This window comes from Roseateles agri, from assembly GCF_034043675.1.
Lineage (GTDB): Bacteria > Pseudomonadota > Gammaproteobacteria > Burkholderiales > Burkholderiaceae_C > KK5.
Window position 1 is genome coordinate 457,735 of record NZ_JAXCLA010000007.1, and the last position, 55,108, is coordinate 512,842.

The following is a 55,108-nucleotide window of genomic DNA, read 5'->3' on the forward strand; positions in this document are numbered from 1 at the left end:
CAATGGCAGGTGAAGCACCCGGAGCTGGTGCAGCCCTTCGTCACCGACAACCGCCGCTACCGCGTGGACATCGATACGCCGGAAGACCTCGAACGCTTCGAGCGTGAGACGGGCCACGCACTGCGCTGGCCCGCCGGCGTGGCCGCCTGATCCGCGATGCACCCGGCGGCTCTGCGAACCTGCGGCGCGGCCCTGCTGATCGGCTGCTGGTTCTCGCTGGGCGAACTGGGGCAAGTCTTGACCCCCACGCTGGCCGGCGGCCTGATGCCGATCGCGGCCTGGCTGGCTTGCATCGGCTTGCTGCTGCACTTCGGGCACCAGGCGCGCTGGTTCCGCGTCGGGAGCTGCATGCCGGTCGTGAGCCGCATTCCCTGGAGGCAGCCGAGGGCCTGGCCGGCGTTCTGCGCCCGGTGCGCGATGCTGCCGATGATGGCGACCCTGCCGCTGATGGCGCTGTGGTGCGGGGGTTATGGCCTACAGCCCTGGCAGTCGCTGGCGCTGCACCTATCGGCGATGGTGTTGCCGCCGCTGGCGATCCGCCGGTTGAGCCGATGGGTGGACGAGCCCGCCTGCATCGCTGCGGCGATGGCGCTGGGCGTCGTGTTGCTGCTGGCATTGCCGGGCCTGCGCGGGCTGATGGCGCTGTCGCTATGCCAGTCGGTGGCCTGGGGCCTGGCCAGCTTCGACCGTGGCGGGCCCACGGCGGAGCGGGGCGCTGCACGGCGACTGCCTTGGGTCTTCGCGCTGGGTCCGGCGCTTGCGGCCCTGGCGCTCGGCCTTGCGATCGACATCGCCGGCCCGCAGGCGCTGGTCGTTGTCCAGGCCTCGCTGAGTCTCGTGGCCTGCTCCGGATTTCTGCTGGGGCGATCTTGTTGACATCAATCTACCAACTAGTAGAATGCATGCATGTCAGCAGAACTCTCACCCAAGGCCGCGGAGATCGTCGCGCACACGCGATCGCTGCTGGTCCGTGGCGGATACAACAGCTTCAGCTATGCGGACCTCGCCGAGCGGGTCAGCATCTCCAAGGCCAGCATCCATCATCACTTCCCGAGCAAGGCGGTGCTGGTCCAGACCGTGATTGCGCTGTATCGCCAGGAGGCGAAGACGGCGCTCGGATCGCTGCAAGGCCACTTCGACGATCCGCTGTCCGAACTCAATGCCTACGCGGACTACTGGGCCGGCTGCATCCGCAGCGGCGAGTCGCCGTTCTGCATCTGCGCCGTGCTGGCGACGGAACTGCCCAGCGTGCCCGATGAAGTCGCGGTGGAGGTGAGGGCGCATTTCCGCGACCTGAACGAATGGCTGGCGGCGCTGCTGAAGCGCGGTGTCGAGCGTGGCCAGTTCCACCTGCTCAACAGCCCGGCCGTGTCGGCGCAGGCCTTCATGGCGGTCGTGCATGGGGCGATGCTGATGGCCCGCGCGCTGGACGATCCCAAGGTCTTCCCCGCGGTCGTGCAACCGGCGATCCTGAAGCTCACCCAGTCGACCTGAATTCACCCACCGGTGGCGGCTCTTTTGGCCGCCATTTTTTTCTCACGTTAACTACCTACTAGTAGGTTTAAATGGAGACTCATCATCATGGCTCATCCTCTGTCGCCGCTGGGCATTGCCCACACCCTGATCAGCCTGCTGCCGGTCGTCGCGGGCCTGTACGGCCTGACCCGTGACCGTCGCATCGATGCCGCCAGCGGCGCCGGCAAGCTCTACCTCGCCGGGCTGACGGTGTCGGTCCTCACCTCCTTCGGTCTGTCGAGCACCGGCGGCATCAACCCCGGCCATGTGCTGGGTGTGCTGGCCTTGCTGGCGGCTTTCGGCGGTGCGTGGCTGGTGCCGGCGTTCTCGTTCCTCGGGCGGCTGCGGCCCTATCTGCAGGCCTTCGGACTCTCGTTCAGCTTCTTCCTGCTGCTGGTGCCGGGCATCAACGAGACCTTGACGCGGCTGCCCGCCGCTGCGCCGCTGGCCACCGGTCCGGACGATCCGGTGGTGCGCACGGCGCTGCTGGGCTGGCTCGTCCTGTTCATCGTCGGCTTCGTGTTGCAGAGCCGCGGCATCCGCCGGGCTACCAGCGCTTCAGGCCCAGCAGCTTCTCGCCGAGCGGAGTGAGCTCGGCGACCCGGCCGTGCTTCTTCTCCCAGCCGCGCGGGTCGCCCGGGAAGCCGGCACGGATCGGCGGTTCCAGTTCGCGCCATGAGGTGATGCGGGCCTCGCGCTCGGCCGTGTTGGCTTCCTCGGCCGGGAACATCGAGATGTACTGGGCCATCCGCACCTTGTCCTCGGTCATGTTCGGCGCCACGCCATGCGCCAGCAGCGAGTTGAAGATCATCAGGTCGCCGGGGAACAGTTCGAGCTTCTCCAGCTTGTCCTCGATGCCTGTCATGTCGGGATGGTGCGGATCGCGGTCGGCCGGCTGGGTCTTGACCCACTCGTCGAAGTGCTCGAAGAGCCAGGGCACGCACTGGAAGCCGCCGATGTCGCCGCCGTCCTGGTGCACCAGCGACAGCACGCCCTGGACCGAGATCGGCTTGGGCTCGCGCGAGGTGTCGGCGTCCCAGTGGATGAAGCCGTTCGATTTGCGCTTGCCGCGGTTGGGCGTGTTGAGGTTGGCGCGATCGATCGCCACCCACAGGTCCTCGATGTCCCAGATGTCCACGAAGGCGTCGTAGACCCGCTGCTGCATGCGGTTGTCCCACAGCAGCTGATGGTTGTAGATCTCCACCATGCCGGCATAGTTGACGGCGGCCTCCGGGTGCTCGCGCCGCGTCGTGACGTCCCAGGTCGACGGATCCTTCGGGTCCTTCTCCTCGAACTCCCAGAGCAGCGACTTCAGCCGCTCGACGTTCTCCGCCGGCACGGCATTGCGCACGATGACGTAGCCCCGGCGCTGCCAGTGGGCGAAGTCCTCGGGCGAGAGAACGCGCAGCGGAAGCCGCTTCTTCAGTTGCGACAGCTGGGTGCTGCTGCGTGTCGATGTGGGGTGGTCGTCCTGGTCGTAGTCGGTCGCGTGTGCCATCCGTGTCTCCGTCGTCTTCTGTGTGAACTGACGGCCCGAAGGTTAGGCGGGCGGCAAAACGAGCTGTTGTAGGGGACTGGCGACTACTCATACTATTCTGGCGTTCCTGCTTAAGCGCAGGTCGTACAGAGCACATTGATGAAGCCCTACCTCGAGAGAGTCCCGGTCGCCGATGGCGTGTCCTGCTCAATGCTGCACGTGCTGCGCGAGCCGATCGCGTTCGAGTGGCACCACCACCCCGAGTACGAGCTGACCCTGACCACCAACTCCCAGGGCCACCGCTTCATCGGCGACCACGTGGGCACCTACGACGATGGCGACCTGGTGATGGTGGGGCCGAACCTGCCGCACACCTGGTTCTCGTCCAACAAGCTCGACGAGGGCCAGCCCCACCATGTGATGGTCATCAAGTTCCGGCCCGAATGGGCACGCGGGCTGATGGACCTGCTGACCGAGCTGCGCGCGATCGGCGCGATGCTGGAGCGCTCGTCGCGCGGCCTGAAGTTCTCGCCCGAGGCCGCCCGCCGGGCCCGCCCGGCCATCGAGGCCCTGTTCGACAAGCCACCGGCCGAGCGCCTGCTGGACCTGATCGCGATCCTGCTGGCGCTGTCGTCCGACGCCGCCGCTGAATCGCTCGCCGCGCCCAACCAGGCGTCTTCGGTCACCGATCCGGGCGGCTCGCGCATCGACCGGGTGCTGGAGCACGTCCACGAGAACTACCGCGACGAGGTCAAGGTGGACGACCTAGCCCGCATCGCCGCGCTCAGCGCCTCGGCCTTCCACCGCATGTTCCTGCGGCAGACGCGCACGACCTTGACCGAGTACGTAATGCGCCTGCGCATCGGCGAGGCCTGCGCGCAACTGGTGGCGGACGGCCGGCCGATCGCCGGCATCGCGGAAGCGGTGGGCTACCGCTCGCTCGCCAACTTCGGGCGCCAGTTCAAAGCGCTCAAGGGCCAGACGCCGCGCGAGTACCGCAGCCGCTTCAGCCTGAAGCGCTGAGGCTGTCCAGGGTTTTCCTGGGTGTTCGATTTTTCGTCGTTCGAATAAATTGGTTTTGCAAGCAAACAAATAGAGACCGAAACGAGAGTCGGTCGTTTGCTGCGATCAATTCCCAAATACAAACCAGGAGACAGTGATATGCGTTCGAACGTGTTGAGGGCCGTTGCCGCGGCGGCCTCACTGATGGTGTTCAGTGCAGCGCAGGCCCAGAACCAGAGCGTCGAGGTGATGCACTGGTGGACCTCCGGCGGCGAGGGTGCCGCGGTCGGTGTGCTGAAGCAGGATCTGGAGAAGCGCGGCGTCAAGTGGGTGGACATGGCCGTGGCCGGCGGTGGTGGCGAGGCCGCCTCGACCGCACTGCGCGCCCGCGTGGTCGCCGGCGACCCGCCGACCGCCGCGCAGCAGCTCGGCATGAACGTGCGCGACTGGGCCGTCGAAGGCTCGCTGGGCAATCTGGACGACGTGGCCGTCAAGGGCGGCTGGGACAAGGTCGTGCCGCCGGCGGTGCAGGCCTTCGGCAAGTACAAGGGCCACTGGGTGGCCGCACCGGTGAACATCCACCGCCCGAGCTGGCTGTGGATGAATGCCAAGATCTTCAAGGACAACGGCCTGACCCCGCCGAAGACCTGGGACGAGTTCAACGCCACGGCCGACAAGCTCAAGGCCAAGGGCATCACGCCGCTGGCCTTCGGCGGCCAGGCCTGGCAGGAAACCACCGTGTGGGAAGACGTCGTGCTGGGCATCGGCGGCCCGGACTTCTACAAGAAGGCCATCATCGATGCCGATCCGGCCGCGCTGAAGTCGCCGACGATGATCAAGGTCTTCGACCAGATGCGCAAACTGCGCAGCTATGTGGACCGCAACTTCGCCGGCCGCGACTGGAACCTTGCCACCGCCATGGTGCTGAAGGGCGAGGCCGCCATGCAGCTGATGGGCGACTGGGCCAAGGGCGAGGTGATCGCCGCCAAGCAGGTGCCGGGCAAGGACATCCTGTGCAGCGTCGCGCCGGGCACGCAGGGCTCCTTCCTGTTCAACACCGACTTCTTCGCGATGTTCAACGTCTCGGCGGCCAAGCGTCCCGCGCAGCTGCTGATGGCCCAGGCCATCATGGACCCGAGCTTCCAGGTCACCTTCAACCTGGCCAAGGGCTCGATCCCGGCGCGTAACGACGTCAGCATGGACAAGTTCGACGACTGCGGCAAGCAGTCGATGGCCGACCTGAAAGCGGCCAGCGCGGCCAACCACGTCTACGGCTCGCTGGCCCACGGTCATGCGCAGCCCGCTGGCGTGCAGCGCGCCTACTTCGACGTCGTGACCAAGCACTTCAACTCCGACCAGTCCTCGCAGGCTGCCGTCGATGAGCTGGTGCGCTCGGTCGCCGCAGCCAAGTAACTCCTGAGGGTTTTGCTGGTGGTGGCCGGCGCTGCCACCAGCCTTTTTCTTCCCTTTCCTTCTCCTCTTCGGTTTCACTCGGGACGTCCATGTCACCCTTGTCGCGCTGGCTGGGCCGGCACATGGCGAAGCTGGCCCTAGCGCCCAGCCTGATCGTCATCTGCATCGCGGTCTACGGCTTCATCGCCTTCACCACCGTCCTCTCCTTCACCGGATCGAGGATGCTGCCGAACTTCAACTTCGTCGGGTGGCTCCAGTACGAGCGGCTCTGGAACTCGCCGCGCTGGATCGTGGCTGTGACGAACTTCGGCCTCTTCGCCGTGCTCTACATCGGCATCACCACGGCGCTGGGCCTGGGCCTGGCGATCCTGCTCGACCAGAAGGTGCGCGCCGAAGGCGTGCTGCGCTCCATCTACCTGTACCCGATGTCGATCAGCTTCATCGTCACCGGCGTCGCCTGGCAATGGCTGATGGCGCCGGACCTCGGCCTGGAGAAAGCCTTCCACGCCTGGGGCTGGACGAGCTTCCGCTTCGACTGGATCAAGGACGAGCAGATGGCCATCTACTGCATCGTCATCGCCGGCATCTGGCAGGCCACCGGCTTCGTGATGGCGCTGTTCCTGGCCGCGCTGCGCGGCATCAACGGCGAGATCATCCTGGCCGCCAAGATCGACGGCGCCGGCGGCCCGCAGATCTACCGGCACGTCGTCGTGCCCGCGCTGCGCCCGGCCTTCCTCACGGCCCTGGTCGTGCAGGGGCACCTCGCGATCAAGTCCTATGACCTGGTCGTGGCGCTCACCCGCGGCGGCCCCGGCTATGCGACCGAGCTGCCGTCCACCTTCATGTACGGCTACACCTTCACGCGCAACGAGATGGCCGTCGGCGCCGCCAGCGCGGTGACGATGCTGATCACGCTCGCCGCGGTGATCGTGCCCTACCTCTACAGCGAGCTGAAGAACCAAGATGCGCGCTAAGTCCTCCTTCAGACCCGGCCGGCTCTTCATCTACGCGATGCTGCTGGTCGCGGCGGTGTTCATGCTGGTGCCGCTGGTGGCGATGGTCTTCACCTCGCTGAAATCGATGCCGGAGATCACGGGCCTCGCGCCGTATTCGGGCGGCACGATCCTCAGCATCCCGGTCGATCCGAGCTTCGACGCGTGGAAGTCCGCCTGGTCCTCCGCCTGCATCGCGGTGGCCTGCGACGGCCTGCGGCCGTACTTCTGGAACACCATCGTGCTGTGCGTGTTCAGCGTCACGATCTCGGTGTCCATCGGCGCGGTGAACGGCTACGCGCTGACCAAGTGGCGCTTCAAGGGCGACAGCGTCATCTTCGCGCTGCTGCTGTTCGGCTGCTTCATCCCGTTCCAGATCGTGCTGATCCCGATCGCGCGACTGCTGGGCCTGATGGGCTTGTCGGGCTCGATGGCCGGCCTGATCGCCGTCCATGTCATCTACGGCATCTCGTTCACCACGCTGTTCTTCCGCAACTTCTACGTCACCGTGCCCGACGAGCTGATCAAGGCCGCGCGCATCGACGGCGCGGGCTTCTGGTCGATCTTCTTCCGCGTGCTGCTGCCGGTCTCGGCGCCGATCGCGGTCGTCGCGGTGATCTGGCAGTTCACCTCGATCTGGAACGACTTCCTGTTCGGCGCGTCCTTCTCCGGCCCCAACTCGCGGCCGCTGATGGTGGCGCTGAACAACCTGGTCAACACCTCCACCGGTATCAAGGCCTACAACATCGACATGGCCGCCGCCGTCATCGCCGCGCTGCCGACGATGGTGGTCTACGTGCTGGCGGGCAAGTTCTTCGTGCGCGGCCTGATGGCCGGCGCCGTCAAAGGGTAAAGAGACATGGCATCGCTGGAAATCCAACAAGTCACCAAGCGGTTCGGATCCTTGGGCATCCTGAAGGACATCAACCTCACGATCGACGACGGCGAGTTCCTCGTGCTGGTCGGCCCGTCCGGCTGCGGCAAGAGCACCTTGCTGAACATCATCGCCGGCCTGGAGCCGCTGACCAGCGGCGTGATCTCGATCGACGGCCGCTCGGTCGAGCAACTGGAGCCCAAGGAGCGGGACATCGCGATGGTGTTCCAGTCCTATGCGCTGTACCCGTCGATGACCGTGGCGCGCAACATGGCCTTCCCGCTGATGATGCGCGGCCTCTCGAAGAGCGAGCAGGCGGCCAAGGTCAGCGAGGTGGCCGACCTGCTGCAGATCAGCCACCTGCTGGAGCGCAAGCCGCAGCAGCTCTCCGGCGGCCAGCGCCAGCGGGTCGCGATGGGCCGCGCGCTGGTGCGCGATCCGAAGGTGTTCCTGTTCGACGAGCCGCTGTCCAACCTCGACGCCAAGCTGCGCGTGGACATGCGTACCGAGATCAAGCGCCTGCACCAGCGGGTGCGCAAGACCACCGTCTACGTGACCCACGACCAGGTCGAGGCGATGACCATGGCCACGCGGATCGCCGTGATGAAGGACGGCGTGGTCCAGCAGTTCGGCACGCCGGCGCAGATCTACGAGCGGCCCGCCAACACCTTCGTCGCGACCTTCATGGGCTCGCCGGCGATGAACCTGATCCCCGGCACCCTGCGTGGCGACAGCCTTTCCATCGAAGGCACCTCGCTGAGCTTCCCCGTCCCGGCGCGCTTCAGCTCGCTGCGCGTGCCGATGCAGGGCCTGCCGGTCTTCATCGGCCTGCGGCCCGAATGGATGGTGTGCGGCGACACGCCGCCCGCGGGCCACGCGGCGCTGCCGGTGACCGTCGAGGTACTGGAGCCGACCGGCCCGGACCTCTATGCCGCCGCCCGCCTTGGACCGCACGAAATCATGGCCCGCCTGGCCGCGGACGCGTCGGTCACCGTCGGCGTGCCAACGACCTTCGGTGTCGAACTCGCCAAGGTGTCGATCTTCGACCGCGAGTCCGGCATCGCACTCAACTGAAAGGAAATACAGACCATGCCGAAGAAGGAAGACCGCCGACTGCGAGTCGGCGTCCTGGGCTGCGGCCCGATCGCGCAGGCCGCTCATTTCGAGAGCTGCACCAAGGCGCGCAATGCAGACCTCTACGCCATCTGCGACGTGGCGGACGACCTGCGCGAGCGCATGGCCTGGACGCACAAGCCCGAGCGCAGCTATGCCGACTACGACGCGATGCTCGCCGATCCGCAGCTCGATGCCGTGATCATCGCCACCTCCGATGCCTTCCACGTTCCCGCGGCGATCCGTGCGCTGGAGGCGGGCAAGCATGTGCTGTGCGAGAAGCCGCTGGGCGTCACCGTCGAGGAGGTCGAATCGCTGCGCGAGGTGGCCGCGCGTAGCGGCAAGCTGCTGCAGGTCGGGCACATGAAGCGCTTCGACGCGGGCCTGCAGGCGGCCAAGGACTTCATCGACGATGGCATGGGGGAGATGCTGGCGCTGAAGGCCTGGTACTGCGACTCCACGCATCGCTATCCGATGACCGACGCGGTGCAGCCGCTGATGGTCACCAGCGCCGCGCGCAAGAAGCCCGCCGTCGACCCGAAGGCGGACATGCGCCAGTACCTGATGCTGGCCCACGGCTGTCACCTGGCCGATACGGCGCGCTACCTCGGCGGCGAGATCACGGCCGTGCGGGCGCGCCTGTCCGAGCGCTTCGGCGCGCGCTGCTGGTTTGTCGAGACCGAGTTCGCCAACGGCACCCTGGGCCACCTGGACCTGACCGTGGCCGTGCGCATGGACTGGCACGAAGGCTTCCAGATCTACGGCCAGAACGGCAGCATCCTCGCCAAGACCTACAACCCCTGGTACTACAAGAGCAGCGAGGTCGACATCTTCCACGAGAGCGACGGCACCAGCCGCCGCGTGCTCGGTGCCGACGGCCACTTCTATCGCCGCCAGCTGGAGGCCTTCGCCGACGTGCTGCTGCACGGCAAGCCGATGACCGGCGCCACGATCGAAGACGGCATCGCCTCGGTGCGGGCGATGGTGGCCATCGTGCGCAGCGTGGACAGCGGCGAGCGGGTGCGCCTGGCCGACGTCGAGGGGAGCGTCTGATGCAGCTGGGCATCTTCGCCAAGACCTTCGCCGGCACCGATCCGGCCACCGTGCTGGCCGCCGCGCGGCGCGCCGGCTACGCGACCGTGCAATACAACATGTCCTGCTCCGGCCTGCCGTCGATGCCCGATGCGATCGATCCCGCCGTGGCCACCGCCGTCGGCGCGCAGTCGAAGGCGCAGGGCGTGGCCATGGCCGCCGTCTCCGGCACCTACAACATGATCCATCCGGACCCCGCCGTTCGCACGGCGGGCCACGCGCGGCTGGAGGCGATCGCCGGTGCCTGCGCGGCCATGGGCACGCGGCTGATCACACTGTGCACCGGCACGCGCGATGCCAAGGACATGTGGCACGAGCATCCCGACAACCACACGGCTGCGGCCTGGAGCGACCTCGTCGAATCGATGCGCACGGCCATCGCCATCGCCGACCGACATGACCTGGAGCTGGGCATCGAGCCGGAGCTGGCCAACGTGATCGATTCGGCCGCGAAGGCGAAGGCGCTGATCGACGAGATCGGCAGCCCGCGCCTGCGCATCGTGCTGGACCCGGCCAACCTGTTCGAGGTGCAGCCGGTGGAGCAGCAGCGCCGCATCGTGGCGGACGCGATCGAGCTGCTGGCCGACCGCATCAGCCTGGCCCATGCCAAGGACCGCCATGCCGACGGCCGCTTCGCCACCGCCGGCACCGGCGTGCTCGACTACGCGCACTACCTCTGGTGCCTGCGCGGCGCCGGCTTCGACGGGCCGCTGATCACCCACGGCCTGGCTGAGAGCGAGGCGCCCGGTGTCGCGCAATTCCTGGAGCGCACCTGCGACGAGCTGGGCATCCTGCTGGCCACCGGGCGGGCGGCATGAGCGAGGCCTTGACCCGCTATCCGTTCGGGCCGGGGCTCCGCTATGTGGACACCGGCGGCCGCGGTGCGCCGGTCTTCCTGCAGCATGGGCTGTGCGGCAGCGCCGAGCAGACGAGCGAACTCTTCTCGACCGATACCCACGCGCGCTTCCTGACCTTGGAATGCCGCGGCCACGGTCAGTCCGCGGCGGGTGCGGTGGAAGCGCTGTCCATCGCCACCTTCACCGAGGACGTGCGCGCGCTGATCGAGGCCACGGGCCGGGAGCGCGCCGTCGTCGGCGGCGTGTCGATGGGCGCGGCGATCGCGACGCGGCTGGCGGTCAAGCACCCGGCACTTGTCCGCGGCCTGATCCTGATCCGGCCGGCCTGGATCTGCGAGCCGGCCCCGTCCAACACGGCGCCCAACGTCGAGGTCGGCCACCTGCTCGGACGCTTGCCCGCCGCGCAGGCCAAGGCCGAATTCCTCGCCGGCGAGACGGCACGGCGCCTGGCCCGCGAAGCGCCGGACAACCTGGCCTCGCTTACCGGCTTCTTCTCGCGCGAGCCGGCCGACATCACCGGCGAACTGCTGCGCCGGATCTCGCTGGACGGTCCCGGCGTCTCTGCAGATGACTTGCGCAAGCTGCAGGTGCCGGCCCTGGTGATCGGCCACATCGACGACGCCATCCATCCCATCGACATGGCGCGCGAGCTGGCAGACCTGCTGCCCGCTGCGCGCTTCGTCGAAGTCACGCCCAAGTCGGTCGATCGCAGCGCCTATGTGCGCGAGATCCGTGCCGCCATCGAACAATTCCTGCGGAGCTGCCCCCCATGAGTCGTCCCGAACCCGACTGGTTCGACCGCCTGCCCACCGACCGGCCCATCGCCGAGTTCTCCACCTGGTCCGCCGATGCGCTGCGTCTCGGCGAAGACCTGGAGCGCGTGAAGCCCTATGTCGATCTGCTGCACGTCGACGTGGCCGACGGGCATTTCGCGCCGTCCTTCCTGTTCTTCCCGGACCAAGTGGTGCGCGTGCGCAGCGTCAGCGCGGCGCCCATCCATGTGCACCTGATGGTCTCGCCCGAGATCCTGATGTCGCAGATCGATCAGTTCGCCGATGCCGGTGCCGACGTGATCACCGTCCATGCCGAATCGCACAACACGGCCGAGGCCATCGAGCGCATCCGCGCCCGCGGCCTGATGCCCGGACTGGTGCTGCAGGTCGAGACGCCGGTGGCGACGCTGGAACCCTTTCTGGACCGCGTCCAGTTCATCACGCTGCTGGGCACAGCGATCGGCGTCAAGGGCAAGGGCCTGCACGAAGAAGCGCTGAACCGCCTGCAGGAGGCCCGCGCGCTGATCGCGCGCCACGCAGCAGGCCGGCGCATGGTGCTGATCGCCGACGGCGGCATCCGCCACGAGACCGTGCCCAAGCTGCGCGAAGCCGGGGCCGATGGCGTGGTGCTGGGCTCGCTGGCCTTCGGCGATGCGGACCTGCCTGCGCGGATGAAGTGGCTGGCCGCCCTATGAATGTGCTGGCTGTTCCCGAGGCATCGTTCGCCGTCGGCATCGACCTGGGCGGCACGCAGGTGCGCGCGGCGCTGGTCGATGGCAAAGGCACCTTGCTGGCCCGTGCGGCGCTGCCGACCGACAAGGCCGGCGGCCCCAAGGCCGTGCTGGGCCAGATGCAGAGCCTGGTGCACGAGGTGAGCCGCAGCGTCGGCCTGGACAAGGTGCCCGCCGTCGGCGTCGCCTCGCCCGGCCCGCTGGACGCGCGGGCCGGCGTGATCCTGACGATCCCGACGCTGCCGGGCTGGGTCGACATCCCGCTGGTGGAGTGGCTCTCGGACTGGCTCGGCAAGCCGGTGACCCTGGGCAACGACGGCGTGGTCGCGGCGGTCGGCGAATGGCATTTCGGCGCCGGGCGCGGCCTGCAGGATTTCGTCTACGTGACGGTGAGCACCGGCATCGGCGGCGGCGTGATCGCGGACGGCCGCGTGCTGCAGGGCCGCCGCTCGCTGGCCTCGCATCTGGGCCACATGACCGTCGAGGCCAGCGGCCCGTTGTGCCAGTGTGGCAACCCCGGTTGCTGGGAGGCGCTGGCCTCGGGCACCGCGCTGGGCGCGAATGCGCGCGCGGCCGTTCTGCAGCATCCCGCCAGCCGGCTCGCCGCGCTGACGGAGCCGCTGACCGGCCAGCATGTCTTCGAGGCCGCAGCGCAGGGCGACGCGCTGGCGCAGGAGCTGGTCGCGAATGAAGGCCGCTGGCTCGGCGTCGGCATCGTCAACCTGCTGCACCTGTACAGCCCCGAGCTGGTCGTGATCGGCGGCGGCGTCTCCCACGGCTTCGAGCTGCTGCACCCGATCATCCGGCAGCACGTGGACAGCTATGCGATGCCGCCGTTCCGCTCGGTGCCGATCGTGCGCGCGGCGCTGGGCAGCGACTCGGGCCTGGTCGGTGCTGCCGCGCTGGCCTTCATGTCCCTGGCGGAGCAGCCATGAACCCGGACGCGCCCTTCGAGGCCCTGATCTTCGACTGCGACGGCACGCTCGCCGACACGATGCCGATCCACCACGAGTGCCTGGCCACCGCGCTGGCGCGGCACGGCACCACGCTGCCCTGGGACTGGTACATCGCGCGCAACGGCGTGGCCTTCACCGCGATGATCGACGAGGTCAAGCGCGAGTTGGGCCACAGCCCGGAGCCGGACGCACTGATGGCCGAGCTGCCGCAGCTCTACCGCGAGCGGGTCCACAAGGTCGAGGAGATCGCTCAGGTCGCCGCCATCGCGCGGCGGCACGCCGGCCAGGTGCCGATGGCGGTGGCTTCCAACGGCGAAGCGGAGCTGGTGCACGCGACGCTGGACGCGATCGGTCTGAAGGACCTGTTCCAGGCGATCGTCACCATCGAGGACGTGGCGCAAGGCAAGCCCGAGCCGGACGTCTATCTGGAAGCGGCGCGCCGCCTGGGCGTCGAGCCGGGGCTCTGCGTCGTGTACGAGGACAGCGACGTCGGACTCGAGGCGGCGCGGCGTGCCGGCATGCGCCGGATCGATGTGCGCCGCGGGTAGCATTGCGGCTTTTCAACCGGAGCTCCTGGGCCAACGAATATGTCGATGCCACGCGCCGTTCGGCACATCAACGAGGTCCGCGTGATCGATGCCCTGTACCGCCAGGGGACCTCGACGCGGGCCGACCTGGCGCGCGACCTGGGGCTGATGCGCTCGACCGTCGGCAACCTGATCGCCGGCCTGGTGGAGCAGGGCATCGTGCTGGAGCGCGAGGTCTCCGGCAGCACGCCCGGCGGACGCGCGGGCCGGCCCGGCCAGCATGTGCAGCTCAACCCCGGCCACTCGGCGATCTTCGGTGCCGACATCGGCATCGGCCATCTGTCCGTGGTGGCCGTCGACCTGGGCGGCCGGCTGATCGAGAGCAAAACGGTCGAGTTCGAAGGCCTGCAATCGGACGTGGAGCAGACGGTCCGCAAGCTCGCCGACATGGTGCGCCGCGCGGTCAAGCGCCTGCCGGCCGGGCAGACGCCGCGCGGCCTCTGCGTGGCCGCACCCGGCCTGATCGATCGCGATCGCCAGGTGCTGATGCGCGCGCCGATGCTGAACTGGCACGACCTTCCCGTCGGCCGCCTGCTGCGCGACGCGCTGAAGTGGGACGACGAGGTGACCCTGGAGAACGATGCGAACGCCTTCGCCGCGGCCGAGGTCTACGGACGGCGCTGGGGCAGCGTCGACGAGGCGCTGTTCGTCTACGTGGACGCCGGCGTGGGCGGCGGCCTGGTGTCGCAGGGCAAGCTGCAGCGGGGCCACAACGGCTATGCCGGCGAGATCGGCCACATCCACCTGGGCGAGCAGGGCTTCGATCCGAAGACGGCGCTCGAAGGATCGTTCGAAAGCTATGTCGGCCGCAGCGCCGTGCTGGCGCGCTACCGGCATCACGGCGGCAAGGCCTGGACCCTGGCCGAAGTCGTGACCGCGCTGGAAGCGGGGCAGGGCGCGGCGCGGAAGGTGGCCGAGGAATGGGCCTGGTGGTTCGGGCGCGGCATGGCCTCACTGATCTCGGTGCTCAATCCGGGGCGCGTAGTGCTGGGCGGGGCGGTGGCGCAGATCTACCGGCATGTCGAAGCCGAGGTGGTCGCCTCGATCCGCAAGCACTCGGTGACGCCGTATCCGCTGCCGCCGCTGGAGATGTCCACGCTGGGCGACGACGCCTGCGCGATCGGCGCGGCGATGACCCTGCACCGCAGCATGCTGGACTTCGACAAGCGCCTGGTTTTCGGCGGCGGCGCGGCACTGGCCGAAGGCACCGAGGCCTGATCTTTCCGATGGACACGGGCCTCGGCGCCCGTCCTCGGGAAAACCATTGTTCTTTTAGTTTGTTTTGCGAGCGAACATAAAGACAGAAAGAAAACATGACAGCGAGACAAGATGGGCCAGCCGCAGCGCACCACGAGCGACATGCTCCTGCCTGATCGCAGGCCTGGCGTGTCCGTGGCCTTTGCCGATGTGCGCAAGGCCTTCGGCGCGGTGCAGGTGCTGCACGGCGTCAGCTTCGACATCCAGCCCGGCACCGTCGTCGGCCTGCTCGGCGAGAACGGCGCCGGCAAGAGCACGCTGATGAAGATCCTGGCGGGCTACGAGTTGCCCAGCGGGGGCGAGGTCCGCATCGACGGGCATGCTGTGCGGCTCGACGGCCCGCGCGCCGCCGAGGCACTGGGCATCGCGATGATCCACCAGGAGTTCGCGCTGGCCGAAGACCTGACGATCGCGCAGAACGTCTTCCTCGGCCACGAGATACGGCGGGGTCTTGGCGGCATCTTCCTCGACAACGAGGCCATGCACGCCGAGACGGCGCGCGTGCTGGAGCAGGTCGGGCTGCGCGCCCGGCCGGACACGCCGGTCAAGCGCCTGATCGTGGCCGAGAAGCAGCTGGTGGAGATCGCCAAGGCGCTGCAGAAACGGGCGCGCCTCTTGATCATGGACGAGCCCACCGCCACGCTCACGCCCGGCGAGACGGAGCGCCTGTTCGCGCTGATCGCCCGGCTGAAGTCCGAGGGCGTGACGATGGTCTACATCTCCCACAAGCTCGACGAGGTGGAGCGCGTGACCGATGACATCGTCGTGATGCGCGATGGACGCTTCGTCGCCGGACGCAAGACGGCGGAGGTGACGCGCCGCGAGATGGCGAACCTGATGATCGGCCGCGAGCTGAGCGATCTCTATCCGCCCAAGAGCGCAGCCCCGGCCGGCGCGCCGCGGCTGAAGGTAACCGGCCTCACGGTGCCCGGCTGGGCCAAGGACGTGAGCTTCGAAGTCGCCGCCGGCGAGATCCTCGGTTTCGCGGGCCTGGTCGGTGCCGGCCGCACGGAACTCTTCGAGGGGCTCTTGGGCCTGCGCCAGGCCAGTGCCGGCCGGGTGGAGATCGACGGCACCGAGGTGCGCCTGCGCAGCCCGCGCGAGGCCGCCAAGCTGGGCCTCACCTATCTCAGCGAGGACCGCAAGGGCAAGGGCCTGCATGTGGACTTCGGCCTGCGGCAGAACCTCACCTTGATGGCGCTGCAGCGCTACACGAAGCCGCTGCTCGACGCGGCGGCCGAGACGGTGGCGCTGAAGACGTCGGTGGACGAATTCGGCATCCGTACCGGCAGCCTGGACATCAAGGCCTCGTCGCTGTCTGGCGGCAACCAGCAGAAGCTGGCGCTGGCCAAGGTGCTGCACCCGGATCCGCGGGTGATCGTGCTCGATGAACCGACGCGCGGCGTCGACGTCGGCGCCAAGCGCGACATCTATTTTCTGATCCAGCGCCTGGCCCGCGAGGGCAGGGCGGTCATCGTCATCTCCAGCGAGCTGATGGAGTTGATCGGCATCTGCCACCGCATCGTCGTGATGCGCGGCGGTGCCCAGCAGGCCACCTTGGCGGCCAACGAAGACATCTCCGAAGAGGTCCTGATCGCTCATGCTACGGGAACACATTGATGGAACGCACTGATCGCAGCAAGACCGCCGGCCACTGGTGGGCCCGGCTGCACGGCTTCGGGCCGGTGGCGGGGCTCGTGGCGCTGTGCATCGTCGGCACCTTGCTGAACGGCGACTTCGCCACCTTGGACAACGCGATGAACGTGCTCACCCGCACCGCCTTCATCGGCATCATCGCGGTGGGCATGTGCTTCGTGATCATCAGCGGGGGCATCGACCTGTCGGTCGGCTCGATGGCGGCGCTGATCGCCGGCGCGGTGATCATCCTGATGAATGCGCTGGGTGAAAGGTTTGGCGAGAAGGGCGGCCTCGCGCCGCTGGCCATCGTCGTGATCGGCGCGGGCTTCGCCGTGCTGCTCGGCGCGCTGTTCGGCCTGGCCCACGGCCTCCTGATCACGCGCGGGCGCATCGAGCCCTTCATCGTCACCCTGGGCACGCTGGGCATCTTCCGCGCCTACCTGACCTACTTCTCCAACGGTGGCGCGCTGACCCTGGACAACAAGCTGGCCGACACCTATGCGCCGGTCTACTACGGCGCGCTGCTGGGCGTGCCCATTCCGGTGTGGGTGTTCCTCGTCGTCGCCGTGCTCGGCGCCGCGCTGCTGAACCGCACCGCCTACGGCCGCTACGTGCAGGCGATCGGCTCGAACGAGCAGGTGGCGCGCTATGCCGCCGTCGACGTGGATCACATCAAGCTGCTCACCTACGTGCTGCTGGGCGCATGCGTCGGCATCGCGACCTTGCTCTACGTGCCGCGGCTCGGCTCCGCCTCACCCACCACCGGCCTGCTGTGGGAGCTGGAAGCGATTGCCTCGGTGATCGTCGGCGGCACCGCGCTGAAGGGCGGCGCGGGCTCCATCACCGGCACCGTGGTCGGAGCGATCCTGCTCTCGGTCATCAGCAACCTGCTGAACCTCACCAGCATCATCAGCGTGTACCTCAACGCAGCCGTCCAAGGCTTCGTGATCATCGCCGTCGCATTCATGCAAAGACGGCGCTAGCGCAGTAGTCCCACCCCAAAACCAACGGAGACAAGTCGATGAAGAAGATCACTCGCAGAATCGCTGTGGCCGCGCTCCTCGCTGCCAGCAGTGCCGGCGCCTTCGCGCAGAACAAGGTCAACCTCGGCGTGTCGATCCCGGCCGCCACGCACGGCTTCACCGGTGCCGTCGTCTACTGGGCCGGCGAGGCCAAGAGGGACCTGGAGAAGAAGTACCCGGACCTGAAGATCACCGTCCGCACCGCGGCCAACGCGGCCGAGCAGGCCAACCAGCTGCAGGATCTGCTGTCGGTGAACAAGATCAACAACCTGCTGGTCTTCCCCTTCGAGTCCGCCGCGCTGACCAAGCCGGTGGCGCAGATCCACGACAAGGGCATCTACACCGTCGTCGTCGACCGCGGCCTCTCGGACACCTCCGCGCAGGACGCCTACATCTCCAACGACAACGTTTCCTTCTCGCGCAACGCGGCCGAGTTCATGGCCAAGTCGCTGAACGGCAAGGGTGACATCGTCATCCTGCGCGGCATCGCCACCACGGTGGACACCGAGCGGGTCGACAACTTCAACGAGGTGATGAAGAACCACCCCGGCATCAAGATCATGGATGCCAAGTTCGGCAACTGGAATCGTGACGATGCGTTCAAGGTGATGCAGGACTACCTGACCCGCTTCAAGCACATCGACGCCGTCTGGGCCGCCGACGACGACATGGCCGTGGGCGTGCTGAAGGCGATCGACCAGGCCAAGCGCACCGACATCAAGCTGGTGTTCGGCGGCGCCAGCATGAAGGGCATGATCAAGACGCTGATCGACGGCACCGACCCGCGCATCCAGGGCAACATCTGGTTCAGCCCGCGCTTCATCTACGAAGCCATCCGCATCACCGCCGAGGCCCGCCTGAAGGGCGAGAAGCTGCCGGCCACGACGATCTTCCCGTCGCCGCTGGTGACCAAGGAGAACGCCAAGCAGTACTACTTCCCCGACTCGCCGTTCTGACCATGGCCCGCCCCATCACCCTCTTCACCGGCCAATGGGCCGACCTGCCGCTGGCCGAACTCGCGCCGCTGGCCAAGCGCATGGGCTACGACGGCCTGGAGCTGGCGTGCTGGGGCGACCATTTCAATGTGCGCGAGGCGCTGGACTCGCCGCGCTACGTGGCCGACAAGCGCGCGCTGCTGGCCGACCATGGCCTGCGGTGCCTGGCCATCGGCAACCACCTCGTCGGGCAGGCGGTGTGCGACCTGATCGACAGCCGGCACGAGGCCATCCTGCCCGACCACGTCTGGGGCGACGGCGACCCCGAGGGCGTGCGGCAGCGCGCCGCGCTGGAGATGCAGGCCACCGCACGCGCCGCGGCGGCCTTCGGCGTCAGGACGGTCACCGGCTTCACCGGCTCGTCGATCTGGCATTCGCTGTTCGCCTTCCCGCCGACCTCACAGGCCTACTGGGACGCGGGCTATGCGGACTTCGCGCGCCGCTACACGCCGATCCTCGATACCTTCGACGAGGTTGACGTGAACTTCGCGTTGGAGGTCCACCCGACCGAGATCGCCTTCGACATCGCCACCAGCGAGCGGGCGCTCGATGCGGTCAAGCACCACCGCCGCTTCGGCTTCAATTTCGACCCGAGCCACCTGGCCTACCAGGCGGTCGACTACATCCGCTTCATCCGCCAGTTCGGCCCACGCATCTTCAACGTCCACATGAAGGACGTGTGGTGGAACAAGGGCGACGGCACGGTGGGCACCTTCGGTGGCCATGCGAGCTTCGGCGATCCGCGGCGCAGCTGGGACTTCCGCAGCGTCGGCCGCGGCATGGTGGACTTCGAGTCGCTGATCGTGGCGCTCAACGACGTGGGCTATGCCGGGCCGCTGTCGGTGGAATGGGAAGACAGCCGCATGGATCGCGTCCGCGGCGCGACCGAGAGCGCCGCCTTCGTGCGCCGCCTCGACTTCGAGCCCGCGCACGGCGCCTTCGATGCGGTGTTTGACAAAAACAAGCAGCAAACCTCCAAGCGCGGAGGCATGGCCGGATGATGAACGCCCTGAATCGTTTCCCCCGCAAGCTGCGCTACGCGATGGTGGGCGGCGGCCTCGATGCCTTCATCGGCTCGGTGCACCGCCATGCGATGGCGCTGGATCATCACTACGAGCTGGTGGCCGGCGCGCTGTCCTCGACGCGCGAGAAGTCCATCGCCTCCGGCCGCGAGCTGGGTCTTGCCGACGATCGCAACCACGGCAGCTGGCAGGAACTGCTGGACGACGAGCTGAAGCGGCCGGCGCACGAGCGCATCGACCTCGTCGTGATCGTCACGCCCAACCACATCCACTTCGAGGTGGCGCAGGCCTTCGCCGATGCGGGCATCCACGTCGTCTGCGACAAGCCGCTGGTGCACACGTCGGAGCAGGCGCAGCAGCTGGTCGACACGGTGGCGCGCCGCGGCGTGGTCTTCGGCGTGACCTACAACTACACCGGCTATCCGATGGTGCGGCAGGCCCGCGAAATGGTGCGTGCCGGCGTCATCGGCCCGGTCCGCAAGGTGGTGATGGAGTACCACCAGGGCTGGCTGGCGACCCTGCTCGAAGCCGGCAAACACAAGCAGGCCGACTGGCGCACCGACCCGGCCCGCACCGGCATTGCCGGCGCGATCGGCGACATCGGCTCCCATGCGGAGAACCTGGTCGCCACTGTGACGGGCCTGGAGATCGAATCGCTGTGCGCGGACCTGACGACCTTCGTGCCCGGCCGCCGCGTGGACGACGACGGCAACCTGCTCCTGCGCTTCAAGGGCGGTGCGCGCGGCGTGATGGCCATCTCGCAGATCGAGGCCGGCAACGAGAACGACATCCGCCTGCGGGTGTTCGGCGAGCGCGGCATGCTCGACTGGCAGCAGGAGGATCCGAACCGCCTGATCCATGCGCCGCTCGACGGCCCGCGGATGACGCTGACGCGCGGCTCCACCTGGCTCAGCGAAGCGGCGCTGAAGGCCTGCCGCATGCCGACCGGTCATCCCGAGGCCTTCATCGAGGCCTTCGCGAACGTCTACATCGGCGTCGCGGCCGACATCCATGCGCGCGTGGCGACCGGAAAGCCGGCCACCTTGGAGGATGCAGAGTACCCGCGCGTGGAGGATGGCGCACGCGGCGTGCGCTTCATCGAGAAAACGGTGGCGTCCTCGAAGTCCGAACTGAAATGGACGCCGTTCTAGCGCCTATCAAGCGAGCCTATCAAGCCAGCTTGAAGGTCGACACCAGGCTCGTCAGGCGCAGCGCCTGCTGCTTCAGGCTGTCCGCCGCGGCGGCGGCTTCTTCCACCAGCGCGGCGTTCTGCTGGGTCACCTGGTCGAGCTGCATCACCGCGTTGCCGACCTGATCGATGCCTTCGCTCTGCTCCCGGCTGGCGGAGCTGATCTCGCCGATCATCACGCTGACCTGCTGCACCTGCTGGACGACCTTCTGCATCGTCTTGCCGGCATCGCCGACGAGACGGTTGCCGGCCTCGACGGTTTCGACGCTCTCGCCGATCAGCGTCTTGATCTCGCGCGCGGCGGTGGCCGAGCGTCCCGCCAGCGCGCGCACCTCGCCGGCCACGACGGCAAAGCCGCGGCCCTGCTCGCCGGCGCGTGCGGCCTCGACCGCAGCGTTCAGCGCCAGGATATTGGTCTGGAAGGCGATGCCGTCGATCACGCCGATGATCTCGGCGATGCGCTTGCTGGCGTTGCTGATGCGCTCCATCGTCTGCACGGCTTCGCCGACCACCTCGCCGCCCTGCACGGCCACCTGCATGGCGCTGGTGGCCATGTCGGTCGCGGCGCGCGCGGTCTCGGCGTTCTGCTTCACCGTGGCGGTGAGCTGCTCCATGGTCGCGGCCGTCTCCTCCAGGTTGCTGGCCTGCTGCTCGGTGCGCTGGCTCAGGTCGGCGTTGCCCGAGGCGAGCTGGCCCGTGCCCGTCGCGATGGATTCCGAGCTCTCGCGGACCTGCGCGACGATGTTGGAGAGCTGGCTCGTCATCTGATCCAGCGCGGACATCAGCTGCCCGGTCTCGTCCCGCGTCGTGACCGTCATGCGCGACTGGAGATCGCCGCTGGCGACGGACTTGGCCATCGCCACCGAGTCCGACAGCGGCGAGGTGATCGAGCGGGAGACCCACCACGCGAAGCCGACGGCTGCGAAGGTGGCGACGATCGTCAGGCCCACGACCATCCAGGTGCTGGAGGTGACGAGCGCGTCCGCTTCCACGGCCGCCGCCGCCATCAGCTTCTCCTGGTGATCGGACAGATCGTCGAGCGCCGCCATGTACTTGAGCTGCTGGGCGCGCATGACCTGCAGGACATGGGTGCGGGCCTCCGCCATGCGGCTCTCGCGCACATGGGCCATCAACTGCGCGAGTTCCTTGTCGAACTGCTCGCGGTCGCTGCGGACCACGTCGAGGCGCTTCTGGCCTTCGCTGCCGCCGCTGATCATCTCGTCGAGCCGGTCCACGATCGGGCCGACCTTGGCGCGCGATTTCTCCAGGCCGTCCATCTCGTTCTTGATGTCGGCCTCCTTTTCGAAGAGCAGCAGGTTGCGCGCCATGCGCGCCTGCAGGTTCACCTCTTCCTTGATGTCGCCGACCAGCTGGACCTTGACGTAGCGGTCCTCGGTCACGGACTTCAGCGAGGCGTTGATGCTCTTCAGCGAATGCACCGCCAGCATCGATACCAGGCACGACAGGACGAGGCAGACGCCGAATGCCAGGCCCAGGCGCCTGGAGATTTTCAGGTTCGAGAGAAATCGCATGGTGATGGGTCCCGTTTGGAAGCTACTTTGCAATTGTTCACACAAATGTAACGGCGCCAAGCCGCGATCGCCGCAAGCGGTGGTAGGCAAATTGCCTACAATCCGCGCTCCTCAACTTGACGGCATTGCCATGACCCCAGCACCTAGTTGCTGGCCTTCGCCGTCCAGTCTTTGAGCCGTCGCCCTTGACGGCTGGAAGTACCGGGCGGTGGGGGCATCGACCTGACCATCCCCGGGACTTCGAGTCCGCCGAAGCGCGTGCGCGTGTTCGGCCCTCTGCCCGGAATCTCTGATCACCTGCGGCCCAAGGAGCGCCGCATTCTTCCGCCGCGCCCTCGCGCGGCGGCGGGGAGACACCCGTGCAACAACTGATTGTTCGCAACCTCTTTCTGGCGGCTCGCACCCTCGCGTCCATCCGCCGGCAACTGCCTGATGGCAAGGACCTGGCGCGCCGCCTGGGCCCCGGACTCATCACCGGTGCGGCCGATGACGATCCGAGCGGCATCGCCACCTATTCGCAGGCCGGCTCGCAGTTCCGCTTCGGCCTGGTCTGGACGCTGCTGCTGACCACGCCGCTGATGATCGGCATCCAGATGCTCTCGGCCCGCATCGGCTGGGTCACCGGCCAGGGCCTGGGCGCCAACATCGCCCGCGTCTGCCCGCGCTGGCTGACGATGTCGCTGGTCGCGCTGCTGGTGGTGGCCAACACCATCAACATCGCGGCCGACATCGGCGCCATGGCCGAGGCCGCGCATCTGCTGCTGGCGGGCAAGCAGCAGCTCTACGTCCTCGCCTTCGGCTTGCTCTGCGTGCTGGGCCAGCTGCTGTTCTCGTACGAACGCTCGGTGCGCATCCTGAAGTGGCTGACGCTGGCGCTGTTCGCCTATTTCGCGGTCGTCCTGGTCGTGCAGGTGCCGTGGCGGCGGGCCACCGTCGAATCGCTGCAGCCCTGGCGCTTCTTCCCGGAAGGGACCTCCGTTGGCGACTACGCCAGCATGGTGGTCGCCATGCTCGGCACGACGATCAGCCCCTATCTGTTCTTCTGGCAGGCGTCCCAGGAGGTGGAGGACGGCCTGCGCCGGCCCGACGAGGCCACCTTGCGCAGCCAGCCGGCCTATGCGCGCGAGCACCTGTTCCGCATCAAGGCCGACACCTATGTGGGCATGCTGTTCTCCAACGCGATTGCGCTGTGCATCGTGCTGGCCACCGCGGTCACCTTGAACCTGCATGGCATCACCAACATCCAGACCTCGTCCCAGGCGGCGGAGGCGTTGCGCCCGGTCGCCGGCGATTTCGCGTTCGGCATCTTCGCGCTGGGCATCATCGGCACCGGCCTGCTGGCGGTGCCGGTGCTGGCGGGCTCGGCGGCCTACGCGGTCAGCGAGGTGTTCGGCTGGCGGTCGGGGCTCTCGCGCGGCTTCCACGAGGCCCGCGGCTTCTACCTGATCATCATCGCGGCGACCGGCATCGGCACCTTGATGAGCGTGTTCGAGCTGGACCCGATCAGGGCGCTGGTGTGGAGCGCCATCGTCAACGGCGTGATCTCGGTGCCCATCATGGTGGTCATGATGTGGATCGGCCAGTCCCGCCGCCTGATGGGCGACTGGACCATCTCGCCACGGCACCGCTTCTTCGGCTGGTCCGCCACGCTGGTGATGGCTGTCGCCGTGCTGGCGATGCTCGCCACCTGAGTCCACCCTTCGGCCCCTTTCTCTTCGGTGTTGTCATGCGAGTTCAATTTCGCGGCCTCGGGCTGCTCATCGCTTTCGTCTTCCTGACGTCCATCGGCTGCGCGGCGCGCGCGCAGGAAGCCTGGAACGCCCATTTCCAGAGCACCTACGTCCGCCAGTTCAAGCCGACCTTCCATTCACCCTATGCCGGCCCTAACAGCCTGTCCGGCCAGGCCGAGACCAGCTACTCCTTCACCGGCACGGCCGCGTTCGGGCTGCGCCTGCCTTCGGCGACGGAGGTCTACTTCGATCCCGAGATTGCCCAGGGCATCGCCATGTCCGGCCTGCTGGGGCTGGCGGGCTTTCCGAATGGCGAGCTGGCCAAGACCTCCGGCGACAAGCCCAAGGCCTACGTCGCGCGCCTGTTCGCGCGCCACACCGTCGAGCTGGGCGGCGAGTCGCAATCGCTGGAGTCTTCGGCCAACCAGCTCGGTGGCGCGACCACCGCGAACCGGCTCATACTCACGGCCGGCGTGCTCTCGGTGCTGGACATCTTCGACGTCAACGCCTATGCGCACGATCCGCGCATGCAGTTCATGAACTGGGCGCTGATGACGCATGCGGCCTACGACTACGCGGCCGACTCGCGCGGCTACACCCAGGGCCTTGCGGCGGAATACATCGTGGGGAACTGGGCGCTGCGCGCGGGGCGTTTCGCGGTGCCGAAGGAGCCGAACCAGCTCCAGCTTGACCACCACCTGTTCACGCATTTCAGCGACCAGATCGAGGCCAGCCACGACTACGAGCTGGCCGGGCAGTCGGGCACCGTGCGGCTGCTGATGTTCCGCATGCGGGCGGTGATGGCGCGGTATGGCGATGCGCTCGGCGACGAGGGACCGCCGCAACCGCTGGCCGATGTGCGCCGCGGCAATCAGGTGAAGCAGGGTTTCGGCCTCAACGTCGAGCACCACCTGTCGGAAGACTTGGGCGCCTTTGCGCGCGCCTTCCGCGCCGACGGGAAGACCGAGACCTACGCCTTCACCGAGGCCGACGCATCGGTGTCGGCCGGCCTTCAGCTGAAGGGCTCGGCCTGGACCCGTAGTGACGACGTGCTGGGGCTCGGCGTGGCCCGGAGCAGCCTGGCGGCCGAGCACCGCCGCTACCTTCAGGACGGCGGTGCGACCTTCTTCCTCGGCGACGGCGCTTTGCGCTACCGGCCGGAACAGGACCTGGAGCTGTACTACAGCGCGGACCTTGCCCATGGCCTGTTCCTGACCGGTGACGCCCAGCGCATACGGAACCCGGGCTACAACGCCGATCGTGGCCCGGTGTCGGTCTACTCAATCCGGCTGCGCTGGGAGAGCTGACTACGTCGCGCGCTGCAGGTCGGCCACCTTGCTGCCGGTCGAGGCAGTGCTGAACTTGCTGTCCGGCCGCATGCGGAAGGCCAGCAGCACGCCCAAGGCCATCAGCAGCATGCTGCCGGCGAAGGGCAGTTCCCAGCTGCCGAAGCGGTCGATCAGCAGGCCGGAGACGACCGGCGAGACGATGGCCGCGGCGGCGGAGCCGGTGTTCATCATGCCGCTGGCGGTGCCGGAGTGTTCCGGCGCGATGTCCATCGGGATCGCCCACATCGGGCCGATCGTCATCTCGGCGAAGAAGAAGCCGGCCGACAGGCTCAGCACCGATACCGTGAGGTTGTGCGTCAGCATCAGCGGCACCAGCGAGATCAGGGTCAGCAGCATGCAGATCGCGACCATCCAGCTGCGCGACTTGTTCAGGTTGCCGGTGCGCTCGTAGAGCTTGTCGGTGACCCAGCCGCCCAGCGTGTCGCCGAGGACGCCGGCGAAGAACACGCTGGAGGCGAACAGCGCGGACTTCTTCAGGTCCAGGTCATAGCTGTGCAGGAAGTACTGCGGGATCCAGCTCAGGAACAGCCAGAGCGTCCAGCCGTAGCAGAAGTAGACGATCGTGACCGGGGCCATGCGGCGGAACAGCGGGCCCCAGGGCACCGGCGCGCCCTTGGCCTTCGGCGGCGGCAGCAGGGCCGTCTCCTCGGCCGTGATGCGTGGGTGGTCCTTCGGGTGTTCGGTGAACACGAGCCACCAGACGGCGACCCAGGCAAAGCTGATGATCGCGCAGATGTAGAAGGACTCGCGCCAGCCGTAGGCGGCCATGCTCCAGACCATCGCTGCCGGCGCCACCGCGTTGCCGATGCGTGCGGCCGCATGGGTGATGCCCTGGGCGAAGCCGCGCTTCTCCTTGGCGACCCAGCGCGACATGGCCGAGGTGGCCGCCGGAAAGGTCGCCCCTTCGCCCAGGCCCAGCAGCACCCGCGCCACCAGCATCGAGGCCAGGCCGCTGGCCCAGCCGGTCATCATCGTCGCCAGCGCCCAGACGACGCCGCAGGCGATCAAGGTGCGCTTGGCGCCGAAGCGGTCGCTGACCCAGCCGCCGATGATCTGGAAGATCAGGTAGGGGTAGGCGAAGGCCGAGAACACCAGACCGATCTCGGTCTTGTTGAGCCCGAACTCCGGCCCGAAGCCGGCCGCGGCCGTGCTGACGTTGACCCGGTCGAGGTAGGTGATGAAATACATCAGGCACAACATGGTGATCACCACGTTGGTCGCTCGAAACATCTTCTTCATGGCTTGTCTCCGATCTGTCGTCTGTCGTTTGCGCATGAGGGCGAGTCGATCCACCACGCCTCGTTCCTGACGAGGCGTGGTATCAACGCGCGGTGAGAAGCGGGTAGGCCCGCGGCCGGTCGGCGCCTTATGCGGCGGCCTTCAAGGCCGAGCCGGCCGGGTGGCCCGCGAAGTAGTCCATCGCTGCCTGCACGCCGCTGGACTTCAGTGCGATGCCGGCCAGCTTCATGCCCATCTCGCAACCGGAGAGCGTGGCCATCAAGGTCAGGTCGTTGCTGTCGCCGAGGTGGCCGATGCGGAACATGCGGCCCTTCAGCTTGCCCAGGCCCGCGCCGAGCGACAGGTCGAAGCGCTGGTAGATCAGCTGGCGCAGCGCGTCGGCATCGACGCCCGCGGGCAGGATCACGCCGGTCAGCACCGGTGAGTACAGGGCCGGGTCCGCGCACTGGATCGGCAGGCCCCAGGCATTCACCGCGGCACGCACGCCGGCGGCCCAGCGCTGGTGGCGGGCGAAGACCTGGTCCAGCCCTTCGCTCTGCAGCATCTCCATCGCCTCGACCAGGCCGTAGAGCAGGTTCGTGCTCGGCGTGTACGGCCAGTAGCCGTTGTGGTTCATCTCGACGATCTCGTCCCAGGCGAAGAAGGAGCGGGGCAGCTTCGCGCTCTTGCTGGCTTCCAGCGCCTTCGGCGACAGCGCGTTGAAGCTGATGCCGGGCGGCAGCATCAGCCCCTTCTGCGAGCCGCTGACGGTGACGTCCACGCCCCATTCGTCGTGCCGGTAGTCGGCGCTGGCCAGGCCCGAAATCGTGTCGACCATCAGCAGCGCCGGATGCTTGGCTGCATCGATCGCGCGGCGCACGGCGGCGATGTCGGAGGTGACGCCGGTCGAGGTCTCGTTGTGGACGACGCAGACGGCCTTGATGCGGTGCTCCGGATCCTTGCGCAGCCGCTCCTCGATCAGGTCGGCCTGCACGCCGCGGCGCCAGCTCGGCGCGTTGGGCAGGTGCTCGTCCTGGCCCTGCCAGGCGAGGAACTCGGCGGAGATGCCCAGCCGCGCGGCCATCTTGGACCACAGGGTGGCGAAGTGGCCGGTCTCGTACATCAGCACGTGGTCGCCGGGGCTCAGCGTGTTGGCCAGCGCGGCCTCCCAGGCGCCGGTGCCCGAGGCCGGATAGATCACGACCGGGTGCTGGGTCTTGAAGATCTCGCGGATGCCCTTGAGCACCTGAAGGCCCAGCGCGCCGAACTCGGGGCCGCGGTGATCGATGGTCGGCAGACTCATTGCCCGCAAAATACGGTCCGGCACCGGGCTCGGTCCGGGGATCTGCAGGAAGTGGCGGCCGGTGGGATGGAAGTCGAGGGTCAACACGATGCGGGGTCCTTTCCGATGCGGTCTTGGATTGGGGTGTTTGAACTTAGTTTTGCATGCAAAACGCAAATTAAGATGATGGAAAACCCTGTATTTTGGGCTTGATTGGCTTTGTAAATGCATGCAAAATGCAAATAGATCGGAGAAATTCATGGCGGAGGTGATCGAGATTTCGCGGCTGGCGCTGCATGACCAGGTGGTGGCGCGGCTGCGCACCATGCTGGTGGAAGGCGCCATCGCACCGGGCGCCAAGCTCAACGAGCGCGAGCTGAGCGAGCAGCTGCGCGTGTCGCGCACGCCGCTGCGCGAGGCGATCAAGCTGCTGGCGGCCGAGGGCCTGGTCGACCTGCTGCCCAACCGCGGCGCGGTGGCGGTGAAGCTGACCGAAGCCGACATCGTCAACACCTTCGAGGTGCTGGCGGGGCTGGAAGGCATGTCCGGCGAATTCGCCGCGCAGCGGGTGACGGACGCCGAGCTGGCCGAGATCCGCGCGATGCACTACGAAATGATGGCCTGCTTCGCCCGGCAGGACCTGTCGGGCTACTACCGGCTGAACGCGCGCATCCACACCGCCATCAACGACGCCGCCAAGAACCCGGTGCTGACCAGCACCTACAACGGCATCAACGCCCGCGTGCAGTCGCTGCGCTTCCGCACCAACCAGAACGAGGCGAAGTGGAAGCGCGCGGTGAAGGAGCACGAGCTGATGCTCGAAGCGCTGGCCGCCCACGACGGCGCCGCGATGCGCGACGTGCTGGTCGCCCACCTGAAGAACAAGCGAGACACCGTGCTGGACCTGATGCGCGCGGGCGAGATCTATCCCCGGAGCGCCAAGAGCTCATGAAGGAGACCTGATGCTGATTGAACCCACCTCCCAACTCCAACCGCTGGGCACGCAGCTGCCGCCAAACGAGGTCTGCGATGCACTGGCCCGCAGGCTGAAGGCGGAGACCGAAGGCGAGGTGATGTTCGATGCGGCATCGCGGGGGCGCTACGCCACCGATGCGTCGATCTACCAGATCATGCCGGCCGGCGTGCTGGTGCCGAAGACGGAGCGCGACATCGCCACCGCGATCGCCATCGCTCGCGAGCTGAAGGTGCCCGTGCTGCCGCGCGGCGGCGGCACCAGCCAGTGCGGCCAGACGACCGGCGCGGCGCTGGTGATCGACAACACCAAGCATTTCCGCAAGGTGCTGGAGGTCGACGCGAAGAACGGCACCGCCGTCGTCGAGCCGGGCCTGGTGCTGGACCACCTCAATGCGCAGCTGAAGCCGCTGGGCCTGTGGTATCCGGTCGACGTGTCCACCGCGGCGCAGGCCACGCTGGGCGGCATGGCCGGCAACAACTCCTGCGGCTCGCGCTCGATCGCCTACGGCAACATGGTCCACAACGTGCTCGGCGCGCAGGCCTGGATGGCCGACGGCGAACTGGTGGACTTCGGCCGTGTCGAGCATGCGACGGGCCGCGCCGCGGCGATCGCCGAGCACGTGCGCGGCCTCGCCCGCCAACACGGCGCCGAGATCCGCGAGCACTGGCCCAAGGTGCTGCGCCGCGTGGCCGGCTACAACCTGGACATCTTCGACAACCAGAGCGAGCGCCCCTACACGGCCGACGGCGGCGTGAACCTGGCGCACCTGCTGATCGGCTCCGAAGGCACGCTCGCCTACACCCGCTCGCTGACCCTACAACTGAGCCCGCTGCCGCGCGCCAAGGTGCTGGGCGTCGTCAACTTCCCGAGCTTCCACGCCGCGATGGATTCGGCCCAGCACATCGTCAAGCTGGGCCCCACGGCGGTGGAGCTGGTCGATCGCACGATGATCGAGCTGAGCCTCACCAACCCGGCCTTCCGCCCGACCATCGAGACGGCGCTGATTGGCCGGCCCGCGGCCATCCTGCTGGTGGAGTTCTCCGGCGAGGAGAAGGGGCCGCTGTTGCACAAGCTGCGGCAATTGGTCGAGCTGATCGGCGACCTGGGCCTGCCCGGCGCCGTTGTCGAGATGCCCGACGAGGCGCCGCAGAAGAACCTGTGGGAGGTGCGCAAGGCGGGCCTCAACATCATGATGAGCCTCAAGGGCGACGGCAAGCCGGTGAGCTTCATCGAGGACTGCGCCGTGCCGCTGGAGCACCTGGCCGAATACACCGACGGGCTCACCGAGGTCTTCGCCAAATACGGCAGCCGCGGCACCTGGTACGCCCACGCCAGCGTCGGCACGCTGCACGTGCGGCCCATCCTCGACATGCGGCGCGACGGCGCGCAGAAGATGCGCGCCATCGCCGAGGAGGCCGCCGCCCTGGTGCGCCGCTACAAGGGCGCGTTCAGCGGCGAGCACGGCGACGGCCTGTGCCGCGGCGAGTGGATCGAGTGGCAGTTCGGCCCCAGGATCAACGAGGCCTTCCGCGACATCAAGCGCTTCTTCGATCCGGCCGACCTGTTCAACCCCGGCAAGATCGTCGACACGCCCAAGATGGACGACGGCTCGCTGTTCCGCTTCGCGCCGCCCGAGGCGCCGCGGCCCTACCGCCGCATCGAGATCCAGCCGGTGCTCGACTGGTCGGCCTGGAACGTTCAGGCCGATCCGGTCACCGAGGAAACCACCGCGCCCGGCACCGGCGGCGACAGCACCGGCGGCTTCGCCAAGGCTGTGGAGATGTGCAACAACAACGGCCACTGCCGCAAGTTCGACGCCGGCACCATGTGCCCCAGCTACCGCGTGACCCGCGACGAGCAGCACCTGACCCGCGGCCGCGCGAACACGCTGCGCCTGGCCGTCTCGGGCCAGCTCGGCCCCGATGCCTTCACCAGCGAGGCCATGCACGACACGATGGACCTGTGCGTCGGCTGCAAGGGCTGCAAGCGCGACTGCCCGACCGGCGTGGACATGGCCAAGATGAAGGTCGAGTTCCTGGCCCACTACAAGGCCCGCCACGGCCACACGATGAAGGACCGGCTGGTCGGCCGCCTGCCCGACTACGCCGCGCTGGCCAGCCGCTTCCCGTGGCTGCTGAACCTGCGCAACAAGCTGCCGCTGCTGGCACAGGCGGGCGAGAAGCTGCTCGGCTTCTCCGCCAAGCGCTCGCTGCCCGAATGGCGCTCCGACACCTTCTGGCGCTCGCCGGAATTCGCCACCGGCTTCGTCGACAAGGCCGAGGCGCTGCGCATCGCGGGCGAGGGCGGCCGGGTCGCGGTGCTCTTCGTCGACACCTTCAACGGCATCTTCGAGACCGAGAACGCGCTGGCCGCAACCCGCGTGCTGCGCGCCGCGGGCTACGCGCTCCACACGGTCTCGAAGGAGGGCGGCCATCACTGCTGCGGCCGCACCTACCTCTCGGCCGGCATGGTCGACGAGGCCAAGGCACGCGCCGGTGCGCTGGTCGCGGAACTGGAGCCGCTGGCGCGGGCCGGCATCGCCATCGTCGGCCTGGAGCCCTCATGCCTGCTGACCTTGCGGGACGAGGCGCTGGTGATGGGACTTGGCGAGGCGGCGAAGACGGTGGCGGCCCAGGCCCTGCTGCTGGAGGAGTTCATGGCGCAGCAGGCCAAGGCCGGCAAGCTCGATCTGAAGCTGCGGCCGGCGGGCAAGCCCATCCTCGTCCACGGCCATTGCCACCAGAAGGCCTTCGACGCGGTGAAGCCCGTGATGGATGTGCTGCGCCTGATCCCGGGCGCGCAGCCCGAGCTGATCGAAAGCTCCTGCTGCGGCATGGCCGGCAGCTTCGGCTACGAGGCCAAGCACCACGAGGTGTCGATGAAGATGGCCGAGGCCGCGCTGCTGCCCGCCATCCGCAAGCAGCCGGACGCCATCGTCGTGGCCGACGGCACCAGCTGCCGCCACCAGATCGCGGACGGCGCCTCGCGGCAAGCGGTTCACGTCTCCGTGCTGCTGGACAGCCTGCTGGCCTAGGGCCTGCTCAGATGAAATCGAAATCGAAGAGGCGCTTCCTCAGGTCCAGCACATGCGCCCGCGCTTCGTCCAGCGGCAGCGGGCGGCCCAGGAAGTAACCCTGCAGATTGTTGATCTCGAGGCCGGCCAAGGTCTGCAGCTCGGCCGCGGTCTCCACGCCCTCGGCGACGATCTGGCTGCCGGTGGCGCTGGCGAAGCCGCACATCGCCTTGGCCAGGGCTTGGCGCGAGGGATCCAGGTCGATGCCGCGCGTGATGCTGGTGTCCAGCTTGATGATGTCCGGCCCCAGGTTGAGGATGTGGCGCAGGCTCGCGTAGCCGGCGCCGGCATCGTCGATGGCCAGGCGCAGCCCTCGGTCCTGCAGCGGGCCGAAGACGGCGGCGATGTCCTCGTAGAGATCGATGGCCGCATGCTCGGTCACCTCGATCACGAGGCGCTCCAGCGGCTGGCCCGCCAGCAGCCCGGCGAGGTCGCCTTCGAGTACGGTGTCGGGCGAGGCGTTCAGCGAGAGGTAGCTGCCGGCGGGCAACTGGTCCAGCGCCCGCAGCGCGTGGCGGATGGCCAGCGTCTCCAGCTCGACGCTGCGGCCGATGCTCGCGGCCTCGGCGAACCACAGGTCTGGCGTGCGCTGGGGTTCGACCTTGAAGCGCGACAGCGCCTCGAAGCCGACGACCCGCTTCTGCGCGGCGTTGACGATCGGCTGGTAGACGATGCTCAGCGCGCCGGGCTGCAGCGCGGCATCGATGCGCCGCCCGGCATCGTGCCGGGCCCCGCGCACGCGGAGGTCGGCCTCGATCTGGTCGGCGATCAGGTCCGCGAACACCCGCATCATCCCCAGGTCCCGCGAGGTCAGCGAGTCGTCCGGCGCGTGGCTGAAGCAGCAGAAGGTCCCGTAGATGCGGCCGTCCGACAGGCGGATCGGAACGCTCAGGTGGGCACCGACCGGCAGCGCCTTGGTGGCCGCGATCTTCAGCGCCTTGATGTTGAGGCAGGCATCCGGGATCAGCTCGGGCAGGCGGCCTTCGACGATGCGCATGCAGTAGCTGTCCTCGGCCGGCGCCGAATCGCCGGCGCGGATCGGCTCGCCCGCCTCGGCATCGACGTAGCGGAAATGCCGCCGCCCCTCGGACAGCTCCGAGATGAAGGCGACGTCCATCTGCAGATGCGTACGAATGGCGTGGAGGCTGCGCTCCAGGGCCGTCTTCGCCGCCTGCTCGGGGATGGCGCGATTGCGCTGCGCGATCATCGAGATGGCACTCTCGATCACGTCTTTCATGAGCTTGTCTCCCTGGTCTCCTGGCCCGTTTCAGGCGGCGGGGCAATCGGCGTTCCGCGGCCTGGCAGGCGCTACTGAAAGGTCTTCAGCGCCTGCTTCAGGCGCTTGCGCCCATCGCTGTTCGTGGCGCGATAGGTTTTCAGGGCCAGCGCGAGGAATTGCTGCTCCCCGGGCGAGAGGCCGGCAGGTGCGCGCTCCTCATCCAGCCAGCCCGCTTCCTTGCCGCAATGCTGTTCGATCTGCCGTGCCAGCTTGTCGCCGATTGGCCGCGCGCCGCTTTTGGCCATTGACCAGGTCGCGCCACTCACCTCGATCCTGCTCGCCCAGGCGGACTCCAGTCCCTTGGGCGGATCGCCCGCGGCGATGCGCTCCTCCACGAAGCTCTGGAAGAGGGCAAGAGCATTGAGTCGACGGACGGTGGTGATGCTGGACACGGCGGGTGTTGTTAAAAAACTTCACATCCATTCTAGAGGCTGCGAAATGGCGATGAGTGGTTGACGAGTGCGTGAACACTCTTCACAATTCGCTCATTCGTTGATTCACACCAAGCCACACGGTCCCATCATGATTCGCACAGCCCTCGCCACCAACGCCAAGCGCCCATCCCAGGGCGAGATGGCTTTGTGCGTCGCCGCGAGTCTGCATGACCGACACGAGGGCGAGTCAACGTCACCGGGGAAAGCTCCAGCCCACTGAAGCTTTCATCCTCCAGGGATTCATCGATCCCCTGAAGCCCGGTCTCCTGCAGGAACCGGGCTTTTTGTTTGTCCGGCTCTTGCGGCGCCATCTCGGGTGTGCCCGTGCACAAGCACCGGCCAGCCCGGTGTGCATGTGTGCCCCAGCACGTTCTGCAGACGGAGCCGGCATGCAGCGGTCAAGGCAAGCCTTGCTTGCTCGGGTCGCGTGCGGACACAGCCGAGATGGCATCGCCTTGCGAGGCATCAATTTCTGTCCCGTTGGACTTCCGGTGAGGTCCTCGGCCCTTCAAGCCGAAGAGGCGGGTTCGACTCCCGCACGGGACACCAGTCCAGAAGCCCGTCGTCGAGCTCACGCTTCGACGGGCGCAAACCGGCCGCAACGATTGGGCGGCGTCGGAACCCGTTACCGACAACCATCGAGAACAAGAGTCGCCATAGCTCAGTCGGAAGAGCGCCGGTCTGTCGAACCGGAGGTCGCGGGATCGAAGCCCGCTGGCGGCGCCAAATGAATCAAGCGCATTCTTGCCAGCCACAGAAGGGAGGACGCCATGCACGACGTATTGCAGTTGGACATCACCGGCCAGCCCCAGGCCTGGATTTCGATCGAGCAGGCGGCCGGCCACGTGGCTACCCGTTCGGTGGCCTGGTCGATCGGCGACACGCCGCTGGCCGTGCTGCGTGGCGGCGCCAATGTCCGTACCGGCCGGCAGTCGACCCTTGAGGTACCGGCCATCCTGGCGCTGCGTGGCAATTCGCGGCTGAACCTGTTCGACGTGGTGCCCGGCTTCAGCAAGCCCAAGGTGCTGCGGCGCGACCGGCTCACCTGCGCTTACTGCGGCGATGCGCATGAGTTGCGCAGCCTGACGGTCGACCACATCCTGCCGGCCTCGCGGGGCGGTGCGCTCAGCTGGATGAACACGGTCGCTGCCTGCCGCGCCTGCAATGCGCGCAAGGCCGACCGAACGCCGGAGGAGGCCAGGATGCCGCTGCTGTTCACGCCTTACGTGCCCAGCCGCTTCGAGGATTTCCTGCTTAAGGGCAGGCGGATCCGCGCGGACGTGCATGAGTGGCTGGCCGCACGGCTGCCGAAGGAATCGCGCCTGAGCTGACCCATCCGGTTGGCTCAGGCGCCCACAGATCTGCCTTGGAAGGCAGGGCTCACAGGCTGGGGGTACGACCCCACCGGTGCGCCGTGGCCGGGTCCGCCCGTTGCCGCGACGCATGCCGCCCTGCTGAAAGGGGCCGATACGGTGAAGCACGGTTGTCCCGCAAGGGTCCGGGTTCGACTCCCGGGTTCATCACCACTGGATAGCTCAGTCGGGTAGAGCAACGGATTCAGGTTCCGTGAGTCGTGGGTTCGAGTCCCACTCCAAAAATTGGCCTATCACGCCAGTGAAAAACGGTCGCAAGACCACCCCGCCGAACGTGTCGGCCTGCCTTCGGGCACGTCGGCATCAGCGTGGTCACCCGTGCTTCGGGCATGCGGGGCCTGCGTCCGCGGTCAGTCGGAGGCGCATTCGAGGAATGCACGCCGAAGACGCGCTGCGGCACCCAGTCCCAGGCATTCGAAGTCCGTGTCCGCGCTGTAACGGCACCCCGATTCAAACCACACGCTGCAAACAAGGAGAACACCATGACGATCAAGCGTGTCACTGTGAAGAAGAACGAGCGCGGCCTGCTGCTTCGCAATGGCGACTTCGAACGCGTGCTACAGCCCGGCACGCACTGGCTGCTCGCCGGTCTGGACCAACTCCAGGTGGAGCTGTTCGCCATCGAGGCACCGGCCTTCGTGCACCGCCTCGCCGAATATCTGCTGGCCAAGGAGCCGGCGGTGGTCGAGACCGAGTTCGTTCGTGTCGAGCTGAGCGCGACCCAGGTCAGCCTGCGCAGCGAGAACGGCGTGTTGGTCGAGCTGCTGCCGCCCGAGACGCGGCGCCTGTACTGGAAGGGCCTGGTGGACGTGCAGGTCGAGGTGATCGATCTCGCCGACGCCATCGAGCTGCCGCCCGCGCTCACCGCCCGTCTGCTGCAGACCCAGCTGCGCCCGCGCAGCATCACCGGCCTGGCCGGCGTGCTGCAGGTGCTCGTGCCGGAACACGGCGCGGGCATCCTGTGGGTCGACGGCAAGGTCGAGCGCCTGCTCAGCGCCGGCTCGTTCGCGTTCTGGAAGTTCAACCGCAACGTGAGCGTGGAACTGGTGGACCTGCGGCTGCAGGCGGTCGAGGTGACGGGGCAGGAAATCCTGACCCGGGACAAGGTGGCGCTGCGGCTCAACCTCTCGGCCACCTGGCGCTACTCGGATGTGCTGACCGCGTACAAGGCGCTGGCCAAGCCGGCCGAGCACCTGTACCGCGAGCTGCAGTTCGGTCTGCGCGCCGCGGTGGGCACGCGCTCGCTCGATGAGCTGCTCGAAAACAAGAGCGTCATCGACGAGATCGTGACCGCCCAGGCCAAGGCCAAGCTCGCGGCCTTCGGGCTCGAGCTGTCCAGCGTCGGCGTGAAGGACATCGTGCTGCCGGGCGAGATGAAGACCATCCTCGCCCAGGTGGTGGAGGCCGGGAAATCGGCCGAAGCCAACGTGATCCGCCGCCGCGAGGAAACCGCCGCGACCCGGTCGCTGCTGAACACGGCCAAGGTGATGGAAGACAACCCTGTCGCCCTGCGGCTCAAGGAGCTGGAAACCCTGGAGCGCGTGGCTGAGCGCATCGACAAGATCTCCGTTTTCGGAGGTCTGGATCAGGTGCTCAACGGGCTGGTGAAGCTGCGTTGAACGAACGCGGCCTTGTCCTACGGCGGCGCGTTCGCGGCGGACCTAGAGTTCAGTTGCCTCTGGTGCCCTCTCTTTGTCCCTCCCCCTGGCCCAGAGGACTCGCCCGGCACCGTGAGGTGTCCGGGTCTCTTTTTGAAGGGCGAGGGTTGCAGGACCTATCGGGAGAAGCAGGTGAGCGCGACGACATCGGCAATGAGACTGGCGCCCAAGTTCTATGAGACCCGCAACACCGCGAGGATGTTGCTGGGCGAGGGCTACACGGCGCGGATGAAGGAACTGGGCGCGATGGTGGCCAAGGTGGCCGCAGGCCGCCGTACCGGTGCGCTCGATGCTGCGCAGGATGTGGTGCGCGCGGCGGACCTCGACGGCTTCGAGGCGATCCAGGTGCTGGCCGCGGCCGTGGAGTTGATCGAACCGTCGCACTGAGGCCCTATCGATATCGAGATGCCAAAAGCAGCGGGGGAGGTCCTTTCGAACCTCCCCCGCTGCCTTGCTTCAGCGATCGATTGCCGAGCCCGTTACTCGGCCATCGTTTCGGTCTTGCGAGCGGCCTTGCTGTCGACGAAGCGTTGGTAGGCGGTGGGATCTTCGCTGTTCAGCGCAGCCAGTTCGCCGCTCTTCTGGGCTTGGGCCAGCTCGGCACGCACTTGCGCGCGGGTCTTGCCTTGGTGGGCGTATTGCTGTTCCGTGAAGCGTTGGAAGGCAGCCGGGTCTTCGCTGTTCAGGGCGGCCAGTTCACCGCTCTTTTGAGCCTGGGCCAGTTCGGCTTGAACTTGGGCGCGAGTCTTGGCTTGGCCGGCGAACTGGCGGTCACGGAAGGTTTGTGCGGCCATCGGGTCTTCGCTGTTCACGGCAGCGAGTTCGCCACTTTGCTGGGCCTGGGCCAGCTCGGCAACGACTTGAGCGCGGGTCTTGCCGCCGACATCGGCAGCGAAGGCGCTGGTGCCAACCATGACACCGGCGGAGAGGAGGGCAGCGGCGAGAACGATCGAGGTCTTCATGATGTTTTCCTTTGCATTCACAGCGTGGGTTGAGTGGCTTGCGGCGTTTGCTTGTTGATCGCCGTGTCCATGACCTGAACTGTAGAGATGTTGACCTAGGGAAAACACTAGCTCATCTGGAAAGCACTGTTCGGAATTCAGGAACGTCCGGGCTCGCTGCCTCGCAGCTCGCGAACCATTTCTGCGTTGCAAGCCGGCCCGGCGCGCGCGGCATGCGATTGGGGCGCATGATCGCGCGATGAAAATTCGCCTTGGATTCGAGATCGCGTACCAGTTGCCGCAGGCGACGCCAATGATCCTGGCGCTCAACGTCCATCACTCCAGGGTGGGCGACCTTGAGCGTCCGGACCATCTGATGACGAACCCGTCCGTCACGACCAGCGGTTACCGCGACCTCTTCGGCAACTGGTGCACGCGCCTGGTCGCGCCTGCAGGGCGCTTCGTCGTGAGCTCGGACACCGTGATCCGCGATGACGGCGCTCCGGATACCCTTGCCGCCGATGCGCCGCAGGTGCTCGTCGAACGCCTGCCCGAGTCGACGCTGCTCTACCTGCTCGGCAGCCGCTACTGCGAGACCGACCTGCTGTCCGACTTCGCCTGGAAGCAATTCGGCAGCGGCCCGACGGGTTGGCAACGCGTGCAGGCGGTTTGCGACTACGTCCACGAACACATCGAGTTCGGCTACCCGCATGCGCGGCGCACCCGGTCCGCTTTCGAGGCGTTCAACGAGGGGCAGGGTGTGTGCCGTGACTATGCCCACCTCGCTGTCACGCTGTGCCGCTGCCTGAACATCCCGGCACGCTACTGCACCGGCTACCTCGGAGACATCGGCGTGCCGCCACCTCATGGGCCGATGGATTTCGCAGGATGGTTCGAGGCATTCCTAGGGGATCGCTGGTACACCTTCGACGCTCGCAACAACGTACCTCGCATCGGCCGCGTTTTGATGGGGAGAGGCCGCGATGCGAGTGACGTCGCGCTCTCGAATACCTTCGGGCCCAACGAACTGGATGGCTTCAAGGTCTGGTGCGATGAGGTGCACTGATGGTGAAGCGCAGCTCAAATGGCACTCGTCCACCGAAGCCAAGGCCTGCGGACCAGATGGGTGTCTCGACGGCTGAGCGCGACGAGTTGCGACGCCAGGGCGCCAAGGCCGCTGCGCGCGGAGAGCATTCGATATCCAACCCGATGGGCGAGCACTCGAACATGCCGGGCTCCACAGGCGAGTCCGTGGACACATGGCAGCTCAGGAAGCGCGCCTGGCAACGCGGACACGACGCCCAATCCAGGGCCATTGACGCGGGGCGGGCAGACCCCGGTGCGCAAGCCGGTGCGGCCGATGCGGCAAATGGCCGACGGCCGATCGTGGGCCCCGATGACTTGGCGGCGATAGCCGAAGACATTCGCAGAGCCCGGGCGACGCTCTCGGCCTTGCTGCGCAGTGACGAAGGCATTCGCAGCCTGGCCCGCCACACCCTTGGGAGCGACCTGGAGCGGCTGACGCGCAAGATCGAGGCGGCCGTCGCCGTGCAATGCACCTTGGGCGGGCATCTGATTTCTCCGGGCATCAGCATAGGAACGGCCATCTTCCCGGACGACGGCGATCAGGCGGAGGCGCTGGTACGCATTGCCGATGCGGCGATGTACCGGGCCAAGCGCATCCGCCGCCTCGATAGTCTCCCGTCGTGAATACGCTTGCCGAACTCAGTGGCCGTCAGGCACGGTGCCATGCCAGCGGCGAACGATGCGCTGGAAGAACAGGGTGTTCGGCAACTGCAGGCTCACGCCGCCGTGCTCGTCGCCGCTTTCCAGCAGGGTGGTGTAGACCAGATTGATGTCCACCACGCGGCCCTTGACGCCTTCCTTCTCGCCGCCTTCCACCACTTCGACCACATCGCCGACCCGGAACGGCCGGGTGATGAAGATCAGCAGCGCGCAGAACAGGTTCGACAGCACGCTCCACGCGGCGAAGAAGGCCACCGCCCCCACGGTCGCGAAGCCCGTGAACGCGGTCCACAGCACGGCGCCCGACACACCCATGCGCTCCAGCGCCCACAGCGATGCGCCGCCGTACACCACGAAGCCGATGACGCGCAGGAACAGCTCGGACAGCTTGACCGGCAGCGCGTACGTCGTCGTGAGGCGGCGGGTGAGATGGCGCGCGAAGCGCATTACCAGCCAGGCGAACAGGCCGATCAGCAGCACCTCGACGGCCGGCACGAAGATGTCCAGCCAATCGGCCGTCCATACGGGGAGCGAGTCGTGCAACGTCTGGAGGATCTTGTTCATGGCGGGAATCATGCACCATCGAGTGCAGGTCTTGCCGTCAGATCAGGCCCAGCGTGAACGCCTTCAGTGTGGCTGCCGCGCGCGTCGAGCATTCGAGCTTGCGGAACACGCTTTCGATGTGCGTGCGCACGGTGCTGGGGCTGATCTCCAGCACCCGGGCGACCTCCTTGTTGCTCTCGCCCAGGCTGATGCGCCGCAGCACATCCGCCTCGCGCGCTGACAGCGAGATCGCCGCCTTGGCTGGCGTGCGCGGCCGCGAGCCGGCCAGCGCCGCGAGGGCGGCTTCGACCACCTCCGCGTCGAAACGCCCTTGCGCCGCCTCGTCGCGAAGGACCTGAGCCGCGCCGGCGGCGTCGAAGGCGGGCCGCCAGGGTCGCGGCGAGCGCAGGGCGACCAGCGCGACCGCGGTCGCGATGATGCGATGCGGCACCGTCAGCGCCGCGGCGCTCAGGCTGCGGAAGTGTCCGGAGCCATCGAGGCGCTCGTAGGCGTACGAAGCCAGATCCGCCTCCGCCTTCAGCACCGGAATGTGGCTGGCTGCGCGGAAGGTCCAGTAAGGCATCAGCCGCACCCGCTCCCGGTCGGCCGCCGTCAGGCGCCCGGTTCGTTCCCAGAGGTGGTTGGGCAGGGCGGCGCGGCCTATGGCGTGGATCAGGCCGGCTCGTTGCAGCAGCGCCTGCGTGTTCGCGTCGAGCCCCAACTGGGCCGCGGTGGCGGCGGCGCAGGCCGCCACCTGGCGGGATTGGCCTGCGAGCCAGGGCAGCTTGAGGTCGGCAACGTCGGCGATCAGTTCCAGCGGCACGTCGCGCCCAACCAGGGTCAGGTCTTGCGTAGGCCCCTGGGGCTGGTTTTCGTCGAGGGTCGCCAGCCATTGCGGCGCGGTGCGCTGCAGGCGCTGGACCAGCGGCGCCGGATATTTCTCGTCGGACAGGCTCGCGATCTTCTCGAGCGCGGCTTCCAGGCCGCGGGCCCGGCTCAGGATCTCCAGGTCGCTGGCGAGGGCCACGTGATAGACCACTGGCGGCACATCATCCGCCCTCAGCCTGCCCGGATTGCCGCGGCCGTCCCAGGTCTCGAAGATATTGCGCAGGCCGGCCTCGACCTGGTCGTCCATGCCCAACTGGGAGGCGATCTCGCCGGACACCTCGCAGTGGATTTCCGCCAGCGGCACGATGGCCGCGGCGCGCTCCGCGTTGATCGGCAGGGTCATCTCGAACAGCGCGTCGCGCCCGGCCACGTCGTCGCCCAGCAACTGGTCGAAGCCGGCGGCATTGGCCGTGCATCCCGACCAGCGCAGCAGCGAGACGTCGTGCGCGGACTGGCAGTCGCGGTCGGTGCCGCCGTCCTCCGCCGCCAGCCGGGCCGCGAGCCAGGCCGTGCGGTGCGAATGGTCGGTTGGACGGCCCATGCTCAGGTCGCCGATGAAGGCGAGGGCGAGCATGGCGTCGCGGACGGCGATGCGGGCGGCGGGGCGTGGGTCGGTCGATCGACCGATACCGGCTGAGGGGGCGATTTCCGACACTGACTTCACGCGCTTCAAAGCGCGCTTCAACAAAGCCATCAACTCTATCGGAGAAGCTCTCATGAACACACGTCGCATCCTCTCCTCGCTCGCCCTCGGCACCGCGCTGCTGACGGGTGGCCATGCCGCTATCGCCGCCGAACAGCCCTCGGTCGTCATCGTCCACGGCGCCTTCGCCGATGGTTCCGACTGGGCCAAGGTGATCCCGCTGCTGCAGGCCAAGGGCATCAAGGTGACCGCGGTGCAGAACGGCCTGGAATCGCTGGCCGGCGACGTGGCGACCACCCGCCGCGTCATCGACAACCAGAAGGGCAAGGTCGTACTGGTCGGCCACTCCTGGGGCGGATCGGTGATCACCGATGCCGGCCAGGACGACAAGGTCTCCGCGCTGGTCTACGTGGCCGCCTTCGCGCTGGACGCAGGCCAGTCCACCGCCGAGGCTGGCAAGGACTACCCGACGCCTCCCGGCATCACCAAGCTGGTGGCCGATTCGAAGGGCTACCTGTCACTGCCGCCGGAAGCCCTGGCCGAAGACTTTGCCCAGGACGTGCCCGCCGCCCAGGCTGCCGTGATGGCGGCCACGCAAGGCCCGATCCAGGCCAAGGCCTTCGGGGACAAGGCCACCGGCGCGGCCTGGAAGACCCGCTCGTCCTGGTACATCGTCGCGTCGGAAGACCGCATGATCCCGCCGGATCTGGAGCGTGCGATGGCCAAGAAGATCGGCGCCAAGGTCAGCACCCTGCCGACCAGCCACGTGCCGCAGCAGTCGCGCCCTGCGGACGTGGCCGCGGTGATCATCGATGCGGTGAACGCCAGCACGAAGTAATCATCTTTGCTGGCATGCAATAGGATGCCCGCTTAGATCCAGAGGCCGGGCTCGCGCTGAAACCGCGAGCCCGGCACATTACTTTCCGGGCGGGACGAATCATGGACAAACTGGGGGCGATGGAGGCGTTCGTGCGCGTCGTGAAGGCTGGCAACTTCAGCCGTGCCGCGGAGTCGATGGGCATTGCCAAGGCTTCGTTGACGCGGCAGGTCCAGATGCTGGAGGCGGAAGTGCGCACGCCGCTGCTGAACCGCACGACCCGCCGGATGACGATGACCGAGGCCGGCACCGCCTACTACGAGCGCGCGGTGCAGGTGCTGGCGGACATCGAGGAGATGGAAGGCAGCATCCTCGACGACGTGAAGGCGACGCCGCGGGGCCGGCTGCGGGTCGATGTGGGCGCCACCGTCGGGCACTTTCTGATCATTCCGGCGTTGGCCGAGTTCCATCGCAAGTATCCGGACATCACGATCGACCTGGGTGTGTCGGACCGGCCGGTGGACCTGATCGGCGACAACGTCGATTGCGTGATCCGCGGCGGCGAAGTGACGGACCAATCGGTCATCGCCCGCAACCTGGGGCGCCTGAGCATGGTGATCGCCGTCTCGCCCGAGTACGCGAAGGAGCACGGCCTGCCTACCGATCCGGAAGACCTGGAGCATCAGCATCGGGTGGTGAACTACTTCTCCCATCGCACCGGCCGCACCGATGCCTGGCGCCTGGAGCGCGACGGCGAGATGACGGAGTTCAGGCCCCGGCACGTGCTGGCCATCAACGACTCCACCTCCAACATCCTGGCGGGTCTCAATGGGCTCGGGGTGATCCGGACGACCACGGTGGCGGCGTCCAGCTATCTGCAGTCGGGCCGGCTGCTGCGCGTGCTGCCGGAATGGACGGTGCCAGCGCTGCCGATCCACATCGTCTATCCGTCCAACCGCAGGCACGGCGCGCGCCTGCGCGTCTTCGTGGACTGGATCGTGGAACTCTTCCGGCAGACGGAGGAGACGCTGCGCAAGCATTCGCTATCCCTGGCGGATCGCCGGGAAGTGCCGAGCGCGAGGACGCTCGGCTGATCAGCGTCGGGCGATCAGGCGCTCGGCCTGGCCCTGGGAGAACTGAGGGCTGCTACCGGCTCCTTCCGGCGCCACTGCTGCCGATGCGCTGCCGGCAGGGGCGGGGAGCGTGAGCGCCACGTAACACCAGGCGCCCACGACCGACAGGCTGACGACGATTTCGGCGAGCAGCTTCACGGGCAGGACTCACTCGGCGTTGGTCACCGCGGCGGCGCGTGCTGCGGGCACGTCGTTGCCGATCGACTTCGCATAGGCTTGCAGTGCGTTCAGCTGGGCCTTCGGTGCTTCGAGGGCGACGCTGGCGTAGCGTTGTTGCTCGCCGACTTGCGAAGCAGCGGCCAGCGCGTCTTGCTTCGTCGCGCCGTTGTTGATCAGGTACTGGGCGTAGGAGCCGGCCACCAGCGTCGTGCGGCTTGCTGCGGCGGGTGCGGCAACGGTGGAGTCACCCAGCACGGCGCCGCGGTATTGGTCGTAGCTCGATGCGCTGGCCGGGGCGGCGCCCAGCAGCGAGGCGGTGGAGATCAGGGCAGCAGCGATGGTCAGAACGGTTTTCATGATCAGATCCTTTCGGTTGGTGCTTCGGACTCCGCACTTGCTTCGTCCATGGGCTGAACTCTAGGACTGATGGCTCCGGGTAAACACTAGGCGCGGCCGAATGCATCGTTCAACAAATCCGAAAGATGAAAAAACGCCGCCCGGCGACTGGCCGGGCGGCGTTTGCATGGGCTTCGATCGATGCGAATGCCTAGGCCATGGCCAAGTGCTCCAGCGGCAGCAGCCTCGAATCCTCCAGCGCAGCCGTCCTGTGACCGAGCCCGGCCAGGTAGGCCTCATGCGAGGCGAAGGCCATGAAGGCCGCGGCGGACGACTGCTGCACCAGCAGCGCGGCATCCCAGCGCTCGTGCTGCGGCCCGATCAGGAAGTGGCCGCCCCGGCCGAAGAAGAGCACGCGGCCTCCCGAGGCCTCCAGATGGGGCAGCGTCTCGCGCATGTAGATCAGGTAGGCCGCCTCGCCGGTGATCGGCGCTGCCGGCGCGAGATGCGGGCTCGCGGCGTAGTCCGCAAGGGCGCGATACCTGAGCAGGTTCAGCATCACGACGGGGCCGACGATGCCGCGCATGAAGAAGGCACGACCGGCCTCCTGGGTCGGTTCCAGATAGGCGGCTGTCATGCCTCCTCCACCAGCAGGACGGCCTGGCCGCCAACCTCCACGACCCGACCGCCGAGCACCGGGACCTGGGCTTCGGCCTCCGCGCGCGAGGAGAACCACGGGTTGAGGTGGCCGGCCTTGCTTCGGAGCAGATCGAAGTGGGTCAGTTGAGCCTCGTCCATCGAAGTCAATGCACGGCTGTACTGTTCCCAGCTCCGAAAGCCCGATTCGACGGCCAGCATCAGCAGCACGTGCTTGCGCTGGACGATGGCCCGCTGGCGGAACAGCTCGGGCAGCGACAGGCCACGCAAGGCGCGTGTGGTCAGCAGGCGGCGCAGTACCGGCAGCGAGTTCGCGAGCGACTCCGAAGCGGCTGCGCGGTGCAGCGTCCTGGCCAGTGAACGAACGAGGTCCGCCGCGGTGAGGCGAGCCGCAGGCGAATGGTTAGGGGAGGCGAAATGCATACCAAGTCCTCTGGATGCGGCCCACTCGCTGATGGCCGAAGGATGGTATGCAAGCAGGGTGCTTGCGGATGAGCGGTGCCAATGCTTTCGCGAGACGGGCGCCCGGTGAGCCCGGCGGCGATTGTATGGGGCTAGGCCTCGTCCACCCGGATCACCTCCGCGGCAGCCCGCAGATAGGCCAGCGCTGCCTCGGGGTTGCGCGCGCGCTGGGCGACTTCCTCCAGCGAGCCGTCGCGGCGCAGTGCCTTGTTGAGTTCGGCCACCTCGTCGTCGCCCAGGGCGCGGGCTGCGTCGAGCGCCTGCATCAGGTCGAGCAGGCCGCCGCGCTTGGGGCGCGAGACGTCGGGGCACAGCTGGCGCATCAGCGCCGGCTGCGTGCGCAGTGCGTCGGCCAGCGCCAGCGCTTCACGGTCGCGCAGCGGTGCAAGGCGGCCGGTGCCGTGCAGCAGCATCGGCGCCAGTGCGCGCAGCAGGCGCGAGGGCAGGTTGGCGTACAGATCACGCAGCAGGGTCGCGGCCGCGTGCAGTTGCAGGCGGATCGCCGCGCGCGCCACCGGCAGCAGGGCGGGCTCCTTGTCGACCTCGTAGCGCCACACGCAGGCGGCGGCGAGGTAGAGCGCGGCGAGGGCATCACCCAGGCGCGCCGACAGCAATTCCATGCGCTTGAGCTTGCCGCCGAGCAGGCCCATGGCGAGATCGGCGGTGAGCGCGTAGCGGGCCGACAGCGAGGCGATGAGCCGTGCCTCGGCGCGCAGGTCGGCCGGCGGGTTGCCATGCAAAGGCGCGCCCGCAAGGCTGCGCCAGAGGTTGCGCAAGACATGACCCCCGTGGCCCAGCAGGGCGCGGCCCAGGCGCTCGGGGTCCTGGGCCTGCACGGCCTGCATCTCTTCCAGCACGAAGGGGTGGCAGCGGGTCGCGCCCTGGCCGAAGATGATCAGCGCCCGCGACAGCAGGTTGGCGCCTTCCACGGTGATGGCGATGGGCGCATGGCGGTAGGCCACGCCCAGCAGGTTGCGCGGGCCGGAGATGATGCCCTTGCCGCCCAGAACGTCCATGCCCTCGTTGACGGCGCTGCGACCTGCCTCGGTGAGCTGCACCTTCAGGATGGCGCTGGCGACGCTGGGGCGCTCGCCGGCATCGAGCGCGGCGGCGGTGTAGCGCCGCGCGGCGTCGGTGGCGTAGAGCCGCGCGGCCATCTGCGCGGTGATGCCCGCGATGGCGTGAAAGCGCCCGATCGGCAGGCCGAACTGCTGGCGCACCTGCCCATAGCCGTTGACCACGAACAGCGCCGTCTGCTGCATCGCCGCGCCCAGTGCCGGCAGCGAGATCGCGCGGCCGGCGGCCAAGCATTCCATCAGCATGCGCCAGTCCTGGCCGATGCGCTCCTCGCCGCCGATCACCCAGTCCATCGGCACGAAGACGTCCTCGCCGCGAATCGGCCCGTTCATGAAGGCCGAGTCCATCGGCCGGTGGCGGTGGCCGATCTCCATGCCCGGCGTGGGCACGGGCAGCAGCGCGCAGGTGATGCCTAGCTCCTGCTGCCCCTCGGGCCGCGAGGGATCGATCGCCTGGAAGGCCAGGCCCACGACGCTCGCCACCGGCGCAAGCGTGATGTAGCGCTTGTCGAAACGCACGCTGAAGCCGCGCACCGTGCGGCCGTCAATGGTCCGCTCCGTCAACACGCCGCGGTCCGGAATGGCCGCAGCGTCGAAGCCGGCGTAGGGCGAGGTCAGGCCGAAACACGGCAGCTCGCGGCCGTCGGCCAGCCGCGGCAGGTAGTGCTGCTGCTGAGCCGGCGTGCCGTAGCGCAGCAGCAGCTCGGCCGGGCCCAGCGAGTTCGGCACCATCACCGTGACCGCGCAGGCGGTGTTGACGGTGGCGATGCGCGTCACCACCTCGGCGTGCGCGTAGTGGCTGAAGCCGAGGCCGCCATACTCCTTCGGAATGATCATCCCGAAGAAGCGGCGCTCGCGCAGATAGGTCCACACCTCCGGCGGCAGATCGCCGGCCTCGTCGATCGCATGGTCGTCGAGCATGCCGATCAGCGGGGTCACCTCTTGCTCGAGGAAACGGCGCTCGTCGTCCGTGAGCCGGTTGGGCCCGCGCGAGATCAGCGCACCGAAGTCCGGCTGGCCGGCGAACAACTGACCCTCGAAGCCGACCGTGCCGGCCTCCAGTGCCGCCCGCTCGGTATCGCCCATAGCGGGCAGAGCCTTCGAGAACGGCGCCATCGCCAGGCGCCCGAGGAGTCGATGCAGTCCCATGCGTCGAGGCTAGGCCCTCGTGACTACCGGCAACGCCAGCCTAGGGCGCGCTCTGACGTAGGACTCAAGGCCGCCGTGGACTGGTCGACGCTTCTGATCTGGAGTGGAGCGGGTGATGGGAATCGAACCCACGTAGTCAGCTTGGGAAGCTGAAGTTCTACCATTGAACTACACCCGCACTTGCATTTCCCGTTGCAGATCAACGGGTTAGGCGTCAAGTCCTTGATTCAGCGTAGGTTTTTACACCTGCGGGCCAAAATCTACTACCTGTCCGGACTTGTCCGTAACAGGGGGCTCTTGTCGCCTTGGCGTAGCATTGGCGTAACTTTTTTGAGGGCCGGCTCCCAGGTCCGGAAAGTTACGCCGCTGCGGCGCCGGGACGAGTATAGGGCGATGCGTTTTGATCCCAATGCGGCCAAGCTGCTCAAGCCTGGCCAGCACCTGCTGGTGGAAGGCTGTGACGGTCTGAGGCTGGAGGCAAGCGCCTCGCGCAAGAGCTGGATCTACCGGTACAAGAGCGTTGCGGGCACCATGCGGCAGACCAAGCTCGGGCAGTGGCCAGCGATGCCGATGGCGGCCGCGGTGTCGGCATGGCAGGCGCTTGTCGACGTGCGCGCCGCTGGACAGGACCCCAAGGCCGTCAACCGCCGGAAGCCGACCACCGAGCTGGCCGGCTACGCGGTGCGCCGGCTCGTCGACGACTACCTCGATGGCCACATCGAGCACAACCGCAAGCCCGCCGGCGTCACGGCCGCCAGGCGAGCGCTGACGACGCTGCTGGACGAGGAACGCGTCTTCGCGAGCATGCAGGCGGCCGAGGTCACCCGATCGCTGGCGTTCGATCTGCTGGAGGCGCGCAAGAGCACGCCGACGGCCGCCACCAAGCTGCGTTCGATGCTGGCCAGCGCGTGGGACTACGCGCTCGATGCCGGCCGCCTCGGCGAGGACTCGCCAAACTGGTGGCGCCAGGTCCAGCGCGGCCGGCTCAAGAGCAAGGGCAAGATCGTCGGCGGTGAGCACCAGGGGCGCGCGCGGCGCGTGCTGTCGCCGGCGGAGATCTCGCAGCTGCTGGCCTGGCTGCCGGCGATGCATGAGGTCGGGCGCGACGCGACGGTGCTCTACCTGTGGACCGGCGTGCGCGGCTCGGAGATCTTCTCCCTGCGGCCAGAGCACCTGCAGGAGGAGCGTGGCGTGTTGTGGTGGGTGATCCCGAAGGCGCTGACGAAGAACGCGCACCACGAGTTCGCCGTCGACCTGCGCGTGCCGCTGTTCGGTCGGGCGCTGGACGTGGTCAAGCGGCGAGCGGCCGCGGTGGGGAAGTCAGGGGCGCTCTTCGAGGACGAGAAGGGCGAGCAGTACACGCAGAAGGCGTTCTCGACCTACGTCTATGACCTGCAACCGTACAGCGCCAAGGCCCGGCGCATGGAAGGCCGGCGCCTCACCGTGCCGGTGACGGGCTGGACGCCCCACAACCTGCGTCGCACGGCCCGCACGCTGCTGGCCAGCCTGAAGTGCCCCAAGGAAGTGGCCGAGGCGATGATCGGCCACTTGCCCGAGGTGATGGACGCGACGTACAACTCGCACAGCTACGATGCCGAGCGGCTGCTGTGGCTGAAGCGCCTGGCTGCGCATCTGGAGAAGCTGGCCAAGCATCAGCCACCGGTCGACGGCTTGCCGGCGCGGCCGTAGCCTGCGCCCTTGGGTGGCGCCAGGTCGGACACCGGGCGCGTCAGCGCGAACTCCCGCAGATCCTGCACCAGCCAGCCGGTGCGGTTCGCGCTGATCTTGCGGGGCTTGGGCAGCGCGCCGGAGTTCACGAGCACGTCGATCGTCGACAGGGACACCGACAGGAACGCCGCGGCTTGCGGCTTGGCCAGGAACATGGGTTCCAGGGCGATGATGGTTTCAGCAGCCATTGACGGCCTCCTGCGCGCCGGCGTCGATCGCCGGCGACGTTGAAAACAGCCCGCCACGGCTGGCATCGAGCGCAGCGCTGCAGGCGGGGTTGAGCCAGACCACTTCGGTCCGGTGACTCGTGCCGCGGCCGCCGCTGATGCGAGCGGTCGTTTCGTGGCGATTCCAGGCCTGCAGCGCGCCGTCGTACAGGCTTGACGCATAGCCGCAGAGGATCACCATGCCGTCGACGGCGAGCAGCGCGTCGATCAGGCGGCGGTGGCCAGCGTCGTCGAGCTCGTGACGGTAGCCGCCCTTGTTCCGCATGTGCCGCGTGGCGTGCACGTACGGCGGATCGACGAAGTGCAGCGTGTCGGGCCCGTCGTGGGCCTGGATGACGGCGATCGCCTCGCGGTTCTCGATCAGGACGCCGGCGAAGCGCTCGCCGATCGCCGCGATCGAGTCGGGGTAGGCCGCCCAGTTGTGCTGGGCGGTGCCGTACTTGCGGCGAGTGTCCGTGCGGAAGCCCGTCGTGGCCTTGGTGGCGCCGGCGCTGCCGAATCCCATCGCCGCGCGCACGCAGGTGCGCCGGGCGCGTTCTAACGCGTCGTCGGTGGGCTGATAGCTGCCGTCGAACTCCTCGCGGGCGTAGGGCGTGAGCCGGCAGGCTTCGACCAGGTCAGCGCGCATGGCTGGATCCCGCACCACGCGAAAGAAGTTGACGATGTCCCCGTCGAGGTCGTTGTACACCTCGGCATAGACGCGCGGCTTGCGCAGCAAAACTCCGGCCGCACCGCCGAAGGGCTCGACGTAGCAGCCATGGGGGGGCATGAACTGCAGGATCCAGGGCGCCAGGCGGAACTTTCCGCCGTGGTAGCGCAGGGCTGGACGGGTGACGGTTTCAGCGGCCACCGGGTGTCTCCTCTTGCAGATCCGCTTTGGCTGCGCGCAGTTGATTGCGCCATCCTGGACCGCGCAGGCTTACCTCGTGAGTGCGCGGTCCTCGCAACCAGAGTGAGTAAGACACGCGGCCATTGGCCAGCATGTCGATGCGATGCGACAGTTCGGGCCGAACGAGCCCGAACTGCGGCGGGAACCACCAGTGGAAGCGCGATGCCTCGACCTCCTCGAGGTAGCCGCCCCACAAGATCAGCCGCACAGCGATCGCCGGGTGGGTGTGATAGCAGCGGGGCACATCGGCGCGCACGAACTTGTGCAGCTCAAGCCGCCAGCCGCGGAAGCTGGCCAGGTGCTTGATCCACATGATGGGCTCGCCGGCGACCGTACCGATCCACTGGTCCCAGTTCATGAGGCATCTCCCACTGGCGTACGCACAGCTCGTCGGTCGAATGCCCGCAGCGCCGGCGCGAGTGTGTCGGGCAGCACGGCCCAAGCGACGTAGAACTCGGCGCCATGGAGCCGCGTGCCGGCGAAAGAACGAAAACCCAGGAACTCGCCGTCCTCGCTGCACCAGCACGGCGCCATGATGTGGAAGCCATCGCAGGGGTTCAGCAGCAGGCAGTCTCGCGTGTCGCGTGGCGGGATCTCTGACGCTGGGCGGAAGTCAAGCACGAAGTGCGGCGCCAGGCTGACGAAGCGCTCGCCGTACTGCTCGACGGCGGCAAGCAAGTCGCCGATGCCATGCCCGGGGGAGAGTTTCCGTGCCTCGGCGCGCACGGTGTTCCACGCCATTGCGATGGAGTTCTCATCCCAGATCCGCGGCTGTTCGGCGACTCGCGCCGGCAGTCCGCGCTCTCTGACCGGTGCTGCGCTCGGAGTCACTGAGATCCCGCGATAGATGCCCATCAGCGTCTTGTCCGAGATGGTGCTGATGGCACCGAACTGCTCGGCGAGCGGATGCTTTGCCGCGACCATCAGAGCGCCGATGTGGTCGGGCGGGTACAGGTCGCCGTTGACGACGGTGTAGCCGAGCTGCATGAGCTCTTCCAGAGCATGCGTCTTCAGGAAGTCGTCGTGCGTCGACACGTCGCCGGACTGGGCGTAGCTCGGGTCTTGTCGCTTTGGTGAGTGCAGCATCAGAAAAGTCCTTCCTGCTGAGGCGTCGTTGCCGGCGCCGGTGTGTTTGCGAGGTGATGGAGGATCCAGGCCTGCACGGCCTGGGCGGCTTCGAGGTAGGCGGCGCTGGGCGTGCCCTTGACTTCCTGGCCAGGCACGTAGGTGCGCCAGATCCGGTCGCGCAGGTCTTTGGGCAGGGCGTACCAGTGGCGCGTGCAGCCCCACATCGCCGGCGGGCACTGAGCGGTGCAGCCGGGCCAGTGGCAGTGATGCTTGCGCGTCTGGCCCTGGCTCTTGACGTAGGCGACCTTGTGGCTGACGCCGGCGAGCACGCTGGATGGGACACCGAAGAAGCCGAGGCGGCCGCCGTACGGGATGAGCCGCTCGAAGGCCTTCGCCTGGTCGAGCACGAAGCCGTAGGGCCCGAAGAAGTACTCGCTCGGGTGTTGCTTCACGCAATCGGTGATGACGGCCTCGCCGACGATGCCGCCGACCATCGACTCGCGGTCTTCGGGGTAGCCGAGGTGCCGCCAGGATTCGAGATCGTCAAGGTGATCGCGCTTGCTGTACGTCACGCCGGCGTGGATCAGCACGCGGCCGCGGAACTTGGTCGACCAGGTGCGGTTCTCCACCGGCTTGATGCAGTGGCTGATGAGCCACGCGTAGGGCTGGCGGACCGACAGGCAGGGGATCATCTCCTCGGCCAGGTCGGCCCCATCGCGATCGAACTCGGGCGGCCTCATGGCGTGGGCCCGATCGGAAAGCCGTTGTGCTCGATGCCGTCGAGCAGGCGGCCGGCGGTCTTCTTGCCTGGTCGGATCAGGCCGCGATAGGCCACGCCGTCCACCATGTCGTCAGGGTCGGTGACGAAGTGGCCGGCCAGGCTGATGAAGCCGTCGTGCTTCGCCAGTTCGGCATTGAACTCAGGGTCGCCCTCGCGTGCGACGAGCGGCTCGGCCATGCCGCTGTCGACCTCGATCCACTCGCCCCACTGCTTGAACAGGAAGGGCACGTCAGGGCGCGTGCACTGATCGCGCAGGCTGCGTGCCCAGTCCGGATGCATCGGCCGGGCCTTGGGGCCGCTCTCGCCGCCGGCGATGATCCAATTCACTGCTGGCACGTCGTCTGCCGGCACGCCCTCGTCGTTCACGCATTCCGTCGTGCCGATGAGTGGATAGATCTCGGCGTCCCCGCCGCAGACCTGGATGCGGGTCAGATCGATGGGCCCGAGCATGGGTTCAATCGACAAGAACCTCATGTGCGCCGGCGTGGCCAGCAGCTTGGGGATGTCGCGGTCGGCCTCGGCCTGGTTGACGGCGGTCGCGCCGAGCCAGACATTCGGCCATGGCCAGGCCGCGAAGGGCACTGAGTAGCCGATGTCGAGGTCTGCGATCGCGGCCTTGATCATGGCCTCGGCGTTGCCGATACGCTTGGTGAGCAGCAGCCAGTCGAGCCGCGGTGTCTTGCGGATCAGCTCGAACAGGTCGGCACGCCAGGCTGGATCGACCTGGTTGTCGAACACGTCGGCCAGCGATGCGCAGAAGACGCGCCGCCGGCGGCCGTGCTCGCGTTCGAAGGCGTCAGCGCCGAGGTTCCAGGCGACGGGCTTGCGCCAGTTCGCGACGCTCGTCCGCCGGCGTGGAGCGCCCGGGCCCCAGTTCACGGCTTGGCCGCCGGCGTACCGTGCGTTGCGGTTCTCGGCGTAGCAGTTGTCGCAGCCGGGGCCAGCGTGCTGGCAGCCTTCCCATGGGTTGAAGGTGCTGTCGCACCATTCGATGTTGCTGCGGTCAGCCATGGCACACCTCCTCTCCTTGGGCCAGCATCAGCGCCGCGGCGACGGGCCGCACCCAGACCGGCGCAGCGCTGAGCTGGAAGGTCTCGCCGGCGTCGGCCAGCATCAGCGTGCGCAGCATCTCGTCGGCGATCGCGCGAGCCGATGCGCGTGGCACCGCGTTTCCGATGCGCTCGCGCCAGGCCTGGTCGCTGGTACCGTCGAGCTGGAATGCGGCCGCCTCGATCGGGTCTTCGGGGTCGAACAGGCTTTGCAGTGCGGCCAGCTCCAGCGTGGTGAAGGGCCGGTGCCACGTGTTGTCCTCAGCGAGGATGTGGGCGACGAGGCGATCGTTTGCAGCCGGCATGGCCGCGACTTGCACCAGATCGCAAACTCGCGGATCCGCTACCGACCAGCGGCCGTTGTCGTGGCACGCTGCCGCGCTGACTGCGCCGCAACTGCTGGACCAGGGCACGACGCCGAGGTGGCCACCCGTCAGGTAGGCGGCGCGATCCGGCGACATACTGGTGCGCGGGTCGGCGACCGCGTAGGCGCCGCAGTCGTCCCCTGCGATCACCGTTCCAGAGCTGCCACCCCATCCCGCCACTGGGTACTTCGTGAACAGGCGACCCTGAGCTGTCGGCCGCGGGTCTGCGACGGACAGATGGCCGCCTTGGACGCCCTTGCCGCCGGCGGTGACCGTTCGGCTCGTGTCCTCGAAGCCGGCCACGTGCAGGTGGCCGTGGCGGCCGTCCCAGGCCGGTCGCGGATCGGCAAGCGCCTGGCCAGTCCCGTGCGCGCTGGTGACCGCCATGGCCGAACCCGACCATCGGACGATGCGGAACTCGTTCGAGTGCTTCGCCGGCCCGGTGTGCCGCGGATCGGCGACGCTGTAGGAACCCTGACCAGGCCCTTGCTGACCAGCGATCGCGCCCGTCGAGTCTTCCCAGCGGCGCACGCCGTAGGCCTGCCCATCACGCCAGAGTGCGCGCTGCTGGAATCGGACGTCGGCCACCGAGAAGGTGCCGTTCATCGGCAACGACTGTCCGGCCACGACGCCGGTGGAATCCTCCCAGCGGCGCACGCCGAGTCCGCCGTTGTGCATCGCCGGCACGATCAGGTAGTCGCGCAGCACGCCGTCTTCCACAGCCAGCCGGTTCAGGCTGCGCCAGTCCTTGCCGGCCTCGACGAAGGCCAGGCGCACCCAGGTCTTCCAACTGAGCTGCGGCACGCGGTGCATCGGCCCGGCCGTCAGATCGCCGGGTAGCGGCATCTTGCTGAGTACGTCGCCCACGGCACGCAGCGGCCGGCGCGGCGGCTCGTACAGCAGGTTCGGCACCTTGGCGATGTGTCGGGCCACCAGCAGGAAGCGCTTGCGGCTCTGCGCCAGGCCGCCCAGCTCGCCGCAGTCGTGCGTGGTCTCGGCCACGGCGTAGCCGTAGGCGCGGAGCATGGCCGAGATCTGATCGAGCAGCGCGCGGCCGCGCGTGGCCAGGCGCGGCACGTTCTCGAACAGGATCAGTTCGGGCGGGTCGTCGGCCCAGGCCTCCAGGGTGAGCCAGACGCCGCGCAGCGTGAGCCGATTCAGCGCCTGGTACTTGGCCGTCAGGCTCTTCGCCTGCGACAGCAGGCCGCTGAAGCCCTTGCACGGCGCGGACAGGAAGACCGCGTTCGGACGGCGGAAGCCCGCGGCTCGACGGATGTCGTCGGGCGTGGCCTCGCGCCATCCGGGTGGCGGCTCATGGCCGTGATAGGCCACGTACTGCTCGCGGTCCATCAGGTCCATGTCCGTGGCACGCGTGCCGACCAGGCGCGCGAAGTCGCGGTTCGCGGCCGGGTCGACGTCGACGCTGCCCAGGCATTCCCAGTGGCCATCCAGGCCGCCGACGTTGACGTGCGAGTCCTTGAAGCCCAGTGCGCCGCCGCCAATGGCACCGAACAGGCAGAAGAAGGTCTTGACGATCGGGGCGAGTTTCATGCGCGGCTCTCCCGGCTGGACAGGGCCGTGGTGGTGGGCGCCCAGGCCGCGACCTTCAGGTCGCTATCGATTCCTTCGGCCGCCAGGCCGCTGGCTCCTGATTCCTTTCTCATGGCCGCAAGGCCACTAGACAAGACTTCCGTCGCGGACGCGGTTCGGTCGAGCCATTCCTCATCGGTGGCGCGGTCGGCCTCGGGCACGTCGGATTCCATACGGGCCATCAGGTCGAGTAGGGCCCGCAGCTCCGTGGCAAACATCAGGGCGATCGCGGCCAATCGCTTGCTCTCTTCGCTCGTCGCCTCGACCTTCCCCCCGCCCCCCTTCCCGTGTGGGTCCCGTCCAGCGGCTGGCGAGGCGGGAGTGACGGCCAAAACTTCGCCCGCGAACGTGAAGCGATCGTGGTGCGCGAGCACTGCGGCGAGCGTCTTCTTGTCGGCGATCTGCACGTCCAGGCGCATGCCGTTCTCGCCGATCAGGAACAGGCGTCCCTC

The 55,108-nt window shown here is 67.8% G+C and carries 55 protein-coding genes and 4 tRNA genes (2 of these 59 running past the window's edge); 36 read left to right on the forward strand and 23 right to left on the reverse strand.

Translation table 11 applies throughout. The features are described from left to right. From SNE35_RS22420 to SNE35_RS22435, 4 genes are all read left to right on the forward strand, one after another. A protein-coding gene (locus SNE35_RS22420; protein WP_320425238.1) for a nucleotidyltransferase family protein crosses the window boundary here: on the forward strand, window positions 1-150 show its final stretch. Its footprint begins 525 nt before the window's first position; only the last 150 of its 675 coding nucleotides appear in the window; the start codon falls outside the window, past its left edge; the stop codon is at window positions 148-150. 6 nt (window positions 151-156) lie between these two features. Beyond that, window positions 157-876: a hypothetical protein gene (locus SNE35_RS22425; protein ID WP_320425239.1), complete on the forward strand. Its 720-nt coding sequence runs from the start codon at window positions 157-159 to the stop codon at window positions 874-876. 30 nt (window positions 877-906) lie between these two features. Beyond that, the gene (locus SNE35_RS22430) at window positions 907-1,494 is read left to right on the forward strand and encodes a TetR/AcrR family transcriptional regulator (RefSeq protein ID WP_320425240.1); all 588 of its coding nucleotides are present in this window, start codon (window positions 907-909) and stop codon (window positions 1,492-1,494) included. Between the two features lie 87 nt (window positions 1,495-1,581). Beyond that, entirely contained in the window at window positions 1,582-2,106 is a 525-nt protein-coding gene (locus SNE35_RS22435; RefSeq protein ID WP_320425241.1) for a hypothetical protein, read from the forward strand. On the opposite strand, the gene SNE35_RS22440 is transcribed toward SNE35_RS22435, so the two are convergent. Next, window positions 2,063-3,013: a phytanoyl-CoA dioxygenase family protein gene (locus SNE35_RS22440; RefSeq protein ID WP_320425242.1), complete on the reverse strand. Its 951-nt coding sequence runs from the start codon at window positions 3,011-3,013 to the stop codon at window positions 2,063-2,065. The genes SNE35_RS22435 and SNE35_RS22440 overlap by 44 nt on opposite strands. Window positions 3,014-3,151: 138 nt before the next feature. On the opposite strand from SNE35_RS22440, the gene SNE35_RS22445 reads away from it, so the two are divergent. The 17 genes from SNE35_RS22445 to SNE35_RS22525 all read left to right on the forward strand — a co-directional run bounded on the left by SNE35_RS22445 (window position 3,152) and on the right by SNE35_RS22525 (window position 20,467). After that, on the forward strand, window positions 3,152-4,015 hold the full coding sequence (locus tag SNE35_RS22445) for an AraC family transcriptional regulator (protein ID WP_320425243.1): 864 nt from the start codon (window positions 3,152-3,154) through the stop codon (window positions 4,013-4,015). 138 nt (window positions 4,016-4,153) lie between these two features. Next, window positions 4,154-5,407, forward strand: coding sequence for an ABC transporter substrate-binding protein (locus SNE35_RS22450; protein WP_320425244.1), 1,254 nt, complete (start codon window positions 4,154-4,156; stop codon window positions 5,405-5,407). An 89-nt stretch (window positions 5,408-5,496) separates the two neighbouring features. After that, window positions 5,497-6,381, forward strand: a complete 885-nt coding sequence (locus SNE35_RS22455) for a carbohydrate ABC transporter permease (RefSeq protein WP_320425245.1) — start codon at window positions 5,497-5,499, stop codon at window positions 6,379-6,381. After that, complete coding sequence (locus SNE35_RS22460) at window positions 6,371-7,252, forward strand: carbohydrate ABC transporter permease (RefSeq protein WP_320425246.1); 882 nt, start codon at window positions 6,371-6,373, stop codon at window positions 7,250-7,252. Before SNE35_RS22455 ends, SNE35_RS22460 begins: the two co-directional genes overlap by 11 nt. Window positions 7,253-7,258: 6 nt before the next feature. Further along, window positions 7,259-8,347, forward strand: coding sequence for an ABC transporter ATP-binding protein (locus SNE35_RS22465; protein WP_320425247.1), 1,089 nt, complete (start codon window positions 7,259-7,261; stop codon window positions 8,345-8,347). 15 nt (window positions 8,348-8,362) lie between these two features. Beyond that, complete coding sequence (locus SNE35_RS22470) at window positions 8,363-9,439, forward strand: Gfo/Idh/MocA family protein (protein ID WP_320425248.1); 1,077 nt, start codon at window positions 8,363-8,365, stop codon at window positions 9,437-9,439. Next, window positions 9,439-10,296 (forward strand): sugar phosphate isomerase/epimerase family protein, encoded by an 858-nt coding sequence (locus SNE35_RS22475; RefSeq protein WP_320425249.1) that lies wholly within the window; start codon window positions 9,439-9,441, stop codon window positions 10,294-10,296. The genes SNE35_RS22470 and SNE35_RS22475 overlap by 1 nt, the downstream gene beginning before the upstream one ends. Further along, complete coding sequence (locus tag SNE35_RS22480; RefSeq protein WP_320425250.1) at window positions 10,293-11,108, forward strand: alpha/beta fold hydrolase; 816 nt, start codon at window positions 10,293-10,295, stop codon at window positions 11,106-11,108. Before SNE35_RS22475 ends, SNE35_RS22480 begins: the two co-directional genes overlap by 4 nt. Next, complete coding sequence (locus SNE35_RS22485; RefSeq protein WP_320425251.1) at window positions 11,105-11,803, forward strand: ribulose-phosphate 3-epimerase; 699 nt, start codon at window positions 11,105-11,107, stop codon at window positions 11,801-11,803. The genes SNE35_RS22480 and SNE35_RS22485 overlap by 4 nt, the downstream gene beginning before the upstream one ends. Continuing rightward, window positions 11,800-12,774 carry an ROK family protein gene (locus SNE35_RS22490; RefSeq protein WP_320425252.1) on the forward strand — a complete coding sequence of 325 codons (975 nt, stop codon included), beginning with the start codon at window positions 11,800-11,802 and terminating at the stop codon, window positions 12,772-12,774. Before SNE35_RS22485 ends, SNE35_RS22490 begins: the two co-directional genes overlap by 4 nt. Beyond that, window positions 12,771-13,343, forward strand: a complete 573-nt coding sequence (locus SNE35_RS22495; RefSeq protein WP_320425253.1) for an HAD family hydrolase — start codon at window positions 12,771-12,773, stop codon at window positions 13,341-13,343. The genes SNE35_RS22490 and SNE35_RS22495 overlap by 4 nt, the downstream gene beginning before the upstream one ends. A 45-nt stretch (window positions 13,344-13,388) precedes the next feature. Next, window positions 13,389-14,600, forward strand: coding sequence for an ROK family transcriptional regulator (locus SNE35_RS22500; protein ID WP_320425254.1), 1,212 nt, complete (start codon window positions 13,389-13,391; stop codon window positions 14,598-14,600). A 141-nt stretch (window positions 14,601-14,741) separates the two neighbouring features. Next, window positions 14,742-16,259 carry a sugar ABC transporter ATP-binding protein gene (locus SNE35_RS22505; RefSeq protein ID WP_320425255.1) on the forward strand — a complete coding sequence of 506 codons (1,518 nt, stop codon included), beginning with the start codon at window positions 14,742-14,744 and terminating at the stop codon, window positions 16,257-16,259. Then, window positions 16,259-17,260 carry an ABC transporter permease gene (locus tag SNE35_RS22510; RefSeq protein WP_320425256.1) on the forward strand — a complete coding sequence of 334 codons (1,002 nt, stop codon included), beginning with the start codon at window positions 16,259-16,261 and terminating at the stop codon, window positions 17,258-17,260. The genes SNE35_RS22505 and SNE35_RS22510 overlap by 1 nt, the downstream gene beginning before the upstream one ends. A 38-nt stretch (window positions 17,261-17,298) precedes the next feature. Further along, window positions 17,299-18,255 (forward strand): substrate-binding domain-containing protein, encoded by a 957-nt coding sequence (locus SNE35_RS22515; RefSeq protein WP_320425257.1) that lies wholly within the window; start codon window positions 17,299-17,301, stop codon window positions 18,253-18,255. Between the two features lie 2 nt (window positions 18,256-18,257). Then, window positions 18,258-19,295, forward strand: a complete 1,038-nt coding sequence (locus tag SNE35_RS22520; protein ID WP_320425258.1) for a sugar phosphate isomerase/epimerase family protein — start codon at window positions 18,258-18,260, stop codon at window positions 19,293-19,295. Next, window positions 19,292-20,467, forward strand: a complete 1,176-nt coding sequence (locus SNE35_RS22525; protein WP_320425259.1) for a Gfo/Idh/MocA family protein — start codon at window positions 19,292-19,294, stop codon at window positions 20,465-20,467. Before SNE35_RS22520 ends, SNE35_RS22525 begins: the two co-directional genes overlap by 4 nt. Before the next feature lie 19 nt (window positions 20,468-20,486). Here the strand turns inward: SNE35_RS22525 and SNE35_RS22530 are convergent, their stop codons facing one another. Continuing rightward, window positions 20,487-22,037, reverse strand: coding sequence for a methyl-accepting chemotaxis protein (locus SNE35_RS22530; protein WP_320425260.1), 1,551 nt, complete (start codon window positions 22,035-22,037; stop codon window positions 20,487-20,489). A gap of 359 nt (window positions 22,038-22,396) precedes the next feature. Here SNE35_RS22530 and SNE35_RS22535 point away from each other — a divergent pair, with 359 nt between their 5' ends. Continuing rightward, window positions 22,397-23,728 carry an NRAMP family divalent metal transporter gene (locus tag SNE35_RS22535; RefSeq protein ID WP_320425261.1) on the forward strand — a complete coding sequence of 444 codons (1,332 nt, stop codon included), beginning with the start codon at window positions 22,397-22,399 and terminating at the stop codon, window positions 23,726-23,728. Between the two features lie 35 nt (window positions 23,729-23,763). Then, window positions 23,764-25,074: a carbohydrate porin gene (locus tag SNE35_RS22540; protein ID WP_320425262.1), complete on the forward strand. Its 1,311-nt coding sequence runs from the start codon at window positions 23,764-23,766 to the stop codon at window positions 25,072-25,074. On the opposite strand, the gene SNE35_RS22545 is transcribed toward SNE35_RS22540, so the two are convergent. Further along, window positions 25,075-26,355: an MFS transporter gene (locus SNE35_RS22545; RefSeq protein WP_320425263.1), complete on the reverse strand. Its 1,281-nt coding sequence runs from the start codon at window positions 26,353-26,355 to the stop codon at window positions 25,075-25,077. Between the two features lie 127 nt (window positions 26,356-26,482). Next, window positions 26,483-27,724, reverse strand: a complete 1,242-nt coding sequence (locus tag SNE35_RS22550; protein ID WP_320425264.1) for a pyridoxal-phosphate-dependent aminotransferase family protein — start codon at window positions 27,722-27,724, stop codon at window positions 26,483-26,485. 151 nt (window positions 27,725-27,875) lie between these two features. Here SNE35_RS22550 and SNE35_RS22555 point away from each other — a divergent pair, with 151 nt between their 5' ends. After that, window positions 27,876-28,568 carry a GntR family transcriptional regulator gene (locus SNE35_RS22555; protein ID WP_320425265.1) on the forward strand — a complete coding sequence of 231 codons (693 nt, stop codon included), beginning with the start codon at window positions 27,876-27,878 and terminating at the stop codon, window positions 28,566-28,568. 10 nt (window positions 28,569-28,578) lie between these two features. Beyond that, window positions 28,579-31,626, forward strand: a complete 3,048-nt coding sequence (locus SNE35_RS22560; protein WP_320425266.1) for an FAD-binding and (Fe-S)-binding domain-containing protein — start codon at window positions 28,579-28,581, stop codon at window positions 31,624-31,626. Window positions 31,627-31,633: 7 nt separating this feature from the next. Here SNE35_RS22560 and SNE35_RS22565 read toward each other — a convergent pair whose 3' ends face one another. Then, complete coding sequence (locus SNE35_RS22565) at window positions 31,634-32,902, reverse strand: sensor domain-containing phosphodiesterase (RefSeq protein ID WP_320425267.1); 1,269 nt, start codon at window positions 32,900-32,902, stop codon at window positions 31,634-31,636. A gap of 71 nt (window positions 32,903-32,973) precedes the next feature. After that, window positions 32,974-33,336: a hypothetical protein gene (locus tag SNE35_RS22570; RefSeq protein ID WP_320425268.1), complete on the reverse strand. Its 363-nt coding sequence runs from the start codon at window positions 33,334-33,336 to the stop codon at window positions 32,974-32,976. A gap of 516 nt (window positions 33,337-33,852) precedes the next feature. On the opposite strand from SNE35_RS22570, the gene SNE35_RS22575 reads away from it, so the two are divergent. The 6 genes from SNE35_RS22575 to SNE35_RS22600 all read left to right on the forward strand — a co-directional run bounded on the left by SNE35_RS22575 (window position 33,853) and on the right by SNE35_RS22600 (window position 36,796). Further along, window positions 33,853-33,927, forward strand: a tRNA-Glu gene (locus tag SNE35_RS22575). A 101-nt stretch (window positions 33,928-34,028) separates the two neighbouring features. Beyond that, window positions 34,029-34,104, forward strand: a tRNA-Asp gene (locus SNE35_RS22580). A 44-nt stretch (window positions 34,105-34,148) separates the two neighbouring features. Beyond that, window positions 34,149-34,709 (forward strand): HNH endonuclease, encoded by a 561-nt coding sequence (locus SNE35_RS22585; protein ID WP_320425269.1) that lies wholly within the window; start codon window positions 34,149-34,151, stop codon window positions 34,707-34,709. Between the two features lie 197 nt (window positions 34,710-34,906). After that, window positions 34,907-34,972, forward strand: a tRNA-Leu gene (locus tag SNE35_RS22590). 261 nt (window positions 34,973-35,233) lie between these two features. Then, the gene (locus tag SNE35_RS22595) at window positions 35,234-36,370 is read left to right on the forward strand and encodes a slipin family protein (protein ID WP_320425270.1); all 1,137 of its coding nucleotides are present in this window, start codon (window positions 35,234-35,236) and stop codon (window positions 36,368-36,370) included. Between the two features lie 171 nt (window positions 36,371-36,541). Then, window positions 36,542-36,796 carry a hypothetical protein gene (locus SNE35_RS22600; RefSeq protein WP_320425271.1) on the forward strand — a complete coding sequence of 85 codons (255 nt, stop codon included), beginning with the start codon at window positions 36,542-36,544 and terminating at the stop codon, window positions 36,794-36,796. Between the two features lie 92 nt (window positions 36,797-36,888). Here SNE35_RS22600 and SNE35_RS22605 read toward each other — a convergent pair whose 3' ends face one another. Further along, window positions 36,889-37,371 carry a DUF4148 domain-containing protein gene (locus tag SNE35_RS22605; protein ID WP_320425272.1) on the reverse strand — a complete coding sequence of 161 codons (483 nt, stop codon included), beginning with the start codon at window positions 37,369-37,371 and terminating at the stop codon, window positions 36,889-36,891. A gap of 238 nt (window positions 37,372-37,609) precedes the next feature. On the opposite strand from SNE35_RS22605, the gene SNE35_RS22610 reads away from it, so the two are divergent. Together SNE35_RS22610 and SNE35_RS22615 are read left to right on the forward strand one after the other, a co-directional pair. After that, entirely contained in the window at window positions 37,610-38,416 is an 807-nt protein-coding gene (locus tag SNE35_RS22610; RefSeq protein WP_320425273.1) for a transglutaminase-like domain-containing protein, read from the forward strand. Next, window positions 38,416-39,060, forward strand: a complete 645-nt coding sequence (locus SNE35_RS22615; RefSeq protein WP_320425274.1) for a CrpP-related protein — start codon at window positions 38,416-38,418, stop codon at window positions 39,058-39,060. Before SNE35_RS22610 ends, SNE35_RS22615 begins: the two co-directional genes overlap by 1 nt. Window positions 39,061-39,075: 15 nt before the next feature. Here SNE35_RS22615 and SNE35_RS22620 read toward each other — a convergent pair whose 3' ends face one another. Both SNE35_RS22620 and SNE35_RS22625 read right to left on the reverse strand, forming a co-directional pair. After that, complete coding sequence (locus SNE35_RS22620) at window positions 39,076-39,660, reverse strand: mechanosensitive ion channel family protein (protein ID WP_320425275.1); 585 nt, start codon at window positions 39,658-39,660, stop codon at window positions 39,076-39,078. Between the two features lie 37 nt (window positions 39,661-39,697). Further along, window positions 39,698-41,101: an HD domain-containing phosphohydrolase gene (locus tag SNE35_RS22625; RefSeq protein WP_320425276.1), complete on the reverse strand. Its 1,404-nt coding sequence runs from the start codon at window positions 41,099-41,101 to the stop codon at window positions 39,698-39,700. Between the two features lie 142 nt (window positions 41,102-41,243). Here SNE35_RS22625 and SNE35_RS22630 point away from each other — a divergent pair, with 142 nt between their 5' ends. Continuing rightward, window positions 41,244-42,008, forward strand: a complete 765-nt coding sequence (locus SNE35_RS22630) for an alpha/beta fold hydrolase (RefSeq protein WP_320425277.1) — start codon at window positions 41,244-41,246, stop codon at window positions 42,006-42,008. A gap of 101 nt (window positions 42,009-42,109) precedes the next feature. Next, a complete protein-coding gene (locus tag SNE35_RS22635; RefSeq protein ID WP_320425278.1) occupies window positions 42,110-43,081 on the forward strand; it encodes a LysR family transcriptional regulator in 972 nt (323 codons plus the stop codon). Here the strand turns inward: SNE35_RS22635 and SNE35_RS22640 are convergent, their stop codons facing one another. The 6 genes from SNE35_RS22640 to SNE35_RS22665 form a co-directional block, all read right to left on the reverse strand. Beyond that, window positions 43,082-43,258 (reverse strand): hypothetical protein, encoded by a 177-nt coding sequence (locus SNE35_RS22640; RefSeq protein WP_320425279.1) that lies wholly within the window; start codon window positions 43,256-43,258, stop codon window positions 43,082-43,084. 9 nt (window positions 43,259-43,267) lie between these two features. Further along, a complete protein-coding gene (locus tag SNE35_RS22645) occupies window positions 43,268-43,636 on the reverse strand; it encodes a hypothetical protein (protein WP_320425280.1) in 369 nt (122 codons plus the stop codon). A gap of 190 nt (window positions 43,637-43,826) precedes the next feature. Further along, window positions 43,827-44,252, reverse strand: coding sequence for a DUF1330 domain-containing protein (locus SNE35_RS22650; protein ID WP_320425281.1), 426 nt, complete (start codon window positions 44,250-44,252; stop codon window positions 43,827-43,829). Further along, window positions 44,249-44,695, reverse strand: coding sequence for a hypothetical protein (locus SNE35_RS22655; RefSeq protein WP_320425282.1), 447 nt, complete (start codon window positions 44,693-44,695; stop codon window positions 44,249-44,251). Before SNE35_RS22655 ends, SNE35_RS22650 begins: the two co-directional genes overlap by 4 nt. 131 nt (window positions 44,696-44,826) lie before the next feature. Next, window positions 44,827-46,959, reverse strand: a complete 2,133-nt coding sequence (locus SNE35_RS22660) for an acyl-CoA dehydrogenase (RefSeq protein WP_320425283.1) — start codon at window positions 46,957-46,959, stop codon at window positions 44,827-44,829. A gap of 104 nt (window positions 46,960-47,063) precedes the next feature. After that, window positions 47,064-47,137 (reverse strand) — tRNA-Gly (locus SNE35_RS22665). Window positions 47,138-47,352: 215 nt separating this feature from the next. On the opposite strand from SNE35_RS22665, the gene SNE35_RS22670 reads away from it, so the two are divergent. Continuing rightward, window positions 47,353-48,648 carry a tyrosine-type recombinase/integrase gene (locus SNE35_RS22670; RefSeq protein ID WP_320425284.1) on the forward strand — a complete coding sequence of 432 codons (1,296 nt, stop codon included), beginning with the start codon at window positions 47,353-47,355 and terminating at the stop codon, window positions 48,646-48,648. Here SNE35_RS22670 and SNE35_RS22675 read toward each other — a convergent pair. The 8 genes in view from SNE35_RS22675 to SNE35_RS22710 are tightly spaced (each overlapping or abutting the next) and all read right to left on the reverse strand, a layout consistent with a single transcriptional unit that may run on beyond the window. Further along, on the reverse strand, window positions 48,612-48,875 hold the full coding sequence (locus SNE35_RS22675) for a helix-turn-helix transcriptional regulator (RefSeq protein WP_320425285.1): 264 nt from the start codon (window positions 48,873-48,875) through the stop codon (window positions 48,612-48,614). The genes SNE35_RS22670 and SNE35_RS22675 overlap by 37 nt on opposite strands. Next, a complete protein-coding gene (locus tag SNE35_RS22680) occupies window positions 48,865-49,764 on the reverse strand; it encodes a DNA adenine methylase (protein WP_320425286.1) in 900 nt (299 codons plus the stop codon). Before SNE35_RS22680 ends, SNE35_RS22675 begins: the two co-directional genes overlap by 11 nt. Then, window positions 49,754-50,161, reverse strand: a complete 408-nt coding sequence (locus tag SNE35_RS22685; protein ID WP_320425287.1) for a hypothetical protein — start codon at window positions 50,159-50,161, stop codon at window positions 49,754-49,756. Before SNE35_RS22685 ends, SNE35_RS22680 begins: the two co-directional genes overlap by 11 nt. Continuing rightward, the gene (locus tag SNE35_RS22690; protein ID WP_320425288.1) at window positions 50,158-50,889 is read right to left on the reverse strand and encodes a hypothetical protein; all 732 of its coding nucleotides are present in this window, start codon (window positions 50,887-50,889) and stop codon (window positions 50,158-50,160) included. The genes SNE35_RS22685 and SNE35_RS22690 overlap by 4 nt, the downstream gene beginning before the upstream one ends. Beyond that, on the reverse strand, window positions 50,889-51,611 hold the full coding sequence (locus tag SNE35_RS22695; RefSeq protein WP_320425289.1) for an ASCH domain-containing protein: 723 nt from the start codon (window positions 51,609-51,611) through the stop codon (window positions 50,889-50,891). The genes SNE35_RS22690 and SNE35_RS22695 overlap by 1 nt, the downstream gene beginning before the upstream one ends. Beyond that, entirely contained in the window at window positions 51,608-52,663 is a 1,056-nt protein-coding gene (locus SNE35_RS22700; RefSeq protein ID WP_320425290.1) for a phage Gp37/Gp68 family protein, read from the reverse strand. The genes SNE35_RS22695 and SNE35_RS22700 overlap by 4 nt, the downstream gene beginning before the upstream one ends. Next, window positions 52,656-54,617 carry a DNA cytosine methyltransferase gene (locus tag SNE35_RS22705; RefSeq protein ID WP_320425291.1) on the reverse strand — a complete coding sequence of 654 codons (1,962 nt, stop codon included), beginning with the start codon at window positions 54,615-54,617 and terminating at the stop codon, window positions 52,656-52,658. Before SNE35_RS22705 ends, SNE35_RS22700 begins: the two co-directional genes overlap by 8 nt. Beyond that, a protein-coding gene (locus tag SNE35_RS22710) for a hypothetical protein (RefSeq protein WP_320425292.1) crosses the window boundary here: on the reverse strand, window positions 54,614-55,108 show its 3' portion. Its footprint extends 138 nt past the window's final position; the window shows 495 of its 633 coding nt (coding positions 139-633); its start codon lies beyond the right edge, outside the window; it ends in the stop codon at window positions 54,614-54,616. The genes SNE35_RS22705 and SNE35_RS22710 overlap by 4 nt, the downstream gene beginning before the upstream one ends.

Coding starts and splice junctions, on each gene's coding strand:
- SNE35_RS22425 (WP_320425239.1), top strand. CDS start 157: ATGCACCCGGCGGCTCTGCGAACCTGCGGCGCGGCCCTGCTGATCGGC.
- SNE35_RS22430 (WP_320425240.1), top strand. CDS start 907: ATGTCAGCAGAACTCTCACCCAAGGCCGCGGAGATCGTCGCGCACACG.
- SNE35_RS22435 (WP_320425241.1), top strand. CDS start 1,582: ATGGCTCATCCTCTGTCGCCGCTGGGCATTGCCCACACCCTGATCAGC.
- SNE35_RS22440 (WP_320425242.1), bottom strand. CDS start 3,013: ATGGCACACGCGACCGACTACGACCAGGACGACCACCCCACATCGACA.
- SNE35_RS22445 (WP_320425243.1), top strand. CDS start 3,152: ATGAAGCCCTACCTCGAGAGAGTCCCGGTCGCCGATGGCGTGTCCTGC.
- SNE35_RS22450 (WP_320425244.1), top strand. CDS start 4,154: ATGCGTTCGAACGTGTTGAGGGCCGTTGCCGCGGCGGCCTCACTGATG.
- SNE35_RS22455 (WP_320425245.1), top strand. CDS start 5,497: ATGTCACCCTTGTCGCGCTGGCTGGGCCGGCACATGGCGAAGCTGGCC.
- SNE35_RS22460 (WP_320425246.1), top strand. CDS start 6,371: ATGCGCGCTAAGTCCTCCTTCAGACCCGGCCGGCTCTTCATCTACGCG.
- SNE35_RS22465 (WP_320425247.1), top strand. CDS start 7,259: ATGGCATCGCTGGAAATCCAACAAGTCACCAAGCGGTTCGGATCCTTG.
- SNE35_RS22470 (WP_320425248.1), top strand. CDS start 8,363: ATGCCGAAGAAGGAAGACCGCCGACTGCGAGTCGGCGTCCTGGGCTGC.
- SNE35_RS22475 (WP_320425249.1), top strand. CDS start 9,439: ATGCAGCTGGGCATCTTCGCCAAGACCTTCGCCGGCACCGATCCGGCC.
- SNE35_RS22480 (WP_320425250.1), top strand. CDS start 10,293: ATGAGCGAGGCCTTGACCCGCTATCCGTTCGGGCCGGGGCTCCGCTAT.
- SNE35_RS22485 (WP_320425251.1), top strand. CDS start 11,105: ATGAGTCGTCCCGAACCCGACTGGTTCGACCGCCTGCCCACCGACCGG.
- SNE35_RS22490 (WP_320425252.1), top strand. CDS start 11,800: ATGAATGTGCTGGCTGTTCCCGAGGCATCGTTCGCCGTCGGCATCGAC.
- SNE35_RS22495 (WP_320425253.1), top strand. CDS start 12,771: ATGAACCCGGACGCGCCCTTCGAGGCCCTGATCTTCGACTGCGACGGC.
- SNE35_RS22500 (WP_320425254.1), top strand. CDS start 13,389: ATGCCACGCGCCGTTCGGCACATCAACGAGGTCCGCGTGATCGATGCC.
- SNE35_RS22505 (WP_320425255.1), top strand. CDS start 14,742: ATGCTCCTGCCTGATCGCAGGCCTGGCGTGTCCGTGGCCTTTGCCGAT.
- SNE35_RS22510 (WP_320425256.1), top strand. CDS start 16,259: ATGGAACGCACTGATCGCAGCAAGACCGCCGGCCACTGGTGGGCCCGG.
- SNE35_RS22515 (WP_320425257.1), top strand. CDS start 17,299: ATGAAGAAGATCACTCGCAGAATCGCTGTGGCCGCGCTCCTCGCTGCC.
- SNE35_RS22520 (WP_320425258.1), top strand. CDS start 18,258: ATGGCCCGCCCCATCACCCTCTTCACCGGCCAATGGGCCGACCTGCCG.
- SNE35_RS22525 (WP_320425259.1), top strand. CDS start 19,292: ATGATGAACGCCCTGAATCGTTTCCCCCGCAAGCTGCGCTACGCGATG.
- SNE35_RS22530 (WP_320425260.1), bottom strand. CDS start 22,037: ATGCGATTTCTCTCGAACCTGAAAATCTCCAGGCGCCTGGGCCTGGCA.
- SNE35_RS22540 (WP_320425262.1), top strand. CDS start 23,764: ATGCGAGTTCAATTTCGCGGCCTCGGGCTGCTCATCGCTTTCGTCTTC.
- SNE35_RS22545 (WP_320425263.1), bottom strand. CDS start 26,355: ATGAAGAAGATGTTTCGAGCGACCAACGTGGTGATCACCATGTTGTGC.
- SNE35_RS22555 (WP_320425265.1), top strand. CDS start 27,876: ATGGCGGAGGTGATCGAGATTTCGCGGCTGGCGCTGCATGACCAGGTG.
- SNE35_RS22560 (WP_320425266.1), top strand. CDS start 28,579: ATGCTGATTGAACCCACCTCCCAACTCCAACCGCTGGGCACGCAGCTG.
- SNE35_RS22565 (WP_320425267.1), bottom strand. CDS start 32,902: ATGAAAGACGTGATCGAGAGTGCCATCTCGATGATCGCGCAGCGCAAT.
- SNE35_RS22585 (WP_320425269.1), top strand. CDS start 34,149: ATGCACGACGTATTGCAGTTGGACATCACCGGCCAGCCCCAGGCCTGG.
- SNE35_RS22595 (WP_320425270.1), top strand. CDS start 35,234: ATGACGATCAAGCGTGTCACTGTGAAGAAGAACGAGCGCGGCCTGCTG.
- SNE35_RS22605 (WP_320425272.1), bottom strand. CDS start 37,371: ATGAAGACCTCGATCGTTCTCGCCGCTGCCCTCCTCTCCGCCGGTGTC.
- SNE35_RS22610 (WP_320425273.1), top strand. CDS start 37,610: ATGAAAATTCGCCTTGGATTCGAGATCGCGTACCAGTTGCCGCAGGCG.
- SNE35_RS22615 (WP_320425274.1), top strand. CDS start 38,416: ATGGTGAAGCGCAGCTCAAATGGCACTCGTCCACCGAAGCCAAGGCCT.
- SNE35_RS22620 (WP_320425275.1), bottom strand. CDS start 39,660: ATGAACAAGATCCTCCAGACGTTGCACGACTCGCTCCCCGTATGGACG.
- SNE35_RS22625 (WP_320425276.1), bottom strand. CDS start 41,101: ATGCTCGCCCTCGCCTTCATCGGCGACCTGAGCATGGGCCGTCCAACC.
- SNE35_RS22630 (WP_320425277.1), top strand. CDS start 41,244: ATGAACACACGTCGCATCCTCTCCTCGCTCGCCCTCGGCACCGCGCTG.
- SNE35_RS22635 (WP_320425278.1), top strand. CDS start 42,110: ATGGACAAACTGGGGGCGATGGAGGCGTTCGTGCGCGTCGTGAAGGCT.
- SNE35_RS22645 (WP_320425280.1), bottom strand. CDS start 43,636: ATGAAAACCGTTCTGACCATCGCTGCTGCCCTGATCTCCACCGCCTCG.
- SNE35_RS22650 (WP_320425281.1), bottom strand. CDS start 44,252: ATGACAGCCGCCTATCTGGAACCGACCCAGGAGGCCGGTCGTGCCTTC.
- SNE35_RS22655 (WP_320425282.1), bottom strand. CDS start 44,695: ATGCATTTCGCCTCCCCTAACCATTCGCCTGCGGCTCGCCTCACCGCG.
- SNE35_RS22660 (WP_320425283.1), bottom strand. CDS start 46,959: ATGGGACTGCATCGACTCCTCGGGCGCCTGGCGATGGCGCCGTTCTCG.
- SNE35_RS22670 (WP_320425284.1), top strand. CDS start 47,353: ATGCGTTTTGATCCCAATGCGGCCAAGCTGCTCAAGCCTGGCCAGCAC.
- SNE35_RS22675 (WP_320425285.1), bottom strand. CDS start 48,875: ATGGCTGCTGAAACCATCATCGCCCTGGAACCCATGTTCCTGGCCAAG.
- SNE35_RS22685 (WP_320425287.1), bottom strand. CDS start 50,161: ATGAACTGGGACCAGTGGATCGGTACGGTCGCCGGCGAGCCCATCATG.
- SNE35_RS22690 (WP_320425288.1), bottom strand. CDS start 50,889: ATGCTGCACTCACCAAAGCGACAAGACCCGAGCTACGCCCAGTCCGGC.
- SNE35_RS22695 (WP_320425289.1), bottom strand. CDS start 51,611: ATGAGGCCGCCCGAGTTCGATCGCGATGGGGCCGACCTGGCCGAGGAG.
- SNE35_RS22700 (WP_320425290.1), bottom strand. CDS start 52,663: ATGGCTGACCGCAGCAACATCGAATGGTGCGACAGCACCTTCAACCCA.
- SNE35_RS22705 (WP_320425291.1), bottom strand. CDS start 54,617: ATGAAACTCGCCCCGATCGTCAAGACCTTCTTCTGCCTGTTCGGTGCC.